Source organism: Klebsiella sp. K5-204 (assembly GCF_030128585.1).
GTDB lineage: Bacteria > Pseudomonadota > Gammaproteobacteria > Enterobacterales > Enterobacteriaceae > Klebsiella > Klebsiella quasipneumoniae.
The window spans coordinates 172677-230347 of record NZ_JAKUZS010000008.1 but is presented as its reverse complement, the minus strand read 5'-3'; the positions used below and the strand labels follow the sequence as shown (position 1 = coordinate 230347).

The 57671-nt window shown below is 58.5% G+C and carries 51 protein-coding genes, 3 tRNA genes and 1 pseudogene (2 of these 55 cut by a window edge); 22 read left to right on the top strand and 33 right to left on the bottom strand.

All coding sequences use genetic code 11. The annotated features are described in order from the left end of the window. Nucleotides 1-3729: the 5' portion of an autotransporter assembly complex protein TamB gene (gene tamB / locus MKR05_RS21375; RefSeq protein WP_238874947.1), read on the bottom strand. Its footprint begins 48 nt before the window's first position; only the first 3729 of its 3777 coding nucleotides appear in the window; the start codon lies at nucleotides 3727-3729; the stop codon falls past the left edge of the window. Continuing rightward, complete coding sequence (tamA, locus tag MKR05_RS21370) at nucleotides 3726-5459, bottom strand: autotransporter assembly complex protein TamA (protein ID WP_023291743.1); 1734 nt, start codon at nucleotides 5457-5459, stop codon at nucleotides 3726-3728. Before tamA ends, tamB begins: the two co-directional genes overlap by 4 nt. Nucleotides 5460-5668: 209 nt before the next feature. On the opposite strand from tamA, the gene msrA reads away from it, so the two are divergent. From msrA to araC, 5 genes are all read left to right on the top strand, one after another. Next, nucleotides 5669-6307 carry a peptide-methionine (S)-S-oxide reductase MsrA gene (msrA, locus tag MKR05_RS21365; RefSeq protein WP_002886721.1) on the top strand — a complete coding sequence of 213 codons (639 nt, stop codon included), beginning with the start codon at nucleotides 5669-5671 and terminating at the stop codon, nucleotides 6305-6307. A 180-nt stretch (nucleotides 6308-6487) separates the two neighbouring features. Continuing rightward, complete coding sequence (locus tag MKR05_RS21360; protein ID WP_023291742.1) at nucleotides 6488-7825, top strand: hemolysin family protein; 1338 nt, start codon at nucleotides 6488-6490, stop codon at nucleotides 7823-7825. 200 nt (nucleotides 7826-8025) lie between these two features. Beyond that, nucleotides 8026-9258 (top strand): oligosaccharide MFS transporter, encoded by a 1233-nt coding sequence (locus MKR05_RS21355; protein WP_238874945.1) that lies wholly within the window; start codon nucleotides 8026-8028, stop codon nucleotides 9256-9258. A gap of 18 nt (nucleotides 9259-9276) precedes the next feature. Beyond that, nucleotides 9277-11286 carry a beta-galactosidase gene (locus MKR05_RS21350; protein WP_110211754.1) on the top strand — a complete coding sequence of 670 codons (2010 nt, stop codon included), beginning with the start codon at nucleotides 9277-9279 and terminating at the stop codon, nucleotides 11284-11286. A gap of 30 nt (nucleotides 11287-11316) precedes the next feature. Next, a complete protein-coding gene (araC, locus tag MKR05_RS21345) occupies nucleotides 11317-12189 on the top strand; it encodes an arabinose operon transcriptional regulator AraC (RefSeq protein WP_044525192.1) in 873 nt (290 codons plus the stop codon). Between the two features lie 61 nt (nucleotides 12190-12250). Here the strand turns inward: araC and MKR05_RS21340 are convergent, their stop codons facing one another. Continuing rightward, nucleotides 12251-12457: a DUF1107 domain-containing protein gene (locus tag MKR05_RS21340; RefSeq protein ID WP_002886707.1), complete on the bottom strand. Its 207-nt coding sequence runs from the start codon at nucleotides 12455-12457 to the stop codon at nucleotides 12251-12253. 323 nt (nucleotides 12458-12780) lie between these two features. Between MKR05_RS21340 and MKR05_RS21335 the strand changes: the two genes are divergently transcribed. Then, nucleotides 12781-13338 carry a YtfJ family protein gene (locus MKR05_RS21335; protein ID WP_023291738.1) on the top strand — a complete coding sequence of 186 codons (558 nt, stop codon included), beginning with the start codon at nucleotides 12781-12783 and terminating at the stop codon, nucleotides 13336-13338. Here MKR05_RS21335 and cysQ read toward each other — a convergent pair. Then, a complete protein-coding gene (gene cysQ / locus MKR05_RS21330; RefSeq protein WP_023291737.1) occupies nucleotides 13328-14071 on the bottom strand; it encodes a 3'(2'),5'-bisphosphate nucleotidase CysQ in 744 nt (247 codons plus the stop codon). The two genes, MKR05_RS21335 and cysQ, sit on opposite strands and share 11 nt — an antisense overlap. A 192-nt stretch (nucleotides 14072-14263) precedes the next feature. On the opposite strand from cysQ, the gene cpdB reads away from it, so the two are divergent. Further along, nucleotides 14264-16207 (top strand): 2',3'-cyclic-nucleotide 2'-phosphodiesterase, encoded by a 1944-nt coding sequence (gene cpdB / locus MKR05_RS21325; RefSeq protein WP_238874943.1) that lies wholly within the window; start codon nucleotides 14264-14266, stop codon nucleotides 16205-16207. Nucleotides 16208-16335: 128 nt separating this feature from the next. Here cpdB and MKR05_RS21320 read toward each other — a convergent pair whose 3' ends face one another. Further along, nucleotides 16336-16707, bottom strand: coding sequence for a helix-turn-helix domain-containing protein (locus MKR05_RS21320; protein ID WP_032429258.1), 372 nt, complete (start codon nucleotides 16705-16707; stop codon nucleotides 16336-16338). Between the two features lie 90 nt (nucleotides 16708-16797). On the opposite strand from MKR05_RS21320, the gene MKR05_RS21315 reads away from it, so the two are divergent. The 4 genes from MKR05_RS21315 to ytfE all read left to right on the top strand — a co-directional run bounded on the left by MKR05_RS21315 (nucleotide 16798) and on the right by ytfE (nucleotide 20341). Further along, complete coding sequence (locus tag MKR05_RS21315; RefSeq protein ID WP_023291734.1) at nucleotides 16798-17646, top strand: SDR family oxidoreductase; 849 nt, start codon at nucleotides 16798-16800, stop codon at nucleotides 17644-17646. Nucleotides 17647-17724: 78 nt separating this feature from the next. Further along, nucleotides 17725-18549: an AraC family transcriptional regulator gene (locus MKR05_RS21310; RefSeq protein WP_023291733.1), complete on the top strand. Its 825-nt coding sequence runs from the start codon at nucleotides 17725-17727 to the stop codon at nucleotides 18547-18549. A 75-nt stretch (nucleotides 18550-18624) separates the two neighbouring features. Further along, a complete protein-coding gene (locus tag MKR05_RS21305) occupies nucleotides 18625-19596 on the top strand; it encodes a DMT family transporter (RefSeq protein WP_044525189.1) in 972 nt (323 codons plus the stop codon). A gap of 82 nt (nucleotides 19597-19678) precedes the next feature. Then, nucleotides 19679-20341 carry an iron-sulfur cluster repair protein YtfE gene (ytfE, locus tag MKR05_RS21300; RefSeq protein WP_032454637.1) on the top strand — a complete coding sequence of 221 codons (663 nt, stop codon included), beginning with the start codon at nucleotides 19679-19681 and terminating at the stop codon, nucleotides 20339-20341. 103 nt (nucleotides 20342-20444) lie between these two features. On the opposite strand, the gene cycA is transcribed toward ytfE, so the two are convergent. Beyond that, nucleotides 20445-21848, bottom strand: a complete 1404-nt coding sequence (gene cycA / locus MKR05_RS21295) for a D-serine/D-alanine/glycine transporter (RefSeq protein WP_023291730.1) — start codon at nucleotides 21846-21848, stop codon at nucleotides 20445-20447. Nucleotides 21849-22153: 305 nt separating this feature from the next. Then, on the bottom strand, nucleotides 22154-22774 hold the full coding sequence (fklB, locus tag MKR05_RS21290; protein WP_002886687.1) for an FKBP-type peptidyl-prolyl cis-trans isomerase: 621 nt from the start codon (nucleotides 22772-22774) through the stop codon (nucleotides 22154-22156). Between the two features lie 219 nt (nucleotides 22775-22993). On the opposite strand from fklB, the gene MKR05_RS21285 reads away from it, so the two are divergent. Further along, nucleotides 22994-23668: a LysM-like peptidoglycan-binding domain-containing protein gene (locus MKR05_RS21285; protein WP_023291729.1), complete on the top strand. Its 675-nt coding sequence runs from the start codon at nucleotides 22994-22996 to the stop codon at nucleotides 23666-23668. Nucleotides 23669-23776: 108 nt separating this feature from the next. On the opposite strand, the gene rplI is transcribed toward MKR05_RS21285, so the two are convergent. From rplI to rpsF, 4 genes are read right to left on the bottom strand one after another with little or no spacing between them, the layout of a single operon-like run. Next, a complete protein-coding gene (gene rplI / locus MKR05_RS21280) occupies nucleotides 23777-24226 on the bottom strand; it encodes a 50S ribosomal protein L9 (protein WP_004206464.1) in 450 nt (149 codons plus the stop codon). A 41-nt stretch (nucleotides 24227-24267) separates the two neighbouring features. Beyond that, nucleotides 24268-24495 carry a 30S ribosomal protein S18 gene (gene rpsR / locus MKR05_RS21275; protein WP_000135199.1) on the bottom strand — a complete coding sequence of 76 codons (228 nt, stop codon included), beginning with the start codon at nucleotides 24493-24495 and terminating at the stop codon, nucleotides 24268-24270. Between the two features lie 4 nt (nucleotides 24496-24499). After that, on the bottom strand, nucleotides 24500-24814 hold the full coding sequence (gene priB / locus MKR05_RS21270) for a primosomal replication protein N (RefSeq protein ID WP_002885722.1): 315 nt from the start codon (nucleotides 24812-24814) through the stop codon (nucleotides 24500-24502). Between the two features lie 5 nt (nucleotides 24815-24819). After that, nucleotides 24820-25215: a 30S ribosomal protein S6 gene (rpsF, locus tag MKR05_RS21265; protein WP_008807174.1), complete on the bottom strand. Its 396-nt coding sequence runs from the start codon at nucleotides 25213-25215 to the stop codon at nucleotides 24820-24822. 341 nt (nucleotides 25216-25556) lie between these two features. Here rpsF and MKR05_RS21260 point away from each other — a divergent pair, with 341 nt between their 5' ends. Together MKR05_RS21260 and MKR05_RS21255 are read left to right on the top strand one after the other, a co-directional pair. Continuing rightward, a complete protein-coding gene (locus tag MKR05_RS21260; protein WP_004206463.1) occupies nucleotides 25557-25832 on the top strand; it encodes a DUF1471 domain-containing protein in 276 nt (91 codons plus the stop codon). Between the two features lie 149 nt (nucleotides 25833-25981). Continuing rightward, on the top strand, nucleotides 25982-27175 hold the full coding sequence (locus MKR05_RS21255) for an MFS transporter (RefSeq protein WP_023291728.1): 1194 nt from the start codon (nucleotides 25982-25984) through the stop codon (nucleotides 27173-27175). Nucleotides 27176-27237: 62 nt separating this feature from the next. Here MKR05_RS21255 and MKR05_RS21250 read toward each other — a convergent pair. Both MKR05_RS21250 and yjfP read right to left on the bottom strand, forming a co-directional pair. Beyond that, nucleotides 27238-27717 (bottom strand): annotated as a pseudogene (locus MKR05_RS21250) (class II aldolase/adducin family protein); the annotation flags it as partial. A 16-nt stretch (nucleotides 27718-27733) separates the two neighbouring features. After that, nucleotides 27734-28450: an esterase gene (yjfP, locus tag MKR05_RS21245; protein ID WP_023291719.1), complete on the bottom strand. Its 717-nt coding sequence runs from the start codon at nucleotides 28448-28450 to the stop codon at nucleotides 27734-27736. Between the two features lie 209 nt (nucleotides 28451-28659). Here yjfP and bsmA point away from each other — a divergent pair, with 209 nt between their 5' ends. Continuing rightward, entirely contained in the window at nucleotides 28660-28968 is a 309-nt protein-coding gene (gene bsmA, locus MKR05_RS21240; protein WP_023291718.1) for a biofilm peroxide resistance protein BsmA, read from the top strand. A 137-nt stretch (nucleotides 28969-29105) separates the two neighbouring features. Continuing rightward, on the top strand, nucleotides 29106-29381 hold the full coding sequence (yjfN, locus tag MKR05_RS21235) for a DUF1471 family protease activator YjfN (protein ID WP_004206450.1): 276 nt from the start codon (nucleotides 29106-29108) through the stop codon (nucleotides 29379-29381). Here yjfN and MKR05_RS21230 read toward each other — a convergent pair. The 6 genes from MKR05_RS21230 to MKR05_RS21205 form a co-directional block, all read right to left on the bottom strand. Further along, a complete protein-coding gene (locus MKR05_RS21230; RefSeq protein WP_238874939.1) occupies nucleotides 29372-31009 on the bottom strand; it encodes an isovaleryl-CoA dehydrogenase in 1638 nt (545 codons plus the stop codon). The two genes, yjfN and MKR05_RS21230, sit on opposite strands and share 10 nt — an antisense overlap. Before the next feature lie 124 nt (nucleotides 31010-31133). Continuing rightward, on the bottom strand, nucleotides 31134-31865 hold the full coding sequence (gene rlmB, locus MKR05_RS21225; RefSeq protein ID WP_002885669.1) for a 23S rRNA (guanosine(2251)-2'-O)-methyltransferase RlmB: 732 nt from the start codon (nucleotides 31863-31865) through the stop codon (nucleotides 31134-31136). Nucleotides 31866-31944: 79 nt separating this feature from the next. After that, nucleotides 31945-34383 (bottom strand): ribonuclease R, encoded by a 2439-nt coding sequence (rnr, locus tag MKR05_RS21220; protein WP_023291716.1) that lies wholly within the window; start codon nucleotides 34381-34383, stop codon nucleotides 31945-31947. Between the two features lie 36 nt (nucleotides 34384-34419). Beyond that, nucleotides 34420-34845, bottom strand: coding sequence for a nitric oxide-sensing transcriptional repressor NsrR (gene nsrR, locus MKR05_RS21215; protein ID WP_002885667.1), 426 nt, complete (start codon nucleotides 34843-34845; stop codon nucleotides 34420-34422). 150 nt (nucleotides 34846-34995) lie between these two features. Then, complete coding sequence (locus tag MKR05_RS21210; RefSeq protein ID WP_012543110.1) at nucleotides 34996-36294, bottom strand: adenylosuccinate synthase; 1299 nt, start codon at nucleotides 36292-36294, stop codon at nucleotides 34996-34998. Nucleotides 36295-36396: 102 nt separating this feature from the next. After that, entirely contained in the window at nucleotides 36397-36594 is a 198-nt protein-coding gene (locus MKR05_RS21205) for a DUF2065 domain-containing protein (protein ID WP_002885664.1), read from the bottom strand. A gap of 223 nt (nucleotides 36595-36817) precedes the next feature. On the opposite strand from MKR05_RS21205, the gene MKR05_RS21200 reads away from it, so the two are divergent. Next, nucleotides 36818-37108, top strand: coding sequence for a hypothetical protein (locus MKR05_RS21200; protein WP_023291715.1), 291 nt, complete (start codon nucleotides 36818-36820; stop codon nucleotides 37106-37108). Between the two features lie 83 nt (nucleotides 37109-37191). Here the strand turns inward: MKR05_RS21200 and hflC are convergent, their stop codons facing one another. The 9 genes from hflC to nnr form a co-directional block, all read right to left on the bottom strand. Further along, entirely contained in the window at nucleotides 37192-38196 is a 1005-nt protein-coding gene (hflC, locus tag MKR05_RS21195) for a protease modulator HflC (protein ID WP_004192484.1), read from the bottom strand. A 2-nt stretch (nucleotides 38197-38198) separates the two neighbouring features. Further along, nucleotides 38199-39461, bottom strand: a complete 1263-nt coding sequence (gene hflK / locus MKR05_RS21190) for an FtsH protease activity modulator HflK (protein WP_004206443.1) — start codon at nucleotides 39459-39461, stop codon at nucleotides 38199-38201. A 65-nt stretch (nucleotides 39462-39526) separates the two neighbouring features. Continuing rightward, nucleotides 39527-40807 (bottom strand): ribosome rescue GTPase HflX, encoded by a 1281-nt coding sequence (gene hflX / locus MKR05_RS21185; RefSeq protein ID WP_004146725.1) that lies wholly within the window; start codon nucleotides 40805-40807, stop codon nucleotides 39527-39529. A 75-nt stretch (nucleotides 40808-40882) separates the two neighbouring features. After that, nucleotides 40883-41191, bottom strand: coding sequence for an RNA chaperone Hfq (hfq, locus tag MKR05_RS21180; protein ID WP_002885659.1), 309 nt, complete (start codon nucleotides 41189-41191; stop codon nucleotides 40883-40885). Nucleotides 41192-41283: 92 nt separating this feature from the next. Beyond that, complete coding sequence (gene miaA, locus MKR05_RS21175) at nucleotides 41284-42234, bottom strand: tRNA (adenosine(37)-N6)-dimethylallyltransferase MiaA (RefSeq protein ID WP_004206442.1); 951 nt, start codon at nucleotides 42232-42234, stop codon at nucleotides 41284-41286. Further along, nucleotides 42227-44086, bottom strand: coding sequence for a DNA mismatch repair endonuclease MutL (mutL, locus tag MKR05_RS21170; RefSeq protein WP_064157734.1), 1860 nt, complete (start codon nucleotides 44084-44086; stop codon nucleotides 42227-42229). Before mutL ends, miaA begins: the two co-directional genes overlap by 8 nt. 10 nt (nucleotides 44087-44096) lie before the next feature. Next, nucleotides 44097-45455 carry an N-acetylmuramoyl-L-alanine amidase AmiB gene (amiB, locus tag MKR05_RS21165; RefSeq protein ID WP_044525185.1) on the bottom strand — a complete coding sequence of 453 codons (1359 nt, stop codon included), beginning with the start codon at nucleotides 45453-45455 and terminating at the stop codon, nucleotides 44097-44099. Between the two features lie 16 nt (nucleotides 45456-45471). Next, on the bottom strand, nucleotides 45472-45933 hold the full coding sequence (gene tsaE / locus MKR05_RS21160) for a tRNA (adenosine(37)-N6)-threonylcarbamoyltransferase complex ATPase subunit type 1 TsaE (RefSeq protein ID WP_032454629.1): 462 nt from the start codon (nucleotides 45931-45933) through the stop codon (nucleotides 45472-45474). After that, the gene (gene nnr, locus MKR05_RS21155) at nucleotides 45926-47437 is read right to left on the bottom strand and encodes a bifunctional ADP-dependent NAD(P)H-hydrate dehydratase/NAD(P)H-hydrate epimerase (protein WP_162823534.1); all 1512 of its coding nucleotides are present in this window, start codon (nucleotides 47435-47437) and stop codon (nucleotides 45926-45928) included. Before nnr ends, tsaE begins: the two co-directional genes overlap by 8 nt. 13 nt (nucleotides 47438-47450) lie before the next feature. Here nnr and queG point away from each other — a divergent pair, with 13 nt between their 5' ends. Continuing rightward, nucleotides 47451-48590: a tRNA epoxyqueuosine(34) reductase QueG gene (queG, locus tag MKR05_RS21150; protein WP_032454627.1), complete on the top strand. Its 1140-nt coding sequence runs from the start codon at nucleotides 47451-47453 to the stop codon at nucleotides 48588-48590. 270 nt (nucleotides 48591-48860) lie between these two features. On the opposite strand, the gene MKR05_RS21145 is transcribed toward queG, so the two are convergent. The 3 genes from MKR05_RS21145 to MKR05_RS21135 all read right to left on the bottom strand — a co-directional run bounded on the left by MKR05_RS21145 (nucleotide 48861) and on the right by MKR05_RS21135 (nucleotide 49228). Further along, nucleotides 48861-48936, bottom strand: a tRNA-Gly gene (locus tag MKR05_RS21145). Nucleotides 48937-49008: 72 nt separating this feature from the next. Then, nucleotides 49009-49084 (bottom strand) — tRNA-Gly (locus MKR05_RS21140). 68 nt (nucleotides 49085-49152) lie between these two features. Then, a tRNA-Gly gene (locus MKR05_RS21135) sits at nucleotides 49153-49228 on the bottom strand. 294 nt (nucleotides 49229-49522) lie between these two features. Between MKR05_RS21135 and MKR05_RS21130 the strand changes: the two genes are divergently transcribed. Then, entirely contained in the window at nucleotides 49523-50254 is a 732-nt protein-coding gene (locus MKR05_RS21130) for a transporter substrate-binding domain-containing protein (RefSeq protein ID WP_049013721.1), read from the top strand. A 43-nt stretch (nucleotides 50255-50297) separates the two neighbouring features. On the opposite strand, the gene orn is transcribed toward MKR05_RS21130, so the two are convergent. Then, a complete protein-coding gene (gene orn / locus MKR05_RS21125) occupies nucleotides 50298-50843 on the bottom strand; it encodes an oligoribonuclease (RefSeq protein ID WP_004206435.1) in 546 nt (181 codons plus the stop codon). A gap of 94 nt (nucleotides 50844-50937) precedes the next feature. Between orn and rsgA the strand changes: the two genes are divergently transcribed. From rsgA to mscM, 3 genes are all read left to right on the top strand, one after another. Continuing rightward, nucleotides 50938-51999, top strand: coding sequence for a small ribosomal subunit biogenesis GTPase RsgA (rsgA, locus tag MKR05_RS21120; protein ID WP_023291707.1), 1062 nt, complete (start codon nucleotides 50938-50940; stop codon nucleotides 51997-51999). Between the two features lie 160 nt (nucleotides 52000-52159). Beyond that, nucleotides 52160-53122, top strand: coding sequence for an archaetidylserine decarboxylase (gene asd / locus MKR05_RS21115; protein ID WP_004206431.1), 963 nt, complete (start codon nucleotides 52160-52162; stop codon nucleotides 53120-53122). 23 nt (nucleotides 53123-53145) lie between these two features. Next, nucleotides 53146-56475, top strand: a complete 3330-nt coding sequence (gene mscM, locus MKR05_RS21110; protein ID WP_017900929.1) for a miniconductance mechanosensitive channel MscM — start codon at nucleotides 53146-53148, stop codon at nucleotides 56473-56475. A 37-nt stretch (nucleotides 56476-56512) separates the two neighbouring features. On the opposite strand, the gene yjeM is transcribed toward mscM, so the two are convergent. Continuing rightward, nucleotides 56513-57671: the 3' portion of a glutamate/gamma-aminobutyrate family transporter YjeM gene (yjeM, locus tag MKR05_RS21105; RefSeq protein ID WP_044525182.1), read on the bottom strand. Its footprint extends 344 nt past the window's final position; 1159 of the gene's 1503 nt are visible here — the last part of the coding sequence; the start codon falls outside the window, past its right edge; it ends in the stop codon at nucleotides 56513-56515.

Here is a 57671-nt window from a genome sequence, read left to right as displayed (position 1 = left end):
CACCGCTTCCACATATAGCTTAGGCATCAGGCGATAACGTAAAGTCAGCGTCGCCAGGGAATCGAAGATACCGACCCCGTATTTTACCTGCAGACCCGGCAGTACATAGCCGCTGACCACCACCTGGGAAGAGTCGCCTACCCCTTCGGTGTCCAACGCCAAATTGCTTACGCCAAACGTCTCGCCGATTTTACCCACAACCTGACCACTTTGTGCAACCCCCATACCAATAAGCATTGAGGTCATCGCGGCGCTATCGCTCTGTCCGCTGCTCAAACCCTGGCCGCGCAGCAGATAAGACAGCGCTTCCTGCTGGGACATAACCGGGTCGGAGAAGATCTCCGCTTTCGGCTGATCGGCGGAGCCGGTGACGCGAACGCCGGCGATCACGTCGTCTTCGGTGGCATCCGGGTTACGAATCGCTTCGATATTCAGCAACGGCTGATCCGGCGGACCGGAGAACAGCAGCTCCCCTTTGCGCACAATCAAATCCTGGCCATAGGCGTGGAAGCGGCCGTCCGGAATATTGATCTGCCCGTTGAGTCCCAGCCCCTGCTTGTCCTGCGCCACTTTCAGATCGCCGGTCAGACGCGCTTTCAGACCGAAGGCTTCCAGACGAACGTTGTTGCCGACGTGGATCGTCAGGTTGCTGTTGATCGGGATCCCGGCGCTCTGCTGCTTAATCGGCTTGAGGTTTTTGTCGAGCATCACTTCGTCCGACGACACGCCGACCGCGCTCTCCGGCACCTCGTTGACCACGATCCGCGCCCAGGGCACATCCACCTTGCCATCGAGGTTGAACAGGCTTGGCGTGGCGGTAAACACCACGTCCGGCGATACATCGAGACGGACCATCGGCGGCACGGTGATCCGCACCCGGCTGCCCTTCGCCGCAATCTGCGCCCGCCAGTTATCGATCTGCGTCCAGTCGGCGTTCCCGCTAAGGGCGATTTGCCCCTGACGGGTGTTCACCGTCCCCTGCAGGGTCGAGCGCGTACCGTTGAAGTTCATCGCCAGCTGGCTCGGCTGCATATCAAACGGCATAAAGTTGCCGTCGATATCCACCCCGCTTAGCTGCATCTGGCCGAACAGCTGTGGACTTTTCACGTTGCCGCCCAGGCGCAGACGGGCGTTGAGCCGTCCCTCCGCCTTTTCACCGCGGGCGAAAATCGGGTTGATCATCGCCAGCGAGAAGTTGCTGATATTGACGTTGCCGCCGAGGTTACGCCGCCCCTGCGGGTCGGTGACCTGCACCTGCCCATCCAGCTGGCCATTGTTGGTCAGGCGGATAAGCCAGCCCAGCTCCGCGCGATTGTTGTGCAGATCGGCGCTGAGGTTCAGCGTATCGAACGCCACCGGCAACGGGGCGTCATTGACCACCTGGGTCACTTTGACGTTGCGCCCGCTGAGGGTCACTTTGCCCTGCGGCAGCCCCTCTTTGGTGGTGTCCCAGCTGACATCGGCATTACCGGTAAACACGCCGCTGGCCTGGGTCGCCTCCGGCATAAACGGCTTAAGCATCGCCAGGTCGAAGCGGTTGAGATTCACCCGCGCCCGCCCGCTGGCGCCCGCGTCAATGGTCTCAGGCACGCAGAGTTCGGCGTTCGGGTTGGTCCAGCAGTGTGGCCCGATGCTGATTTTCTGCTCCTGGTTACGGTAGTCCAGCGCAATACTGCGCGTCAGCGCTACCGGCCCTACCGGCGTCTGGAAGCGGGTATCGCTTAGCGCGCCTCTCCAGCGCTCGGCCTGACGATCGAAGCTGCCCGCCAGCGCCAGCTGGCCGGAAACCGGATCGCCCTGCACCCGCAGCCGCAGCTCATGCTGCTTCTCAGTGCCTTTGGCATTGAGCTGCACCAGGCTGATATTCACCCCCGGCTGGCTGATGCGATCCACCCGCACGTCCAGGTTGCCGCCAATCTGATCGGTGGATTTCACATCCCCTTTGACGTTGACCTGGGCGATGCTCAGCTCCTGCCAGCGCAGCGCCCGGGCGGTGATGTCCGCCAGCAGCTGCGGCGCATCGACAGTGCCGCGCACTTTCACCAGCCCCTTCGCCGTCCCGCCGAGCCCCGGCAGCGCATTATCCAGGTGCGGCGCATCGATGGTGGCGTCGAGATTCAGATCCTTCACCCCCAGCTCGCCTTTGATATCGGCGCTGTTCGGGCCTAACGCCAGATGCAGCCCCGGGATCTTCCACTGCAGATAGCTGTTACCCTGCAGCGAGCCGGAGACATCCACCTTGTTCTGTTTCACGTTGCCGGTAATTTTCAGCTCCGGCACCGACATCTGCCAGCTGCCGCCGTACAGGCTGCCCTGGGTCTTGATCCTGCCGTTGAGCTTCGACGGCCAGTCCGGCACCTCTTTGGCGGTGTTGATGCCGTCGAGGGTCAGCTCGCCGCGCCAGCTGATCGCCTGCTGCCAGTCGAGGAGCGCCTTCAGCTCGGTTTTCCCTTCGAGGGCATTGACCGTCAGCTTGTCGAGATTGATCTGCCGCTCATTGCCTTTGGCGTTGAGGGCGATTTTCGCCGGCGGCAGCGACTGGCCTTTCACCGCGGTGGAGAAGGCCAGCGCGTAGTCGGTCATTTTGCCGCTGAACTTCAGCTGGACGTCGTCGGCCTGGAACTGCTTCTCGCCGCTGAACGGCCAGGCGAGCTGCTTGCTCTTCAGCTCCATATTGAGCGGCAGCCCGGCCTCCGCCAGCTGCGCGTCCGCCCGCAGCGTGGCCGCTACCGGCCCGCTTAAGTCCACCCCGACCTTAAGCGTTTTACGTATCTCGCCGCCCACCTTCAGCTGCACTTTCTCCCCTTTCATCGGGTCGACGTTCAGCGTTCCGGCGAGGGTGATGTCTACCGGCCAGTTATCCTGCAGCTGGGCGCTGCCCGAGGCGGTGACTTTGCCCTGATCGGAGTCGATATCGAGGGCGTCGAGCTTCATCTGCCCGTCGATACTGCTGACTTTCAGCAGCAGGTTATACACGGTGATATCGGTATCGCCGGTGAGGCGCAGCTGTTCGCCGCGGAACGCCTCAATATTGAGGTTCAGCGGCAGATGGACGTCGGTCATCGCCGGCAGCACCGGCTGCGAGAAGAGGTCGGTCATCGTCTCGCCGAGCGGTTTTTCCTGCGGCTGCGGGTTGTCGATTTTCGGTTCAACCACCTGCTCCTGCGCCACTTTCGCCACCTTCGGCAGGGCGATCAGCAGCCCCTGCAGCGAGGTCGGCGTCAGGGTCAGGTTTTTCTCCTGCCAGTTCAGGCCGGTGGAAAAATCGCGCACAGAGACCGCGGTATCGTCGATTTTGACGTTGACGTTATGCAGCGCGACGCGGCTGAGGGCGATCGGATAAGGGGTGGAGAGATTCAGCGGCCCGCTGTCCTCTTCCTCGACCGGCGCAGAGGGCGGCATCTTCTTCGTATCGACGGCGACGTAAACATCGCGCAGCGAGATGTCGTTTACGCACAGACTGCTGTCCCACAGGCAGCGCAACCTGACGCTAAGATGAAACTGGCCGGCGGTGACCGCCACGCCGGGCTGCTCATAGCGGACATTATCGAGGGTTAAATCACGCCAGCCGCCGGTCACTTTGCCGATTTCCAGCCCCGGTACCCAGCGATCCGCCGCTTTGAACACCAGATGCAAGCCGGTGGTGGTGCCCACCAGGAACCCGACGGTGCCCAGCAGGAGGACCAACACGATTAAGACGCCGAGGCTTATCTTCTTCCATAAACTCATAATTCAGGCCCCAGACCGATGTAAAACTGTAAACCATGCTCTTCTTTGTCGCCGATTGGCCGGGCGATATCCAGCTTGATCGGCCCCACCGGCGACTGCCAGCGCACGCCCACCCCGGCGCCGGTTTTGAAATCACTTTCGCGAATATCGCTGACCGCTTCGCCGCTATCGACAAACACGGCGCCCCACCATTTGCCGCTGACGTTGTACTGATATTCCAGCGAGCCGGTGGCCAGCTTCGAGGCCCCGATCAGCTTGCCGTCATCGTCCTTCGGCGAGATGGATTTGTATTTATAGCCGCGAATACTGCGATCGCCCCCGGCGAAAAAGCGCAGGTCCGGCGGCACCTTGTCAAAGTTGTCCGCTTCGATCCAGCCCAGGTTGCCGCGCACCACAAAGCGGTGGCGGTCATAGAGGGTACGGATCCAGACGTCCTGGGCCTGCATCACGATGAAGTTGATGTCCGAGCCCCACATGGTGTTGGAGTAGTCCACCGAGTAGCGCTGGGAATCGCCCCAGGTGGGCATCAGGCCGCCGCGGGAGCGAGTGCGGTTCACCGAGACCCCGGGGTAAATCAGCATGGTGGTGTTGGTGACGTTCGCCTGGGTAAAGTGGTCCAGGCTCCAGCGCAGGTTGATCGCCCGCTGCCAGCCGCTCGACATCTCCCAGAAACGCGACAACCCAAGGGTGGTGGAGTCAGCCTGGGTGTCATTGAGATCGGTACGCTTAAAGCCGCCCTGCATCAGATAGTACTGCTCGAGCGGGCTCTTGAGCAGCGGGACTTTATAGGTGAAGTCGAACTGCTGCTCCGGGGCGGAGAGGCTGACGCTGGAGGTCAGGCTGTGGCCATAGGAGTTCATCCACGGTTTTTTCCACGTGGCTTTTACCCGCGGACCGACGTCTGTGGAGTACCCTACCCCGGTTTCCACGGTGTTCTCTTTGCGTGGCGAGACAACGCCCTGCAGAGGCAGCACCTTGGTTTTCCGTGACTTAGCAAAATCAGGCGCCACCACCACCGAACTGAACCACCCGGTCGCCGCCAGGCGGCGGTTTAGCTCGGCCAGGTCCTGAGAGGTGTAGTAGTCGCCCTCTTTAAACGGCACGAGGTTTTGCAGGTATTCATCACGGATTTGCGATCCGGAGAAGGTGACGTGGCCAAAGCGATAGCGTTCGCCGCTGTCGTAATCGATATCCCAGAACGCCTGATGGCGGTCGAGGGAGACCCCCAGCTGGCTTTTATTGAACTCGCTGTCAAAGTAGCCTTTGCGCAGGGCGACGCGGGTCAGGGAGCTCTTGAAACCGTCGTAATCGCCGTGGTTGAGCACCGTCCCGATGGCCGGGCGGGTTTTCAACAGCGCCAGATAGTCGCTGTCGGTGCGGGCGCCGCCGCGCAGAATCACCTCGGTGCCGCCAATGCGTACCGGCTCACCCGGGGTCACTTTGGCGATCAGCACCTGACGGCCCCTTTTCGGCGGCGGACGAAGATCAAATTCAATCGTCGGCTCGTAATACCCCAGCGCTTTCAGACCTTCGCGAATGGCGTCATCGACGCGCGCGCGAAAGCGACGATCCGGCGTGACCTCATCACTCTGGATGGTGGAAAGCTGGGCGCGAACGTTTTTCTCCAGCTCCCCGGATAATCCTTCAACCTGCAAACGCACATTCGCTGCGCTGGCGATCCCGCTGACCAGCAAAAGGCTGGTGACACATAACTGGCGGATTTTTAGCACATTTTCTCCTGAATATCCCTGTTTCCCCCTACAGGAAACACTGGCGCCGCTCCACGGCTTAACAAAACCCTAACAACGTAGGGTTGAAAAAGTGGCAATAACCCAAATAATTCTTATGTATTAATCTAGACGTATTACGCGTATTTATTGTGTTAAAAGACACGCTTCGTTACAACCTTAACGACGATTTCTGTATTGAGAGGCCCACCGTGAGTCTATTTGATAAAACGCATCTTGTCGCCCAGGCGGATGCGCTGCCTGGACGCAATACCCCGATGCCAGTGGCGACGCTCCACGCAGTTAACGGCCACTCGATGACCAACGTCCCGGCGGGGATGGAAGTCGCGCTGTTCGCCATGGGCTGCTTCTGGGGAGTTGAACGTCTGTTCTGGCAATTGCCGGGGGTTTACAGCACCGCCGCCGGCTACACTGGCGGCTATACGCCCAATCCGACCTATCGCGAAGTGTGCAGCGGCCAGACCGGTCACGCGGAAGCGGTTCGCGTGGTCTACGATCCGCAGGTCATCAGCTATGAGCAGTTATTGCAGGTGTTCTGGGAAAATCACGACCCGGCGCAGGGAATGAGACAGGGTAACGACCACGGCACCCAGTACCGTTCGGCGATTTACCCGTTGACGCCGGAACAGACGGAAGCGGCAAAGGCCAGCCTCGCGCGCTTCCAGGCGGCGATGAACGACGCGCACGATACCCGGCACATCACCACCGAGATCGCCACCGCCAAACCGTTCTACTATGCCGAGGACGATCACCAGCAGTATCTGTATAAGAACCCGCACGGCTATTGCGGCATCGGCGGCATTGGCGTCTGCCTGCCGCCTCAGGCGTAATTCTGATTTCCGCCTCAACAGCGAGGCGGTTAATGAACGCTCTGGCGGCTTTACATTCCCTTACGCTATACTACCCAGTGTGACAGCCGGTCCAGCGCCTTCGGACCGGTTTTTTATGTATTCCACATTTGAGTTATCAACTTCCCTTCCGAGGATCTGACCTCAACGGTCAGAAAAGATATGTTAAACAGTATTTTAGTAATACTCTGTCTGATAGCCGTCAGTGCCTTTTTTTCGATATCGGAAATCTCACTGGCCGCCTCACGTAAAATCAAACTGAAACTGCTGGCCGATGAAGGCAACGTCAACGCACAGCGGGTGCTGAAGATGCAGGAGAACCCGGGCACCTTCTTTACCGTTGTGCAGATTGGCCTTAACGCCGTCGCCATTCTGGGCGGTATCGTGGGCGACGCGGCCTTCTCCCCGGCGTTTTATAGCCTGCTCAGCGGGTATATGTCACCGGAGCTCTCCGAGCAGCTGAGCTTCATCATCTCTTTTACCCTGGTCACCAGCTTGTTCATCCTGTTTGCTGACCTGACTCCGAAACGCATCGGTATGATTGCGCCCGAAACCGTGGCCCTGCGCATCATCAACCCGATGCGCTTCTGCCTGTTAGTCTTCCGCCCGCTGGTGTGGTTGTTTAACGGCATGGCTAATATGATCTTCCGCATCTTCAAACTGCCGATGGTGCGGAAAGACGATATCACCTCCGACGATATCTATGCCGTGGTTGAGGCCGGCGCGCTGGCCGGGGTGCTGCGCAAGCAGGAGCATGAGCTGATTGAGAACGTGTTCGAGCTGGAGTCCCGCACCGTTCCTTCCTCCATGACCCCGCGTGAAAGCGTCATTTGGTTTGATTTGCATGAAGACGAGCAGAGCCTGAAGAATAAAGTGGCCGAGCATCCGCACTCGAAGTTCCTCGTCTGTAATGAAGATATCGACCATATTATCGGCTACGTCGATTCCAAAGATCTGCTGAACCGCGTGCTGGCGAACCAGAGCCTGGTGCTGACCGGCGGCGTGCAGATCCGCAACACGCTGATCGTCCCGGATACCCTGACCCTCTCCGAAGCGCTGGAAAGTTTCAAAACCGCCGGGGAAGACTTCGCGGTGATCATGAATGAATATGCGCTGGTGGTCGGGATCATCACCCTTAACGACGTGATGACGACTTTGATGGGCGATCTCGTCGGCCAGGGGCTGGAAGAGCAGATCGTCGCTCGCGATGAAAACTCGTGGCTGATCGATGGCGGTACGCCGATTGATGACGTGATGCGCGTGCTGGATATCGACGAGTTTCCGCAGTCCGGGAACTACGAGACCATCGGCGGCTTTATGATGTTTATGCTGCGTAAAATCCCCAAGCGCACCGACGCGGTGAAGTTCTCCGGCTATAAGTTCGAGGTCGTGGATATCGACAACTACCGTATCGACCAGCTGCTGGTGACCCGCATCGATAACAAGCCAACGGTGCTGGTGCCCAAGCAGTCGGAAGCGGCGGAAAGCCAGAACGCCTGAGCGTCATCTTTTCTCTCTCTTAAGGGCGGATGATCATCCGCCCTTTTTATTGCCCGAATGTGAAGCGGCTCACGCCCCTCTGCCGATAGCAGATTATTACTGCTCCATAGCGAAACGTTCATGACTCCCCCATGCGCAAAAAGGTAACGTTGCTCGCGTCTACACGATCATATTCCTGAATAAAGGAAGCGAGGGTTACCATGATAACGTCGAATAAAAATTACTTTATCAGCTGTCTGTTTTTCCTGTTTTTCTTTATAGGCTGGGGATGCTGCTACCCCTATTTATCACTGTGGTTAACGGAAACCATCGGTATTAACTACACGGACGTCGGTCTGGTTTATTCTTTCACCGCCATTGTGGCCGTCTGCGTTCAGCCATTATTCGGTTTTATATCGGATAAGCTGGTGTATCGTAAGAATTTGATGTGGATGCTGGCGATCATTATCACCTTATTCGCCCCATACTGGATCTATGTCTTCGCGCCTCTGTTAAAAATAAATGTGTTCCTCGGCGCACTGGCTGGCGGCCTCTATATTGGCATGGCCTACGGCGCAGGCTGCGGGATTTGCGAAGCCTACATCGATAAGGTCAGCCGCGCCTCCGGCTTCGAATTTGGTCGGGCGAGGATGTTCGGCGGCATCGGCGCCGCGATCGGCACCTTTGCGGCAGGAAAGCTCTACGGCATCGATCAGAACATGATTTTCTGGCTGGCCAGCGCGGCAGGTGTCTGCCTGCTGGTGATTGTCTGGAAAATGCAGATCAGCACCCATCAGCAGCAGGGGCTACTGTCTGGCAAAACGTCTCCGGTCACCCTCCGCGATGCCGCCTCGCTGCTGAAAATTAAAAAATTCTGGTTCTTCGCGCTCTATGTGATTGGTGTGGGCGCGGTCTATGAAACCTATGACCAGCAGTTCGCTATCTACTACAGCCACTTTTTTGAGAGTAAAGCCCGGGGCGCAGAAGTCTTCGGTTATTTAACGACAGGACAGATTTTCGTTGATGCCGTCGTCATGTTCTTTGCGCCGTGGTTTGTGAATAAAATCGGCCCCAAAAATGCGCTGTTATACTGCGGGCTGATTATGAGCTTGCGCATTATCGGTTCCGCGTGGGCTATTGGCCCGATATCCATCAGCCTGATTAAACTTCTCCATGGATTTGAAAGCTCGGTGTTACTCGTCGCGGCGCTTAAATATATTACCGCTAACTTTAACCCCCTGCTTTCAGCGACGGTTTACTTAATTGGTTTTCAGTTTTCAAAAAGCTTTAGCTCTATTTTCCTCTCCACCGGCATCGGCCATATGTACCAGAGAATGGGCTTTACCAGCAGCTATATCGTGCTGGGAAGTATCGCCCTGTGCTTCACGCTCATTTCGTTTATCACGCTGGATAAAGCGCGCGTGTTCTCTTCACAACCTGTGCCCGCGAATTAATGTCAGGAGGTAGTCTGCATGTCTCAGTTATTTTATGGCGTGGCGTATTACGATGAATATATGCCGGAAGATCGGCTGGCCAAGGATATTGCCTTAATGCGCGAAACCGGCATTAACGTGGTGCGTATCGCCGAGTCCACATGGAGTACGCTGGAGCCCGAAGAGGGCCAGTACAATTTCTACCATATCGACCGGGTGCTGGCGGCGATGCATGAGGCCGGCATCGCGGTCATCGTCGGGACGCCGACCTACGCGGTCCCGGCCTGGCTGGCGGCGAAACATCCCGATATTCTGGTCACCACCGTCACAGGGCAGCAAAAGTATGGCCCACGGCAGATCATGGATATCGTCAACCCGACCTTTCGCCGCTATGCCGAAAAAATTATCCGCACGCTGATGGCGCATGTGCAGCACCATCCGGCAATTATCGGCTGGCAACTGGATAACGAAACCAAGCATTACGACAATATCGGCCGCTATATGCAGGAGGGCTTTGTGCGCAGCCTGCAGGAGAAATATCCTGACCTCCGGCAGCTGAATCACGATTTCGGTCTGGATTACTGGAGCAACCGCATTGACCGCTGGCAGGATTTTCCGCCGGTGGAAAATACCATCAACGCCAGCCTCGCCTGCGCCTTTTTCCGTTATCAGCGCCAGCAGGTCACCGAGTATCTGGCCTGGCAGGCGGAGATCGTGCGCGAGTACGCCCAGCCGCACCAGTTCGTCACCCACAACTTCGATTTTGAATGGCGCGGTTACTCTTACGGCGTGCAGCCGCGGGTCGACCATTTTGCGGCAGCGCAGGCACTGGATATCGCCGGTGTTGATATCTATCACCCGAGCCAGGCGCACCTGACCGGGCGGGAAATCGCCTTCGGCGGCGCCATCACCCGCTCGCTTAAGCCGGGCCAGAACTACTTCGTGCTGGAAACGCAGGCGCAGGGTTTCGCCCAGTGGACTCCCTTCCCGGGCCAGCTGCGCCTGCAGGCGTTCAGCCATATCGCCTCCGGCGCCGCCATGGTCTCCTACTGGCATTGGCATTCAATTCATAACGCCTTCGAAACCTACTGGAAGGGGCTGCTCAGCCACGACTTCTCGCGTAATCCGACCTGGCAGGAGGCCACCACTATCGGGGCTGACTTTGCCCGCCTGTCGCCGCAGCTGGCGGAGCTGAAGGCCGAAAACGACGTTGCGCTGCTGATAAGCAATGAGGCAATGGACGCCCTTAACCAGTTCCGCCCCGGCGACGCCGAGGGCAATATTTATAACGATATTTTCCGCCGCTTCCACGATGCGCTGTATGACCACAATATCAGCCTCGATATCATCCACGACGTCAACGAGGAGACTTCTCGCTACCGGGTGCTGATCGTTCCCGGCCTGTACGCTGCCGATGATGGCCTGCTGGCGCGTATCAACCACTATATCGCCGAGGGCGGCAGAGCGCTTATCGGCTTTAAATCGGGCTTTAGCGATGAAAACGTCAAAGTGCGCCGCAGCGCGCAGCCTGGGATCCTGCGGCAGAGCTGCGGCGTCAGCTACAGCCAGTTCACCCTGCCGGAAGGGACAACGGTAAGCTCATGCTGCGCGGATATTGATTGCCGCAACGACAATCAGGCGGAGCTGTGGATGGAGCTGCTGACGCCCGATGCCGGGACCCGCACTCTGCTGCGCTATCAGCATCCGGCATGGGGCGAGTACGCGGCCGCCACCGAAGCGGATTATGGCCGGGGACGATCGATGTACGTTGGCTTCCTGCCGCAGAAGCGATTGATTAGCCAGCTGTTTGATGTACTCACTGCCGATCTCGCATTGCGCTCGCGCACTTCCGCCTATCGCTACCCATTAGTGGTCAAAAAGATGCGTAATCGCGCCGGGAAAACCATCCACTTCCTGTTCAATTACTCTGGCGAGACGCTCGATTTCGGTAGCGAAACGGCGGGGAACGACCTGCTGAGCGGGGAAACAGTGCGCTGCGGCCAGCCGTTGCGCCTCAGGGCATGGGAATTTACTATCATCGAAAGGTAATGACGCTGCGACGCTCAGGTGGGAGAGAGAATGGAACTTGATATCAATGAGCTACTCAATTTCTCGCCATTGATGAAAACCTTTACCTTCAATGCCTGGGTTGTCGCGGGCTTCACGCCGATAACCCGCGGCTCCAAACTGGACTACTACATTAATCGTCCGCAGGGGATGAAAGGTTACATCATCAATCTGACCCTGCGTGGCCAGGCGCGGGCGAAAGCGGGCGATGGCTTTCTTCTGTGTCGGGAAAACGATCTGCTGCTGTTTCCCCCCGGCGTGCCTCATCATTACGGCAGAGACGAACACAGCGAGTATTGGGACCATCTCTGGATCTACTTTATTCCCCGCCCCTACTGGATAGACTGGCTAAAATGGGACCAAACCACGCACGGCATCGGCAAAACGACCGTTGCTGGCCCCGACCAGCTCCAGCACCTGCGCGATCTGTTCCATGAAGTGATACGCCACCACTCGGCCTCCGCGCCGCTGTCGGAAGCGCTGGCGATGAACGCCCTGGAAAGGTTGATCCTCCGCTGTTTTCAGCAACAGCCCATCAGCAACCGCCACGCCCACGATCCGCGAATTAACGCCGTCTGCGACTACCTTAACGCCCATATCGCGCAAGAGGTAAAAATCGAGACCCTGGCGGCGATGGTATTTATCTCTCCTTCACGTCTGGCGCACCTTTTCAAAAATGAGCTGGGGCAGACGGTTTACGCCTGGCGGGAAGCTCAGCGCATCAACCGCGCCAGGTGGCTCATTCAGAGCACCACACTCCCGCTTAACAAGATTGCCTTATCGGTGGGTTACAGCGATCCGGTCTATTTCACCCGCTTGTTTCGTAAACATAACGGCATTCCACCGGGAGAGTATCGCAAACGCTATGCGGAGATGAAGGGCTGAAAACATCAACGGCCCCCATCGGGAGCCGTCTTTTACCTACTACGTACTGCTACGTGTCAGGTTATGCCATCTCAGTTTGCAGACGCAACACCTGACGATTGACTTCAGACATCACTGACAGATGCAGCTTGTCCTTGACCTTCGGGATAAGGATTTTGCCCTTATCAAATTCAAATGCGCCAACGTCCTTGATGTACAACCGTCCACGAAACAGGATCTTCACGTACTTCGCCACTTGCAGCGGATTGTAGCGTTGGAAAATTTTCATTCTTCTCTCCTGCCAGGGTTACGCTCCTGTGGTGCCACAGTTAGCCCACGTATCGGGAGCGCAAATTTTAATGCCCTAAAACTATAGTCCAGAATCTCAGAGGGACCCAGTGTGTATAAGTTTATTTACCGTTTGATGACAATAATTCAGAATTTTCGTTTCGGACATACGATGAAGTAAGTATAAGTCGCCGTTTTTCGACTAATTTGTGCGTCAACACGCAAACTGGCATCCTCATTGCGGGTAATCGTCGCCAATCGCACTTATCATTAAACGAGACCAAGTGGTCGGATCACCTGCACAAAAATGATTAAGGATTCCGCATGACCCTACGTAGCATACTGGCCGCCTCGTTACTCCTCTTCCCGCTGCTGGCCTCAGCGCATAACTTTGTCGACGGCCAGCGCGTGGCGCCGGTCGGCGTCGCGGATCGGGGCGAACTTATTCTGGATAATGATAAGTTTAGCTATAAAAACTGGAATAGCTCGCAGCTGGTGGGAAAAGTGCGAGTCATCCAGCACATCGCTGGTCGCTCGTCAGCAAAAGAGAAAAATGCCAACCTGATCGAGGCGATTAAAGCGGCGAGCTTCCCACACGATCGCTATCAGACCACCACCATTGTCAATACCGACGATGCCATCCCGGGCACCGGCATGTTCGTACGCAACAGTATCGAGAGTAATAAACAGCTCTTCCCGTGGTCGCAATTTATCGTCGACAGCAACGGGCTGGTGCGGAAAGCCTGGCAACTGGACGAGAAGAGCTCCGCGATTGTGGTGCTGGATAAGAGCGGGCGCGTACAGTGGGCGAAAGACGGCGCGCTCACCCAGCAGGAGGTGCAGCAGGTGATCGACCTGCTGCGTAAGCTGCTTAATAAATAGAGACCCGGAAGCCGGGGTTGAGGAAGGATTCACGCGGCGTGTAGTCGAGGGTTTTCCCCTGCCAGTCGTGAACATGCGCCCCGGCGGCGACCGCGACCGCATGGCCGGCGGCGGTGTCCCAGGTGCTGGTCGGCCCGAAGCGCGGATAGAGCTGGGCCTGACCTTCCGCCACCAGGCAGAACTTCAGCGAGGAGCCGATAGAGGTGGTCTGGTGCTCGCCCAGCTGCTCAAGGTACTCCTGCAGCTCCGGATCGTTGCCATGGGAGCGGCTGATCACCACCAGCGGCGGACGGGCATCGCGGACCTGGATCTGCTTGCGCACGCCGCACTCTTCTTTCCAGGCTTTGCCTTTTTCCGCGCTGTACATCACCTTCATCACCGGCGCGTAGACCACGCCCAGCGTCGGCTTGCCGTTTTCAATCAGCGCGATATTGACGGTGAACTCGCCGTTACGCTTAATAAATTCTTTGGTGCCGTCCAGCGGGTCGACCAGCCAGTAGCGCTGCCAGTGCTGACGCACTTCCCAGGCCGGCGGGTCCTCTTCCGACAAAACAGGAATGGTGGCATCCAGCGCCTGCAGGCCGCTGACAATGACTTTATGCGCCGCGATATCCGCCGCCGTGACCGGAGAATCATCTTTCTTGCTGGCGACGTTGATCGGTTGGTTTCCATCGTAAACTTCCATGATGGCATCGCCCGCGTTCCGTGCAAGCTGACATACTTGTTCTAACATTCTCCACCTCGTCTGGTTACAGTGGCGTTAACTCGTTGTTTTATTTATATCGCATCACCGCAAGTTCCGCTATCTGTGATAACGATGGCGGTTTCGCTGCCCACTTTTCTGGCAAGATTCACATTTCTGTAAGCAACAGAATATAAATACATTTTCTTCTGTGCTATCGCTCATAAAAAAAGGACGCCTCTGATGATTAAGTTTAGCGCAACGCTCCTGGCCACGCTGATCGCCGCCAGCGTCAGCGCCGCAACGGTCGACCTGCGGATCATGGAAACCACCGATCTGCACAGCAATATGATGGACTTTGACTATTACAAAGATGCCGCCACGGAGAAATTCGGCCTGGTGCGTACCGCCACCCTGATCGAACAGGCGCGGGCAGAAGCGAAAAACAGCGTACTGGTAGATAACGGGGATGTGATCCAGGGGAGCCCGCTGGGCGACTACATGGCCGCCAGGGGGCTGAAAGAGGGCGATGTTCATCCAGTGTATAAGGCGATGAACACCCTGAATTATGCCGTCGGCAACCTGGGCAACCATGAATTCAACTACGGCCTCGACTTCCTGCACAAAGCGCTGGCGGGGGCGAAATTCCCCTACGTGAACGCCAATATCATCGATGCCAAAACCGGCAAACCGCTGTTCACCCCCTACCTGATTCAGGATACCCCGGTTCAGGACAGCGACGGTCAATCCCATACCCTGCGCATCGGCTATATCGGCTTTGTGCCGCCGCAGATCATGACCTGGGATAAAGCCAATCTTAGCAGCAAAGTGACGGTCAACGACATTACCGAAACCGCGCGCAAATATATCCCGGAGATGCGGGCGAAAGGCGCTGACGTGGTCGTGGTGGTCGCGCACTCCGGCCTCTCCGCCGACCCGTATCAGGCGATGGCCGAGAACTCGGTCTACTACTTAAGCCAGGTGCCCGGCGTTGACGCCATCATGTTCGGCCACGCCCACGCGGTGTTCCCCGGCAAAGACTTCGCCAACATTAAAGGCGCGGATATCGCCAGAGGGACGCTGAACGGCGTGCCGGCGGTAATGCCGGGAATGTGGGGCGATCACCTCGGGGTGGTCGATCTGGTGCTGAACAACGACAGCGGAAAATGGCAGGTGACTCAGAGTAAAGCGGAAGCGCGGCCAATCTACGACGCGGTGGCGAAGAAATCGCTGGCGGCGGAAGACGGCAAGCTGGTGGCGGTGCTGAAAGCCGATCACGACGCCACTCGCGAGTTCGTCAGTCAGCCGATCGGCAAGTCCGCCGACAACATGTACAGCTATCTGGCGCTGGTGCAGGACGACCCGACGGTGCAGGTGGTCAACATGGCGCAAAAAGCCTACGTCGAACACTACATTCAGGGCGACCCGGATCTGGCGAAACTGCCGGTGCTCTCCGCCGCCGCGCCGTTTAAAGTCGGCGGGCGTAAAAACGATCCGGCGAGCTTCGTGGAAGTGGAAAAAGGCCAGCTCACCTTCCGCAACGCCGCCGACCTCTATCTCTACCCGAACACCCTGGTGGTGATGAAGGTCAGCGGGAAGGAGGTCAAGGAGTGGCTGGAGTGCTCGGCCGGGCAGTTTAACCAGATAGACCCGGCCAGCAGCAAGCCGCAGTCGCTGATCAACTGGGACGGCTTCCGCACCTATAACTTCGACGTGATTGACGGGGTGAACTACCAGATCGACGTCAGCCAGCCGGCCCGCTACGACGGCGAGTGCCAGATGATCCATCCGCAGGCAGAGCGCATCAAGGGCCTGACCTTCAATGGCAAACCGGTCGATCCGCAGGCCACTTTCCTGGTCGCCACCAATAACTATCGCGCTTACGGCGGTAAATTCGCCGGCACCGGCGAAAGCCATATCGCCTTTGCCTCACCGGATGAAAACCGTTCGGTGCTGGCGGCGTGGATTGGGGCGCAATCGAAGAAGGATGGCGCGATCCATCCGGCGGCGGATAACAACTGGCGCCTGGCGCCGATCCACAGTAAGACACCGCTGGATATTCGTTTTGAGACCTCGCCTGGCGACAAAGCCGCGGCGTTTATCAAAGAGAAAGCCCAGTATCCGATGCGCCAGGTGGCCGCCGATGATATCGGCTTCGCCATTTATCAGCTGGATTTGAGTCAGTAATGCCTGTTCCCCGGTGGCGCTGCGCTTACCGGGGCTACAAACCGGAGCTGACGGGTAGCCCGGATAAGGCGCCAGCCGCTATCCGGGTACATCTCCCCGGTGGCGGGGCTACAGGGAGTGATACATTTTCACTCCCCGTGGCTCGCCAGCACCGCGGGCAAATTAACCTCGATCCAGTCCGCCAGGGCGGCCACTTTATCGCTCACCTGCAGACCGAGCGGCGTCAGGCTATATTCAACGTGCGGCGGCACCACCGGATAAGAGACGCGGTCGATAAAACCATCCTGCTCCAGGGCCTGCAGCGACTGCGCCAGCATCTTTTCGCTGACCCCGCCCATTTTGCGCCGCAGATCGCTGAAGCGATGGGTCCCCTCGCGCAGCGCCACCAGAATCAACACGCCCCAGCGGCTGGTGACATGTTTAAGCACATCGCGCGACGGGCACTGTTCCGCAAACAGATTGCCGTTGCGCAGTTTATCGCTCAGCGTCGGTTCGGCCATTTTCATACTTACCTTTTTGTACGTACTTACTAAAAGTTAGTTAAGGTGTTAGCTTACCACAACTGCCAATAAACACGAAGGAGAAGCCTCATGATCGCCCTTACCGGTGCCACCGGCCAGCTTGGCCACTACGTTCTGCAAGACCTGCTTAAAACCGTTCCTGCCAGCCAGATTGTGGCGATTGTCCGCAACCCGGCCAAAGCCCAGGCGCTCAGCCAGCAGGGCGTCGTCGTCCGCCAGGCCGACTATAGCGACGAAGCGGCATTGACCGCCGCGCTGCAGGGTGTGAATAAACTGCTGTTAATCTCCTCCAGCGAAGTCGGCCAGCGTGCCGTACAGCACCGTAACGTCATCAACGCCGCCAAAGCCGCTGGGGTGACATTCATCGCCTATACCAGCCTGCTGCACGCCGACACTTCGCCGCTGGGCCTGGCCGCAGAGCATATTGAAACCGAGCAGATGCTGGCCGACTCTGGCATCGCTTACGCCCTGCTGCGCAATGGCTGGTATACCGAAAACTATCTGGCCAGCGCGCCGCCGGCGCTGGAACACGGCGTGTTTATCGGCGCCGCCGGCGAAGGTAAAATTGCCTCCGCTACCCGCGCGGATTATGCCGCCGCGGCCGCCCGCGTTATCGCCGGTGAAGGCCATGCAGGGAAAGTTTACGAACTGGCGGGCGATAACGCCTGGACGCTGAGCGACCTGGCTGCCGAGCTGAGCACGCACAGCGGGAAAAACGTGGTCTATCAGAACCTCAGCGAAGCCGACTTCGCCGCCGCGCTGAAAAGCGTCGGCCTGCCGGCGGGTCTGGCGGATATGCTGGCGGACTCCGACGTCGGCGCCTCGAAAGGCGGGCTGTTTGACGACAGCCACACCCTGAGTACATTGATCGGCCGTCCGACCACTTCCCTTGCCGAAAGCGTGAAAGGCATGCTGTAACCGCCCCTCTCAGCTTTTGCGGTTGCGTCCCGGCGGTTCCTCTCTCATATTGAAGAGATCAACCGTCGGGAGGCAGGCATGCAGGGCGTACCACCCCAATTTAGTGATGAAAAAGATCGTGCGCGCTTTCGCCATCTCGAACAGCTTCCCGGGGTGGAGCTTTACCACGCCCATATCTCCCGCTACGCCTTTGAACCCCATACTCACGAAGCCTTCGGCATCGGCGTGATTGAGCAAGGCGCCGAGCGCTTTCGCTACCGTGGCAGCCAGCATATCGCCGCCGCCAACGCTATTGTCACCATGAATCCCGACGAGCTGCACACCGGCGAAGCGGAAACCGCCGACGGCTGGCGCTACCGGATGATTTATCTGGAGCCGGACCGTCTGGAAGCCATCACCGGGGTGCGCGACTGGTGGTTCAGCGAGGTGGTCCGCGAGGATCCCCTGCGGTCCCGGCGGATTGGCCAGCTAATATATGGCCTGTGGCACAGCGACGATGCGCTGGCCCAGCAGGGAATGCTGCTCGACCTCATCGACACCTTCCGCCCTCTGGCCCACCATGCCTCGGCGCAGGGCGAGACAGGACATCGCTTCGACCGCGTGCGCGACTACCTGCACGATAACTATATGCGCCCCATCACCCTCGACGAGCTGGCTCAGGTGGCGGCGCTTAGCCCGTACCACTTTCAGCGCCAGTTTAAAGCCCACTATCATGTGACGCCCCATCAGATGTTGATGGCCATCCGCCTGTGGCGCGCCAAGGCGTTTCTCACCCACGGCATGCCCGCCGCCGAAGTGGCGATAGCCGTCGGCCTTACCGACCAGTCTCACCTGACCCGCGCCTTCACCCAGCGTTACGGCATTACGCCGGTACGCTATCAGAAGCAGGTCGCCAGGCGCTGATGCGCAATCTCATACAATATTCCCGCCCGCCCTCCTTCTACACTGCAGACAACCGTGATGACAATGGATGCAATGATGATTAGTGGTGTGTTGTACGCCCTGCTGGCGGGGCTGATGTGGGGATTAATCTTTGTCGGGCCTTTGCTGGTGCCCGAGTATCCGGCGATGCTCCAGTCGATGGGACGCTATCTGGCGCTGGGTCTGATCGCCCTGCCGCTGGCATGGCTCGGGCGCGCGCGTTTGCGCCAGCTGAGCCGGAACGACTGGTGGACCGCGCTGGGTCTGACGATGATGGGAAATCTTATCTATTACGTCTGTCTGGCCAGCGCCATTCAGCGCACCGGGGCGCCGGTCTCCACCATGATTATCGGCACGCTGCCGGTGGTATTGCCGGTCTTCGCCAATCTGCTCTACAGCCAGCGTGACGGAAAGCTGCCGTGGCGGCGCCTGTTTCCGGCGCTGGTCTGCATCGCCGTCGGCCTGATCTGCGTTAACGTCGCGGAACTGCGCCAGGGGTTGCCTGATTTTAGTCCGTGGCGCTACGGCTCCGGCATTGCGCTGGCGCTGGGGTCGGTGGTCTGCTGGGCCTGGTATGCGCTGCGCAACGCCCGCTGGCTGCGGGAGAATCCGCATCAACCGCCGATGATGTGGGCTACCGCTCAGGCGCTGGTGACGCTTCCGGTTTCGCTGGCCGGTTATCTCGCCGCCTGCGCCTGGCTGCACGGTCAGCAGGCCGGGTTCCCCCTGCCCTTCGGCCCACGCCCGGCGGTGTTCATTACGCTGATGCTGGCCATCGCGGTGCTCTGCTCATGGGTCGGCGCGCTGTGCTGGAATATTGCCAGTCAACGGTTGCCGACGGTGATCCTCGGGCCGCTTATCGTTTTCGAAACCCTGGCCGGGCTCCTGTATACCTTTCTGCTGCGACAAAGCTTACCGCCGCTGTTAACCCTGAGCGGGATCCTGCTGCTGGTGCTCGGCGTGGTCTCCGCCGTACGCGCCAGGCCGGACAAACCGACGTTGCAACCGCTGACGCACGAAAAAAAGTAGCTGGGCCCTCTTAAGGGGTATTCCCTCGCCATAAAGATGCATTTAAAATACATCTTATATTCCTGATGACGAGGTAACTGCTATGGCTTTCCGTGACCAACCTTTAGGCGAGCTGGCGCTGACCATCCCCCGCGCCTCCGCCCTGTTCCGTCAATACGATATGGACTACTGCTGCGGCGGCAAACAGACGCTGGCGCGCGCCGCATCGCGTAAAGCGCTGGATGTCGCGGTGATCGAAGCCGAGCTGGCGAAACTGGCCGAGCAGCCCGTCACCCACGACTGGCGCGCGGCGCCTCTCGCGGAGATTATCGACCATATCATCGTTCGCTATCATGATCGGCACCGCGAACAGCTGCCGGAGCTGATCCTGCAGGCCACCAAGGTGGAACGGGTGCATGCCGATAAACCGAACGTGCCGAAAGGGCTGACGAAGTACCTGACCATGCTGCAGCAGGAGCTCTCCAGCCACATGATGAAAGAGGAGCAGATCCTGTTCCCGATGATCAAACAGGGGATGGGCGCCCAGGCCGGGGGCCCCATCAGCGTGATGGAAAGCGAGCATGACGAAGCGGGTGAACTGCTGGAGGTGATCAAACATATCACCCATAACGTGACGCCGCCGCCGGAAGCGTGCACCACCTGGAAAGCGATGTATAACGGTATCAACGAGATGATTGACGATCTGATGGAGCACATCAGCCTGGAAAATAACGTGCTGTTCCCGCGAGCCCTCGCAGGAGAATAACGAAAAAGGCGCCCGCAGGCGCCCTCGACATTGCCGTCTTATTTGGCCACTCCGGGTGGCCTTTTTTATGACGGTCCGTTGCAAGCAACGTTAAAATGCTCTTTTATTTCGCCAGACGTTTTTTGCCGGCAAACAGCCAGCCCGCACCCAGCAGAACGAACCACAGCGGGGTGACCATCAGCGCTTCACGGGTGTCATCTTCGAGGGTCAACAGCACCAGTACGAAGACGAAGAAGGCCATGCACACCCAGCACATTAATTTGCCCAGCGGCATCTTATATTTGGACTTCTCGTGCAGCTGCGGACGCTTTTTACGGTAGACCAGATAAGAGCAAAGGATGATGGTCCAGACGAACATGAACAGGATCGCCGACACCGTGGTGATCATGGTGAACGCGGCGATCACGCTCGGGTTGACCATCAGCATCACCACACCGCCCAGCAGGCACATGCAGGAGAAGGTTAAGCCCTTCGCCGGCACCGCACGCTTCGACAGCTTGGCGAACATCTTCGGCGCCTGACCATCCTGCGCCAGACCGAACAGCATACGGCTGGTGGAGAAGACGCCGCTGTTGGCCGATGAGGCTGCGGAAGTCAGCACCACGAAGTTAATCAGGCTCGCCGCCGCCGGCAGACCAACCAGCACGAACAGCTCAACGAACGGGCTCTTGCTTGGCACCACGGAGCTCCACGGCGTCACCGACATAATCACAATCAGCGCGAAGACGTAGAACATAATGATACGCAGCGGGATGGAGTTAATCGCCCGCGGCAGGGATTTTTCCGGGTCTTTGGTTTCGGCCGCGGTGGTACCGACCAGCTCAATCCCCACGAAGGCGAATACCGCAATCTGGAAGCCGGCGAAGAAGCCGCTCAGCCCTTTCGGGAACCAGCCGCCGTCATTCCACAGATGCGCGAAAGAGGCTTCGACGCCGGTCGGCGATTTGAAATGCATCATGACCATCACCAGGCCGACCACGATCAGCGCCACGATGGCGACGATTTTGATCATCGCGAACCAGAACTCCATTTCGCCAAACATTTTGACGGTGGCAAGGTTCAGGCCCAGCAGCAGCAGGATCACCGCCAGCGACGCGACCCAGTCGGAGAGTCCGGGAAACCAGAACTGCGCGTAGGCGGTGATCGCCACCACGTCCGCCATCCCCGTCACCACCCAGCAGAACCAATAGGTCCAGCCGGTAAAGTAGCCCGCCCAGGGGCCCAGCAGATCGGCCGCAAAGTCGCTGAAGGATTTATATTCGAGGTTCGACAGCAGTAATTCGCCCATGGCTCGCATAACGAAAAACAGCATAAAACCGATAATCATATAAACAAAAATAATGGATGGCCCGGCAAGGCTGATGGTTTTGCCAGAACCCATAAATAATCCAGTGCCGATCGCCCCGCCAATTGCAATCAGCTGAATATGTCGGTTTGTGAGATTTCGCCGTAGCGATTGTTCAGTCGGCTCCTGCTCGACAGCAGCGACTTTAACCTGATCTACCATGTGATTTCTTCCTGTTGTACCTGTCTGTGTTGTTCAGGCTCTGATGGCCTGTCGTCTGTCATTAACCCCAGCAAGGGCTAGTCGATATTAGGTAAGAATCGGAGGGATGAATACTATGATTTAGATATAATGTTAATTTTATGTTTAAAGTGAGTGTTATATCACTCATCTAACGCGAAATAGCTCACAAAAATACACCCATACGCGATGAATGCAAAACATAATTCCAATTAATTTTTAACTTAAGGATTTTACGCTATTTTTGTGGCTTCCCCCGCCGCCGGGGAAGAGGAAGCCTCTGCTGTTTAGATAATATCCAGCAGTTCAACTTCGAAGATCAGAGTGCTGAACGGAGGAATCGACGCGCCAGCGCCGCGCTCGCCGTAGGCCAGGTTGTGCGGGATGGTCAGTTCCCATTTGGAACCTACCGGCATCAGGGTCAGCGCTTCAATCCAGCCGCCGATTACGCCGGTCACCGGGAACTCTGCCGGTTCGCCGCGGGCGACGGAGCTGTCGAAGACGGTGCCGTCGATCAGTTTACCGGTGTAGTGCACGCGTACGCGGTCGGTACGGGCCGGGATCGGACCTTCGCCCTGGGTCAGCACGCGGAACTGCAGACCGGACTCGGTGCTGTTCACACCCTCTTTCTCGCGGTTTTCATCAAGGTATTTCTGGCCGTCAGCGGCCATCGCCTGGAAACGCTCGCGACGCACGGCGTCGGCGCGCTCGTGGATTTCACGCAGCGCACGGTGGACGGCTTCTACCGGCACCTGCGGCTGGTTACCTTCCAGCGCATCGGCGATACCCGCCACCAACGCTTCCGGCAGCAGCCCCTGCAGGCCGGATTCGCTCAGCTGTTGTCCAACCTGCAAGCCGATACCGTAACTTGCCTGCGCTTCGATAGTGTCAAAAGTTGGGGTTGCCATCTTTGTTCCTTTTTTGGGTGATAAACATCAAGAGAAAAGCGTCCGGAAGCATAACAGCCATAGCGAAATGGGTAAAACTTTGTCGGCGGATGATGACAAATCTCAGCGAAAAAGAAACAATAGGCGGCATCAGGTTAACTTCACTTTGTTCCGGTCATCAGGACGTTAGCCATCTATACTCATAGGCAGGATAAAAATATGCGGAGCAGGAGGAAAGCCATGCCCGGGCGCTTTGAACTGACATCTACCCTGGCGAAAATCTGGCACGCCCCGGATCATTTTCGCCTCCTGGACCCACTGCCCCCGATGCACCGCCGGGGAATTATCGCTGGCTTCCTGTTGGTGATTATCGGCATTCTGCTTCCCTCAGACGATAGCCAAAACCCGGCGTCCACCAGCCGTGAAGCAAACCTGAATCTGCAGTCGCAGTCCCAGCCGCAAGCTGGCGGCAATCAGGCCGTTCCCCTGCCGCCGATCACCAATACGCCTACCGTGAGCGATGCCGACCAGATGGCGCCGGTCGCCCCGGAGCCGATTCAGGATGAGCAGCCGGATCAGGCGCAGACGCAGCAGCCCGCCGCCTCCCAGCCTTATCAATCCTCATCGCAGCAGTCCGCGCCGGGTATTGAGCAGCAATGGCGGACCTATCGCATCGAGTCAGGCAAAACCCTGGCCCAGCTGTTCCGCGATCATGGGCTGCCGGCCACCGACGTTTACGCCATGGCGCAGGTTGAAGGCGCAGGTAAACCATTAAGCACGTTGCAGAGCGGACAGACGGTGCAGATTCGGCAGAACGCCAACGGCGTGGTCACCGGGCTCACTATTGATACCGGCAACGGCCAGCAGGTGCTGTTTACCCGCCAGTCGAACGGCAGCTTTGTGCGTGCGCGCTAGCAGCGAAGACGACAGCGAGCGTTACGCCGCCGCAAAATGAAAGGCGCTAAAAAGCAAAACGCCGGCACAAGGCCGGCGATTTGTTGTTACCAGAACGTCAGAGGCCGATTACTCAGCAACCACGTTGATGATAACTTTAGCGAATACTTCGCTGTGAACCTGGAAGTCCACTTCGTGCTCGCCAACGTTACGCAGAACGCCGTTCGGCAGGCGAACTTCGCTCTTAGCAACTTTAACGCCTGCTGCAGTGACAGCGTCAGCGATGTCGCGAGTACCGATGGAACCGAACAGTTTACCTTCGTCGCCAGCTTTAGACGCGATGGTTACGGATTCCAGGGCGTTGATCTGCGCAGCACGAGCTTCAGCAGCTGCCAGAACGTCAGCCAGTTTGGCTTCCAGTTCAGCGCGACGTGCTTCGAAGAATTCAACGTTTTTCTTGGTAGCAGGAACAGCTTTACCCTGCGGGACCAGGAAGTTACGAGCATAGCCCGCTTTAACGTTAACCTGATCACCCAGGCTACCCAGGTTTGCTACTTTATCAAGCAGAATAACTTGCATTACCTTATCCTCTCAAAGTCGTATTAATGGACCGTGACCGATTACTGATGACGATCAGTGTACGGCAGCAGGGACAGGTAGCGAGCGCGTTTGATAGCGCGAGCCAGCTGACGCTGGTATTTTGCACGGGTACCGGTGATACGGCTCGGGACAATCTTACCGCTTTCGGTGATGTAGTTTTTCAGCGTAGCGATATCTTTATAGTCGATCTCTTGAACGCCTTCCGCGGTGAAACGGCAGAACTTGCGACGACGGAAATAACGTGCCATATGGCTAGTCTCCAGAATCTATCAATTCAATCTGCTCGGCATGCAGAACCATTTTGCTCAAGCCGTTCTTTGCCTTATGGCAAGAGATGAACCCTCGAACGGTTACTGCGCTACCGACCGTTATACTGTGAGTAATGGCCTGGTTCTCGTGACCGCTAATAATAACGGGCATTTGACACCATGCCTGCCGGTGAAAACCGGCTTCCTCCTGCACTGAACGATGCTCAAGCACGAACTGGCAGTGAGGAATTCCTGACGGGCTGACCTTACGAAGTGGAGTCCTGCAAATAATGCCGGACAGCTCCAGACGGTTGGTCATCAGGATTACTCTTCAGAATCCCCAGCTTCAGAATCATCTGCGGTTTCGTTGGCGAAATCTTCGCGACGCTCACGGCGCTCGTCTTTCGCTTTAACCATCGGAGATGCTTCGGTAACAGCGTGCTTAGTACGCATTACCATGCTGCGGATAACGGCGTCGTTGAAGCGGAAGTTAGTTTCCAGCTCATCGATCGCTTCCTGCGGCGCTTCAACGTTCAGCAGAACGTAGTGAGCTTTGTGCAGTTTGTTGATCGGATAAGCCAGCTGACGGCGGCCCCAGTCTTCCAGACGGTGGATCGTACCTGCTGCTGCAGTGATTGCACCAGTGTAACGTTCGATCATGCCCGGAACCTGTTCGCTCTGGTCAGGATGGACCATAAAAACGATTTCGTAATGACGCATCGAATTGCTCCTTACGGATTATTCAGCCTCCTGTCTGGGTCAGCCGCGGCCCATGGAGGCAAGGAACGTGTTAAAGGGCGGCTGAAAAATTGACGCGTCATTCTAATAGCGGCCCCCCAGGAACACAAGCGCATTTGCACAAATAATTCGCACTAAGCGCCAAGTGGCGCTAAGTGGGTGATTTAAAATTAACCAGCAAAGGAAGCGGCATTTTTTTGAACAACTGCATCAGAAAAGGTCGCGATACGCCGTTCAATCAGCGATTACACTTAAATCAGAAACCCAATGACCACAGGAGAGCCCCGAGTCAGCGTCAGGACTGTCAGTCAGGAGCGTAGTATATGAAACTGAAAATCATCGCCATGATGGCTGCGCTTTTCTTCAGCGCCAACGCGTTGGCAGCTATCCAAATCACCGAACGACAGGCCCGCAACATGGACGATGTGCAGAGCCTCGGCGTTATCTATATCAATCACAATATGGCCACTGAGCACGAGGCCGAACAGGCCCTTAGCCAGCTGAGCGATGCGCAGGGGGCGAAATATTTTCAGCCCATCCTGATGCACGAACCAGAAACCAACGGCCCGCTTCGCGCCAGCGCGGTGATTTACCGCTAATGTCGGGTCCATTCTTCGCCTCTCCTCGCGAGGGGCGAAGCAAGGCCAGCGGCTAAACGCAATTGAGAATAATTTTATAAATCAACTTATCAGCGTCATCGCAACCTGATTTAATCAGCCACTCGCCATTTGATATTCAGGAGTGATTGATGGTTCCGCGTTTCGCCACCTTAGGCCGCATCCCCAAAGGCGTTTGGGTACTCGGCGGCGTCAGCCTGCTGATGGATGTGTCGTCCGAGATGATCCACAGTCTCTTACCGCTGTTTATGGCCACCACCCTCGGCGCCAGCGTGATTATCATCGGTCTTATCGAGGGGCTGGCGGAAGCCACCGCCCTGATCCTGAAAATCTTCTCCGGCGCGATCAGCGACTACGTCGGTAAGCGCAAAGGGCTGGCGCTGCTGGGCTACGGCCTGGGCGCGCTCAGCAAGCCGCTGTTTGCCATCGCCCCGACCGCCGGCGTGGTGTTTAGCGCCCGCATGATCGACCGCGTAGGCAAAGGCATTCGCGGCGCGCCGCGCGACGCGCTGGTCGCCGACGTCACCCCACCGGAGATCCGCGGCGCCGCCTACGGGCTACGTCAGGCGCTGGATACCGTTGGCGCCTTTCTCGGCCCGCTGCTGGCGGTGCTGCTGATGTTTATCTGGGCCAACGATTTTCACGCTATATTCTGGGTGGCGGTTATTCCCGCCGTGCTCTCTATTCTCCTGCTGGGTTTTGGCCTGCAGGAGCCAAAATCCGCCATCGACCATCAACGCAGTAATCCGCTGAAGCGCGAAAATCTGCAAAAGCTCTCCGCCGCCTACTGGTGGGTGGTCGCCATCGGCAGCATCTTCACCCTCGCCCGCTTCAGCGAAGCCTTTCTGGTGCTGCGCGCCCAGCAGATGGAGATCCCGCTGTTTACCATTCCGCTGGTAATGGTGGCGATGAACCTGGTCTACAGCGTTACGGCCTACCCGTTCGGCAAGCTCTCTGACAGCATGAGCCACAGCAAACTGCTGCAGTGGGGACTGCTGGTGCTGATCCTCGCCGATATCGTGCTGGCCCTCAGCGCCCACTGGAGCACGCTGCTGGTCGGGGTCGCGCTGTGGGGAATTCATATGGGGATGACCCAGGGGCTGCTGGCGGCGATGGTCGCCCATACGGCGCCGCCGGCGCTACGCGGCACGGCGTTCGGTATGTTCAACCTGATGAGCGGCCTGGCGCTGTTGCTGGCCAGTACCGGCGCAGGCGTGCTGTGGGAAACCTTCGGCGCCGCTTCGACGTTTTACGCTGGCGCGATAATTTGCGTGGTCACGCTCATCGGCATGCGCGCTATGCCGTCAGCTTATCGTCAGGGCTAAAAACGGCTCCGGGGCCAGACCAGTTGCTTTACCGTGACGGTGAAAGCCCCGGAGCGCGTCGTTTACTTCTGCCCGTAGTAGGCGTTCGGCCCGTGTTTACGCAGAAAATGTTTTTCCATCAGCCAGCTGTCAATCGGCTGCAGCCGCGGATTAATGCCGCGGGCAATCCACGCCATGCGCGCCGCCTCTTCCATCACCACCGCATTGTGCACCGCCTCGTGGGCGTCTTTCCCCCAGGAGAACGGCCCGTGCTGATAGACGACGATCCCCGGCGTATGCAACGGGTTTGCCTCGCCCAGCGTTTCGATAATCACCTTCCCGGTGTTCAGCTCGTAGCCCTCATCCACCTCCTGCGCGCTAAGCGCCCGGGTGCAAGGGATATCGCCGAAAAAGTAGTCCGCATGGGTGGTGCCGAGCGCCGGGATCGCCAGCCCCGCCTGCGCCCAGGCGGTAGCGTGCGTCGAATGGGTATGCACCACCCCGCCAAGGCCGGGATAACGGCGATAGAGCGCCAGATGGGTAGCGGTATCAGAGGAGGGACGTCAGCGTGATCCGCGTTTAAAGATGCTGCTGGAAAAAGGCGACCGTCGTGGCCAGCGCCTCCGGGGTGATGCGATGGCGGACGCCTTTCTGCCAGACGCAGGTCAGCCTGGCGGCAAGATCGCTCTGCCTGAGCGCCTGCTCAAGCCGGAAGGTCTCTGCCGGCGGCACCACGTCGTCGGCATCACCATGCCAGAGCAGCAGCGGCCGCCGGGCGAGCGACGCCAGCTGATGACTGACATCCCACTCGCTGAGGCTGTCGCCATCAAAGCCAGGCGAGGGAAACAGGGTTTGCGACAGCGAACGAAAATAACCCGACCCCATCAGGCAGGCGACGCTGTTCAGCTCGGGATGATGCGTCATGATACCCAGGGCCGTCATTCCCCCCATCGACGCCCCCGCCACCGCCAGTCGCTCTCCTTCCAGCCAGCCTTCGGCGATAATCGCCTCGCGCAGCGCGGGAAACTCTCTGAAATTCTGCTGCAGGATCGGCCAGAAGCGCTGCATCCGCCCGGTCTCATCACCGTGATAGCGCGCGCCATGCTCCGGCGCGTCCGGCATAATCACCCGGAAACCCGCCTGGGCCAGCGCCACTGCAAAGTAGCTGTAAACCAGTTTTGACGAGGTAAAGCCATGATAAAAGACGATACAGGGCAGTGGCTTATCCAGACTCTCCTGCGGGCAGGCATGCAAAATTTCGCCACCGCCGAGGTTGCGCATTTCGAGTGCAATCATTTATCGTCTCCCTTCTCTATTGTGGTTAGGCGGCATGGGAAAATGCATTCACCAGGCAACCCCGTTTGCTACGATTCATAATGTTGAGAACCCGGTTACGCTTTCACAACATTTTCATTCGAAAATCGCGTCAGAGATAACAGTTCGGGAACATTCCCCGGAAATCCTGTTAAGGCTACCACTACACTATCACTATCAGGAAACGAGATATGGTTATGCGCAGGTTTTGTCCGTGGTTACTGGCTATCGTCCTCAGCGGGTGTAGCGCTCTGCAGGGAACGCCGGAAGCCCCGCCGCCCGCCACCGACCATCCGCAGGAGATCCAGCGCAACCAGACGGCTGGCCTGCAGAAAATGGCCACGGTGAGCGTACTGATGTACGGTTCGCCGATGGATGTCGAAGCGGCGCTGAAGGCCAAAGCAGAAGCGGCCAAAGCCGATTACTACGTCATCATCATGATCGATGACACCATGGTACCCGGCCAGTGGTATTCGCAGGCGATCCTCTATCGTCGATGACGAGACGGCGTCTTTAAATCTGCTTTACACAGCTTTGCGTCCATTCACGTTCTCCTGTGCATAATAACGTTCGGCCAGCCACCTGGCAGGACGTTAGCAACGGACTGCCCTTGGGACTACGTGAAATGGAGCTGACGATGAAACGATCTTTTACCCTATCCAGCCTGCTGTTAACCACTGCGACGGCCAACACCTCCGCGCAGTCAGCCGAATTCGCCAGCGCGGATTGCGTCACCGGCCTGAATGAAATCGGTCTGATCTCCGTCGCTAATCTTTCCGGCAGCCAACAGGATGTGGAGCACGCCATTGCCCGCAAAGCGGACGAGCAAGGCGCCTCCTGGTATCGCATTATTCAGATGTACGAGGAACAACAGCCGGATAGCTGGCGCGTGCAGGCCATTCTCTACGCCTGAGGCGCCTGGCGCCCCCGCCCCATGGCCCGCAGCAGCAGGTCGTCAAGGGTCGGCGCGTCAAGACGTATGCCGCCGCGCGTGTCGAGCATCATCCGGCACCAGGCTTCGGCCAGCGGCGGCGAAGCGAAACGCAGCATCTGCGCCCCCGCCCCCAGACGATAGACCAGCCGGGCAATCTCTCTGCCCTGCTCTTCGGCGGGTCGTTTCAGCAATTGCTGCAGCTGACGCCATGCGCGGTCGAGATGGCGGTTCTGTCCTTTCACCTCCGCACACTCCGCGGCCAGCAGCTCCATCGCCGCCGGCTGCTTGCTCAGCACCCGCATCACATCGAGGCACATAATATTGCCGGAGCCTTCCCAGATGCTGTTGACCGGCATCTCGCGATACAACCGCGGTAGCTCACTCTCCTCGCAATAGCCGATCCCTCCCAGGACTTCCATCGCCTCAGCGACGAACGGGATGCCGGCCTTGCAGATGGCAAACTTGGCCGCAGGCGTAAACAGACGCGCCCAGGCGCTTTCCCGGGCATCATCCCGACGGTCCCAGGCCCGCGCCAGACGAAACAGGAACGCGATTTGTCCTTCAAGACGGAGCGCCATTTGCCCCAGCAGCTGGCGCATCATCGGTTGATCGACCAGATTTTTACCGAACGCCTGGCGCTGTAACGCATGATACAGCGCCACCGAGAAGGCCCGGCGCATCAGGGCATGGCTACCCAGCGCGCAGTCAAAGCGGGTCAGGCCGCCCATCCTGAGGATCTGCCGCACGCCGTCGCCCTCTTCGCCCACCAGCCAGCCGCAGGCGTCATAAAACTCCACTTCGCTACTGGCATTGGAGCGGTTGCCGAGCTTCTCTTTTAAGCGCTCCAGCCGCACGCCGTTGCGCTGTCCGTCGGGCAGCAGGCGCGGCACAAAGAAGCACGACAGGCCCGCAGGCGCCTGGGCCAGCACCAGGTGGGCATCGCTCTGCGGCACCGAGAAGAACCATTTGTGTCCCACCAGCCGGTAAAACCCTTCCGCCGTTTTCTCCGCGCGGGTGGTATTGCTCAGCACATCGGAGCCCCCTTGCTTCTCGGTCATCCCCATGCCAATCAGCAGGCCGCGCTTCTGGCCGCCCGGCGCGAGGTGGGGATCGTAACGGTCGCTCAGCAGCGGCGACAGCCAGTCGCCAAAAGGCGCAGGCAGGGCGTGCTGCAGCAGAGGCGTCGCGGCGAAGGTCATGGTAATCGGGCACAGCGTTCCGGCCTCTACCTGGGCGTGGAGCAGAAAGCGAGCGGCGCGCGCGACAAACGCGCCTTCACGGGCCTCCTCCTGCCAGGCGAGATTATGCACCCGGTTCGCACACAGCCCCTGCATCAGCAGGTGCCAGGCGGGGTGGAAGCGAACGTCGTCCAGTCGGGCGCCGGTGGCGTCATAGCGTAGCAGCTCCGGCGGGTTGCTGTTGGCCAGGCGTCCCAGCTCCAGCGATTCTGCGGTCCCCAGCTGCTGGCCAATGCTGGCGAGCAGATCGCCATCCCAGCCGGCGCCTTCACGGACCACCGCTTCACGCAGGGCGGTATCAGACAGGAACAGATTGCTGTTATTCAGCGGGGTCGGTTGATTAAAAACGGTGTGCGTTTGCCAGTGCATCGTGTCTCCCTCCATCAATGGCGATAACCATAAGTATGGTTATCCGGGGAGATACTCGCCCGCGAGAGCGGTCACAAAAAAGCCATCCCGGAGGATGGCTTTTCAGTTCGGTCAGCGGAGCAGCTTAGCTGCGCTGGCGTACCGCCTCAAACAGGCAGATGCCAGTGGCCACCGAGACGTTCAGCGAGGAGACGCTGCCCGCCATCGGGATGCTGATCAGCTCATCACAGTGCTCGCGGGTCAGGCGGCGCATACCTTCGCCTTCCGCGCCCATCACCAGCGCCATCGGCCCGGTCATTTTGCTCTGGAACAGCGTATGGTCGGCTTCACCTGCGGTTCCGACGATCCAGACGTTCTCCTCCTGCAGCAAGCGCATGGTGCGCGCCAGGTTGGTGACGCGGATCAGCGGGACGTTCTCCGCCGCGCCGCAGGCCACTTTCTTCGCCGTCGCATTCAGCTGCGCGGAACGATCTTTCGGCACAATCACCGCGTGCACGCCGGCAGCATCGGCGCTGCGCAGGCAGGCGCCGAGGTTATGCGGATCGGTCACGCCGTCAAGGATCAACAGGAACGGCTGATCGAGCTGCGCCAGCAGATCCGGCAGATCGTTCTCCTGATACTGACGCCCCGGCTTCACACGGGCAATGATCCCCTGGTGTACCGCGCCTTCGCTCTTCTCATCGAGGAACTGGCGGTTGGCCAGCTGAATCACCACGCCCTGCGCTTCCAGCGCGTGGATCAGCGGCAGCAGGCGCTTATCCTCACGGCCTTTCAGAATATAAACTTCCTGAAAACGCTCAGGTGCGCGCTCCAGCAGTGCCTGCACCGCATGGATGCCGTAAATCATTTCACTCATTGATGTACTCGTTTTAGGTTCTGTTATCCGCCCTTCACCCCGTCCTGCGTCAGCAGACTTCAGAGTGAAGGGTGGTCAATCACTCGGCGCTCTTCTTCTTTGCCGCGCGCTTGGCTTTGGTCGCGGCGGCGATTTTCTGCGTTTTCGCCGACGGTTTTTTCGCTTTCTTCTCGCCTTTCGGCTTCGCTTTCGCCTGGTCTTTTTCTTTGCGGAACGCGCTGTCCGGCTCGAAGTTCACCTGCTTACCAACCTGACGACGACGGCCGCCCGGTTTGCCGGAGGTGCTCTTTTTCGCTTTCTCACGGGCGGTTTTGCCGACATTACGCGGCGCGCGCTCGCTGGAGATCAGGGTAAAGTCGATTTTACGCTCGTCCATGTTGACCGCTTCCACACGGACTTCCACGCGGTCGCCCAGGCGATAGGTCTGCCCGCCGGACTCGCCGATCAGACGCTGCCCCACCTGGTCGAAACGATAGTAGTCGTTATCCAGGGAGGAAACATGCACCAGGCCGTCGATAAACAGATCGTTGAGACGAACGAAGAAGCCAAAGCCGGTTACGCTGGCGATAACCCCGGAGAAGATATTGCCTACCTGATCCTGCATGAAGTCACACTTCAGCCAGTCGGAGACTTCGCGCGTCGCTTCATCGGCGCGACGTTCGGTCATCGAGCAGTGCTCGCCCAGCTGCAGCATCTCTTCCATGCTGTAGTGCCAGCCGCCGGTCTCCGTGCTATTGCCTTTATGCCCCTGCTCTTTGGCCAGCAGATATTTGATGGCGCGGTGCAGCGACAGATCCGGGTAACGACGGATCGGCGAGGTGAAGTGGGCATAGGACTGCAGCGCGAGGCCAAAGTGGCCGCGGTTTTCCGGATCGTAGACCGCCTGCTTCATCGACCGCAGGAGCATCGTCTGCAGCATTTCCGCATCCGGGCGATCGGCGATGGAGGTCAGCAGTTCGGCGTAATCGCGCGGCTCCGGCTTGTTGCCGCCCGGCAGTTCCAGACCCAGCTCCGCCAGCACGCTGCGGAACGCGGTAATCGCCTCGGTGCTCGGCTTATCGTGAATACGGAACAGCGCCGGCTCCTGCGCCTTCTCAACGAAGCGCGCAGCGGAGATGTTCGCCAGGATCATGCACTCTTCAATCAGCTTGTGCGCATCGTTACGCTGGGTCTGTTCGATACGCTCGATACGGCGCTCGGCGTTGAAGATGAATTTAGCTTCTTCACTTTCAAATGAGATACCGCCGCGCTCTTCGCGGGCGCCATCCAGCACCTTGTAGAGGTTATGCAGTTCTTCAATATGCTTCACCAGCGGCGCGTAGTGCTCACGCAGCTCCTGGTCGCCCTGCAGCATATGCCACACCTTGGTATAGGTCAGGCGAGCATGTGAACTCATCACCGCTTCATAGAATTTATAACCGGTCAGACGGCCTTTTGACGAAATCGTCATCTCGCACACCATGCACAGGCGATCGACCTGCGGGTTCAGCGAGCACAGACCGTTAGACAGCACTTCCGGCAGCATCGGCACCACCTGCGACGGGAAGTAGACCGAGGTTCCGCGGCTGCGCGCTTCAGCGTCCAGCGGCGTCCCCGGACGCACGTAGTAGCTGACGTCGGCAATGGCTACCCACAGGCGCCAGCCGCCGCCGCGTTTCTTCTCGCAGTACACCGCGTCATCGAAGTCGCGGGCATCTTCGCCGTCAATGGTGACCAGCGGCAGGGAGCGCAGATCGACGCGCCCGGCTTTCGCCTCTTCCGGCACCTGCTCTTTCAGGCCGGAAACCTGGTTTTCTACCGCCGGCGGCCAGACGTATGGAATTTCATGGGTGCGCAGCGCCATATCGACGGCCATGCCGGTACCCATGTTGTCGCCCAGCACTTCGACGATTTTCCCCACGGCTTTGGTGCGGCGGGTCGGGCGCTGGGTCAGCTCGACCACCACCACGTAGCCCATCCGCGCGCCCATAATCTCTTCCGGCGGGATCAGGATATCGAAGCTCAGGCGACTGTCGTCCGGGACGACGAAACCGACGCCAGCGTCGGTAAAGTAGCGGCCAACAATCTGGCTGGTTTTCGGCACCAGGACGCGGACAATGCGCGCTTCGCGGCGGCCCTTGCGGTCCGCGCCCAGCGGTTGGGCCAGCACCTGGTCGCCATGAATACAGGTTTTCATCTGCTCTGACGACAGGTAGAGATCGTCTTTGCGCCCTTCAACGCGCAGGAAACCATAGCCATCACGGTGGCCGATAACGGTTCCTTTGAGGAGATCAAGGCGCTCCGGCAGCGCATAGCACTGACGGCGGGTGAAGACCAGCTGACCGTCGCGCTCCATCGCGCGCAGGCGGCGGCGCAGCGCTTCGGTTTGCTCTTCGCCCTCGATATTTAACTCGATGGCCAGCTCATCGCGGCTGGCAGGCTTTTCCCGTTTGGTTAAATGTTCGAGGATAAATTCCCGGCTCGGGATTGGGTTCGCGTACTTCTCAGCTTCGCGTTCCTGGAATGGATCTTGTGACATATCGGTTCCTCCGTTGTCATCTCCGGCAGAGTGGCGTCACTCCACCAGCAATAATTTATAAAGCGGTTGATTCTTCTCAACCAAATCAGCCAGCGTATAGTTATCCAGTTCCTTGAGAAAACTCTGCGCGGCTTCAGCTAGCGCCTGTTTCAAACGACAGGCTGGTGTAATGTGGCAAAACTCGCTGCTGCAGTTGACCAGCGATAAGGGTTCAAGGTCGCGCACCACGTCACCGACGCGGATCTGTCCTGCTGGTTTGCCGAGGCGAATGCCCCCGTTTTTCCCCCGCACGGCAGTTACGTAGCCCATGCGACTTAACTGATTGATTATTTTAACCATATGATTACGGGAGACGCCATAGACCTCGGTCACTTCCGAGATACTGGTCATCCGTCCTTCCGGCAGCGACGCCATATAAATCAGCGCCCGTAGTCCGTAATCGGTGAAACTCGTTAACTGCACATAAACCTCAGGGAAAAGAAAACAGGGTATGTCGAGCGACATCATTATTATTGATGATAAACCAGCCAGCGCTCAGGCCGCTAATTTATTTAAAATGGGGCGGGCGAACAGCAAAAACAAGGGCGCCCGAACGGCGCCCCTTGCGAGTGATTATGCGTCGAACGGGTCGCGCAGAATCATGGTCTCGGTACGGTCTGGACCGGTAGAGATGATATCAACCGGAACGCCGGTCAGCTCTTCAATACGCTGGATGTAGTTCAGCGCTGCCTGCGGCAGGCCGCTGCGCTCTTTCACGCCGAAGGTGGTTTCAGACCAGCCCGGCATGGTTTCGTAGATAGGCTCGATACCTTCCCAGTTGTCGGCTGCCAGCGGAGTGGTGGTCACTTCGCGGCCATCCGGCATACGGTAGCCAACGCAGATTTTCACTTCTTTCAGGCCGTCGAGGACGTCCAGTTTAGTCAGGCAGAAGCCGGACAGGGAGTTAATCTGCACCGCGCGACGAACCGCGACGGCGTCCAGCCAGCCGGTACGACGACGACGACCGGTGGTGGCGCCGAATTCGTTACCCTGCTTGCAGAGGAACTCGCCGGTTTCATCAAACAGCTCGGTCGGGAACGGACCCGCGCCTACGCGAGTCGAGTAAGCTTTGATGATACCCAGAACGTAATCCACATAACGCGGGCCCAGGCCGGAGCCGGTCGCCACGCCACCGGCGGTGGTGTTGGAAGAGGTTACGTACGGATAAGTACCATGGTCGATATCCAGCAGCGTGCCCTGCGCGCCTTCGAACATCACGAAGTCGCCACGTTTACGCGCCTGATCCAGCAGGTCGGAAACGTCCACCACCATGCCGGTCAGGATGTCGGCAATCGCCATCACATCGTCCAGCACTTTCTGGTAGTCAACGGCTTCTGCTTTGTAGAAGTTCACCAGCTGGAAGTTGTGATATTCCATCACTTCTTTCAGTTTATCGGCGAAGGTTGCTTTATCGAACAGATCGCCAACGCGCAGACCGCGACGAGCGACTTTATCTTCGTAAGCCGGGCCGATGCCGCGACCGGTGGTGCCGATCGCCTTCGCGCCGCGCGCTTTTTCACGCGCCACGTCCAGCGCCACGTGATAGTCAAGGATAAGCGGGCAGGCTTCAGAGAGCAGCAGACGCTCGCGAACCGGGATACCACGGTCTTCCAGGCCCTTCATCTCTTTCATCAGCGCAGCCGGAGACAGCACGACGCCGTTACCGATGATGCTGGTGACGTTTTCACGCAGAATGCCTGATGGAATAAGATGGAGAACGGTTTTTTCACCGTTGATTACGAGAGTATGGCCGGCGTTGTGACCACCCTGGTAGCGCACAACATATTTAGCCCGTTCTGTCAGGAGATCGACGATCTTCCCTTTACCTTCGTCACCCCATTGGGTGCCCAGTACGACGACGTTGTTACCCATTTTTCAAAATCACCGTTTGCTTAAAAATGGATTCTACCATCGCTTTTTCAGAGTTACAGCACTTTTTGCATCCAAAATAAGGCAAATCCGACCACTTTTTGATCAGCCAATCGATTTCCTCAACATGTAGTAGATCACAATCCCGGCAACCACAAGTCCGCCGCCAAAGCGCCGCAATAAATTATCCGGGAGCTGGCTCAGGCTGGCGACCATCTTGCGCCAGGCGCGCGGATAAAGTAGCGGGCCAAGCCCTTCGAGTACTAAAACCAGCGCCAGCGCCAGCCAAATGGTGGAGTTCATCGTCAACCCTAATTGAAAAGTATCATCGCCGCCTTCGCAGGCGTCATCGGCCAGCACAGTGAATTCATTCACTCATTTCACATTGTCCCGTATTTCAGCTTCATTATGAACCAGCAAAGTGAAACATAATTCACAACTAATTGTATTGATGGATATTTTTTAAACTGTAACTATGCCGTCGCGTACTACAACCCGGTACGTCTACATAATCAGGAAGATTATCATGAGAGAATTAACCGCATTTGAAATCGAAAATGTGAGCGGCGCAGGTTGGTTACAGGATGGCCTGGCCTCCTTAGGTAGTAAGGTCGGCGCCGCCGTATGGACGATGGGCACCGATGCCCTGAGCATCAACCTGCCGCTGCTTGGCACCATTAATCTGGCCGATCTGGCGCCGGATCTGGGCAAAACCCTGGGCGAAAGCGTTGGCTCATCTATCGGCGGCACCATCGAGAGTACGCTGGCGAGCCTGCCGGTGATCGGCGGCCTGCTGAACAAGCTGCTCGGCAACTAATTCACGCCGTCGTAGCATAAAAAAAGGCGCCTGTCTCAGGCGCCTTTTTGCATTAACCACTGTAGGTTACTGTCATCTTCGACTTATTTACGCACCGAATCCGGTGAACGCATATAGCGGAAGAAATCGCTATCCGGGCTCAGGACCATGACATCCTGATTGCTCTGGAAGCTCTTCTCATAGGCGCGCAGGCTACGAATAAAGGAATAGAAGCCCGGATCCTGGCTGAACGCGTCGGCAAACAGTTTTGCCGATTCCGCATCGCCTTCACCACGCAGGATACGGCCTTGGCGCTCGGCTTCCGCCAGCGTCTTGGTGACTTCATAGTCCGCGGTCGCGCGCAGTTTTTCCGCCTCTTCCTGACCCTGTGAACGGTGGCGACGAGCAACCGCTTCACGCTCCGCGCGCATACGGTTGTAGATCGCTTCCGACACTTCCGCCGGCAGGTTGATCTGCTTGATACGCACGTCGACGACTTCAATACCCAGCGCCGCCATACTGTTCGGGTTGATCACCTGCACTTTGCCGTTGGTTTCAGCTTCCACGCGCTCTGCCGCTTTGGCAATCGCGTCGTCAGCTGCCGGCGTGCTAACCTCGTCTTCCGTACCGGCCGACCCTGAGTTCAGCGCATCACGCACTTCCAGCGTCAGGCGGCCACGGGAGTCGGTGACGATGTCTTTCACATCCAGACGGCCGATTTCAGAACGCAGACGGTCCGAGAATTTACGCTTCAGCAGCACCTCTGCCTGGGAGACGTCGCCGCCGCCGGTGGCCAGGTAGTAACGGCTGAAGTCGCTGATGCGCCATTTAATATAGGAGTCGACGATCAGGTCTTTCTTCTCTTTGGTGACAAAACGGTCAGCCTGGTTATCCATGGTCTGAATACGCGCATCCAGCATTTTCACCGATTCGATAAACGGGATCTTGAAGTGCAGGCCTGGCGCGTATACCAGAGGCTTGTTTTCGTCGTCGCGCAGAACTTTACCGAAACGCAGCGTGATACCGCGCTCGCCCTCCTTCACGACAAAGACTGACATGTAGAGCACTACCAGCACGATGACAATGATCGCGATAACAGATTTACGCATCGTTATTCCCCCTGACGCTGGTAGTCGTTACGCTGCGCGTTAGCGCGGCGTTGGTCCATAATGCTACCCCCGGTTGAGCTCGAGGTTGATGAGGTGCTGGCGCTGCCAGTGCTGGATGCAGGCGGCAGACGCAGCAGATCGCTGGCGTCACTGCTATCGCTCTTTGCTGCCGGCGCAGCGGCGCCTTTCAGCATCTGGTCCAGCGGCAGAACCATCAGATTGCCGTTTTTGCTGTCATTAACCAGCACTTTACGGGTGTGGCTCAGCACTTTTTCCATCGTTTCGATGTACAGACGCTCGCGGGTAATCTCCGGCGCGGCTTTGTATTCCGGCAGGATCTTAGCAAAGCGAGCCACTTCACCCTGGGCTTCCAGGACGGTCTGGGTCTTATAGGCGCGTGCCTCTTCGAGGATACGCTGCGCCTGACCATTCGCGCGCGGCTGGACTTCGTTGGTGTAAGCCTCCGCTTCACGAATGTACTGCTGTTCGTTCTCACGCGCGGCAATGGCATCGTCAAACGCGGCTTTCACCTCTTCCGGCGGACGTGCCGTCTGGAAGTTGACGTCCAGCAGAGTGATGCCCATGTTGTACGGGCGAATCGTCTCTTCCAGCTCACGCTGAGTATCGCTACGGATCACGGTACGACCTTCGGTCAGAATGCGATCCATGGTGTATTTACCGATCACCCCGCGCAGCGCGCTGTCGGTGGCCTGACGCAGGCTGTCGTCCGCGCTGGTGACGCTAAACAGATAGCGCTCCGGATCGGTGACGCGGTACTGCACGTTCATCTCAACGCGCACCACGTTTTCGTCAGAGGTCAACATGACGCCGGACGCCGCCAGTTCACGTACCGACTCCACGTTTACTGCCTGCACGTTATCGATAAAGGTCGGCTTCCAGTTCAGGCCCGGCTCAACCAGATGGCTGAACTTACCAAAACGGGTGACCACGCCGCGTTCGGCTTCTTTAATAGTATAGAAACCGCTGGCCGCCCAGATAATCACTGCCGCCGCGGCAACGATGCCGACAATACGCCCGCCCATCGGTCCGCGAGGTCCCTGCGCGCTATTGCCGCCGCCCAGTCCGCCCTTGCCGCCGCCGAGCCCGCCAAGTTTTTTACTTAACTTGCGGAAGATATCATCCAGATCCGGCGGCCCCTGCTCGCGACCGCCTTTGTTGCCATTTCCCTCAGAGTTGCCGCCAGGTTTGCTGCTCCCCCACGGGTCGCGGTCCTGTCCGTTATTACCGGGCTGATTCCACGCCATGTATATGCTCCATATTTGTTTTTGATATCCCCACAGGGGTCAATATCTTCAGGCAAGCTGCAAGGTCAAACCACATAGTCAACAAGCGTTGGCTCTTGCTTACAGAGGCGCCGCCAGTCAACGATCGGCATGCGCACCTGCAGACTCACGCTGCCGTCATCCTCCATCCACTCTTTTTCTATCGCCTGAAGCTGATAGAAACGGCTTCTCAGTCGCCCTTCTTTCGGCGGTAAGCGCAGCGTATGCTGGGCCACTTCACCGGAAAGGCGCTCCGTTAACGCCTGAAAAAGCAGTGGTACGCCAACCCCGGTCTGAGCGGAAAGCCAGACCCGAATCGGTTTATTTTCATCGTCGCGATCGATGCGCGGTTCAAAATCGTCCAGCATGTCGATTTTGTTCATCACCAGCAGCGCCGGGATCTCATCGGCCTCAATTTCAGCGAGAACCGTATTTACCGCATCAATGTTTTCCTGCACGCGGACATCCGCCGCGTCAATCACATGCAGCAGCAGCGTCGCCTGACGCGTCTCCTGCAACGTCGCTTTAAACGCGGCCACCAGATCGTGCGGCAGGTGGCGAATAAAGCCGACGGTATCGGCCAGCACCGTTTCGCCGACGTCAGGGACGTCAATGCGGCGCAGCGTCGGGTCCAGGGTCGCGAACAGCTGGTTCGCGGCATAGACCTCGGCGGCGGTGATCTGGTTAAAGAGCGTTGATTTTCCGGCGTTGGTGTAGCCCACCAGCGACACGGTTGGAATATCGGCTTTCGCGCGCGACCGCCGCCCCTGCTCACGCTGTTTTTCGACTTTTTCCAGCCGCGACAGGATCTGCATGATGCGGTTACGCAATAAACGACGGTCAGTTTCGAGCTGGGTTTCACCCGGGCCACGCAAACCGATCCCGCCCTTTTGTCTTTCAAGGTGGGTCCAGCCGCGGACAAGGCGGGTCGCCATATGGCGCAGCTGCGCCAGCTCGACCTGCAGTTTCCCTTCATGGGTGCGCGCGCGCTGAGCGAAAATATCTAAAATAAGACCGGTACGATCGATAACCCGGCATTCGCACAGGCGTTCCAGGTTGCGTTCTTGCGCCGGACTCAGGGCATGATCGAAGAGCACGACCGAAGCGCCGGTCGCTTTAACGGCTTCCGCAATTTCGACTGCCTTACCTTCACCAACAAAATACTTCGGGTGCGGTGCTTTACGGCTACCGGTAATCACCTGCATTGCTTCGACACCGGCGGAAGAGGCCAGAGTTTCAAACTCCTGGAGGTCTTCCATATCTTTGTCTTGCGAAAAATAGATGTGTACCAGTACCGCCTGCTCACCGGCGTCATAACGGTCAAACAAGCGTAAACCCCTTATAAAATACCAGCGGGGAACGCAGAAAACCTGGCTCCCCGGCGTGGAAAAACAGCACTAGCCTTATTCGGCGTCGTCGCTGTCTTGTTGTGGCGCAGAAGAGCCCTGCGCGCTACCACCGTGGTGATAGTTACTGGAACCGCCGCCAGCATTGTTGCTGTGGTGAGACACCGGGCGAGACGGGACAACAGTAGAAATTGCGTGCTTATAGACCATCTGGCTGACCGTGTTCTTCAACAGGATCACGAACTGATCGAAAGACTCAATTTGCCCTTGCAGCTTGATACCATTCACCAAATAAATAGAAACCGGAACGCGTTCCCGACGCAAAGCGTTCAGGAACGGATCTTGTAAAGATTGCCCCTTAGCCATTCTCTCTTTTCCTTATATGTATGCTTGTTTTGTACTCAGAACCTTACGATTCTCAAAAAAAATTACGCACGATACCGTTTAATTGTACACGTTCAGTTCTGGCTCGCACCAACAACCTGTAATACTTTGTTGAGCGCTTGTTCAGGTTGTTCACTGTCTAACCAGTGCACACCTTCCCAACCGCGCAGCCAGGTGACCTGACGTTTGGCTAACTGTCTCGTGGCGCAAACACCTCGATAAACCATCTCATCATATGGGATCTCGCCATTGAGATATGACCACATCTGGCGGTATCCGACACAACGGATGGAAGGCATATCCGTATGCAAATCTCCGCGGGCAAAAAGCGCCCGTACTTCTGCTTCAAAACCTGAAGCTAACATCTGATGAAAACGCTGTTCTATGCGTTGATGGAGCAGTTCACGGCTCGCCGGGGCGATGGCGAACTGATGCACCTGATATGGCAGAGCGTCTCCTGACGTTTGCGTCAGTTCCGTTAAAGTTTTACCCGAAATGAAAAAAACTTCCAGTGCCCGGGAAAGCCTTTGCGGATCATTTGGATGAATACGCGCAGCCGCTACGGGATCGATCTCCTGTAACTGCTGATGTAACGCGTTCCACCCCTGCTCTGCGGCCTGTTGCTCAATCCGCGCTCTGACCTCTGGGTCAGCGGACGGTAAGGGCGACAATCCTTCCAGCAACGCTTTGAAATACAACATCGTCCCGCCGACTAACAGCGGAATTCGCCCGGCGGCGACAATTTCCGCCATCGCCGCCAGCGCATCGCGGCGAAAATCCGCCGCGGAATAGGCCTCTGCAGGATCCAAAATATCCAGCAGCCGGTGCGGCGCGGCGCTCAGCTCTGCGGCATCCGGTTTGGCGGTGCCAATATCCATTCCCCGATAAATGAGGGCGGAATCAACACTAATCAACTCTACTGGCAAAACTTTACGTAAGGCTATCGCCAGCGCGGTTTTGCCGGAGGCCGTCGGGCCCATTAAAAAAATTGCCTTGGGCAGGCTCGCCTCGGTTACATCATTCATCTTTCAGGGCATTCATCGCCGAATGGAGATCTACAGGTTGTAACAGGCCACCCGGCGGCGTTCTCACCAGCTGCGGGCAAAGACGCTCAACGTCCGCCAGCAGCGCAATCGCCTGCGCCATATTCCATGACGTCTGTTCGCTCGTCAGATTACGCGCCATCCATTGGGCGATATTGCCGACGTCGAATGCGTTTTGCTGCGCCAGGTAGCCTATCAGTTCAGGAATCAAGATTTGTAAATTTTGTTGTCTTAAGGGTAAAGGGACCGCGCGCACCGTCACGTGCAGGGCATCGGTATGCATATCGATACCCAGCTGCGTCAGCGCCGACTGCGCGGCGGCCAGCGCCTGTTTTTCCCCTTCCGTCACTTTTAACCGCAGGGGGATCAGCAGCGGCTGGGCACAGACGGCCTCTGCTCCCGGGGTTAACTGCGCCTGGCGCAGCCAGCGCTCGGCAACGGTCAACGACAGCAGCGCCAGGCCGCCCTCGCGCTCCAGCAGCGCGCAGTCGCGGCTCACAATCGTCAGCACTCTGCCAAAGCTCTGGCTGTGACCGGCCAGTTCCGCCGCGCCCGGAGTCTGTAATGCGGGCTTTGGCGCCGTCGGCGTGTCGAGCAACTGACGATAAAGCGCCCCTTGCTGCTTCTGGTAACCCGGCTGCGCGTGCGGCCAGCTCGCGCCGCCCGGCCTGCCGCTGGAGGCCGCAGACTCACGCGATGGCGTGATGCTGAAACGGGTTGCCGGTTCACGCGCTTCCGACGGCCGCGCAAACTGGTTGCCGCCCGCCGCGATCCGGTTCTCCGGCATCGCACGGGGCGCCGGCGGGTCGTCTTTTTCCGCCAGCGGCGCGTCAAGTTGCTGCTGCAGCACGCTCAGTACGCCCTGGTAGATAAAGTCATGCACCAGGCGCGACTGATGGAAACGCACCTCATGCTTGGCCGGGTGGACGTTCACATCCACCTGATGGGGATCGATCTCCAGATACAGCACAAACGCCGGCTGCTGATCGGCCCCCAGCTTGTCTTCACAGGCCTGGCGGATAGCGTGGTTGATCAGCCGATCGCGCATCATCCGCCCGTTAACATAGCAATACTGAATTTCCGCCAGCGCAGGGGTGGTATGCAGCGGATCGGCGACCCAGCCGCGCAGGGTCAGATCGCCATGCTGCCACTCAATCGCCAGGGCATGTTCAAGAAAGGCGGCGCCACAGATGGTTCCCAGCCGCCGCTCCCGCTGGCCATCCTGAGCGACTGCCCGGTACTGGCGCATCACCTTGCCGTTATGGCTGAGGTTGATGGTGACGTCGAAGCGCGCCAGCGCAATGCGGCGGACCACCTCGTCAATATGGCCGAACTCGGTCTTTTCGGTGCGCATAAATTTGCGCCGCGCCGGGGTGTTGTAGAACAGATCGAGGACTTCCAGGGTGGTGCCGACCGGATGCGCCGCCGGCTTCACCGTCACCGCCTGATCGCGGCCTTCGGCATACGCCTGCCAGGCTTCCTGCTGTTCCGCCGTGCGCGAGGTGAGCGTCAGGCGCGCCACCGAGCTGATACTGGCCAGCGCTTCGCCGCGAAAACCGAGGCTGATAATGGCTTCGAGATCGTCGAGCGAGGCGATTTTGCTGGTCGCGTGGCGAGCCAGGGCCAGCGCCAGCTCGTCTTTTTTGATGCCGCAGCCGTTATCGCGAATGCGAATGAGCTTCGCGCCGCCGCGTTCGATATCAATATCAATTCGCGTGGCGCCCGCATCAAGGCTGTTTTCAACCAGCTCTTTCACCACCGACGCGGGCCGTTCCACCACTTCGCCGGCGGCAATCTGGTTGGCGAGCTGCGGCGGCAGAACCTGAATCGGCATCCCCTGCTCCTTAGTTAATCAACATCCCGCCTGGCGCTGCGGCGCTGGCGGTCTGCGCCGCCTCGCCGCGAGGCGCCGACTGCAGCGGATGCTGCATAAAGTAGTTGCGCAGACCGTTGTAAATCGCCTCCGCAATCTGCTCCTGGTAATCATCGCTCCCCAGCAGCCGTTCTTCCCCGTTGTTACTGATAAAGCCTGTTTCCACGAGGATCGACGGAATGTCCGGCGAGCGCAGTACGCCGAGGCTGGCATGCTCAGGACGGCGCTTATGCAGATTGCCAATCCGCTGCAGCTGGCTGAGCACGTTGGTCGCCACATCGTAGCCGACGCGCTGGGAGTGACCGAACTGCAGATCCAGCACCGCCTGGCTCAGGTAGGGATCGGCCTGGCTGTTCGCCAGCACATCGCCCGCGCCGCCGAGCAGTTCAGACTGCTTCTCATGCTGCTCCAGCCAGCCGGCCATTTCACTGTTGGCGCGACGGTTCGAGAGCACCCATACCGAGGCGCCGGTGGCATCGCGGTTTGGCGCGGCGTCGGCATGGATTGAGACGAGGAAGTTGGCGTTTTGCTTACGCGCCACATCCGAGCGCCCCATTACCGAAATAAAGTAATCCCCGTCACGGGTCAGCACCGGTTTAAACTGCGGATCGGCGTTCAGCAGCGCCCGCAGCTTGCGCGCGATAGCGATAGTCACGTTCTTCTCTTTGGTGCCATTCGGACCAATCGCGCCAGGATCCTGACCGCCGTGCCCGGCGTCGATGGCGATAATCACCTTATCCTGCGCCGACACCGTGCGGGCCGCCGGACGGGTCACGGTCTGATTGTTGGTCATCGCCGGCTGAGAGGGGGTCATCACCGTCTGCCGATCGTGGCCCGACGAGCTAAACGGATTGCGTCCCGCCGTCGCCGTCCGGGAAGGCATTACCGGCGGCGGGTCGGCCCGTTTCACCACCACAGGAGGCGGCGGCGGTGGCGGTGGCGGCGCGTCGGCGTTGATGGTAAAGACCACCGTGTAATTCGCCCCGTTCTGCTGCTTCACCGCCCGGGTTTTGCCATCTTCCGTCAGATCCACCAGCAGACGCAGCGTCTGCGTATCCTGCGGCGTACCGGCGCGAATACTCTTCACCAGGTTGCTGCCGCTAAATTTCAGCGGCAGTCCCTGCAATACGCCGGTCTGCTTGATATCCAGCGCCACCAGTCGTTTGCCCTGCGGGGTAAAGGAATACTCCGGTTCACCGACAAAGCTAAGAGTAATACGGGCCTGCTGGTCTCCATTGGAGACCTGGATATCGGATAAACTCGCCGCAGTGGCGTGAAGACTCGACAGCATCAGCGCAGCGGCAAGCCAGGTGGTTATGCGATACTTCATCCCGTCATCCTTCAGGCTAAATGGCTAAACGCGCCAGTAAAGATTCACCCCGTGAGGAGATCGCGGTCATGCGCGCCTCACGCCCTTGTGCCTGGTAATCAAGGTGAATTTCAACGTCCGGGTCAGGCAGGACACCTGCGCCTTGCTGCGGCCATTCCACCAGGCAGATGGCATCGTCGGCAAAATAATCGCGGATCCCCATAAATTCCAGCTCCTCAGGATCCGCCAGGCGGTAGAGATCGAAGTGATACACCATCAGTTTGTCGAGGGTGTACGGCTCCACCAGGGTATAGGTTGGGCTTTTGACATTGCCGCGGTGACCGAGCGCCTGTAAAAAGCCGCGGCTAAAGGTGGTTTTCCCCGCGCCTAAGTCACCATACAGGTAAATCACGGTGGCGCCGGTACAGGCCTGCGCAATACGGTCGCCCAGGGCCAGCGTGGCCTGCTCATCGGGTAAAGGAATCACTCGGTTAATCATGGTCTACGTCAATCACATCCGGGTTAACAACACGCCTGAGCGTGGAAAAGAGATCGGTCGCCAGCATGCCGCGGGTGCCCTCGCGGGCGGCCAGTCGGTCGGCGGCATCGCCATGCGCGACGCACCCGGCACAGGCAGCATCATACGGCGTCAGGTGCTGTCCTAACAATGCGGCGATAATGCCAGTGAGCACATCGCCCATTCCGCCGCTGGCCATCCCGGCATTGCCGGCGTCGATAATACCCATCGCCCCGCTTTCACTGGCCACCACCGTGCCCGCGCCTTTCAGCACGACCACGCCGCCATACCGTTTTACCAGACGCTGCGCAGAAAGTAAGCGATCGCTTTCAATTTCTGCCACGCTGACGTTCAGCAGACGGGCCGCTTCGCCGGGGTGCGGCGTCAGCACGCGATTGTGACGTTTATCGGGATTGAATGCCAGCAGGTTCAGCGCGTCTGCGTCCCAGACCATCGGTTTGTTAACACTTTCCACCATGCGCAGGGCGCTGCGTCCCCACTCGTTCTGCCCCAGGCCCGGGCCAATCGCCACCACATCCGCCCATTCCAGCGCGGCTTTCAGGGTCTGCGGCGTCAGTTCATCCACCATTAATTCCGGCCGGGCGGTGACAATGGGCGCTACGTTCTCAGGGTGAGTGAGTACTCGCACCAGCCCTGCGCCGGCGCGTAAAGCCGCTTCACCGCACATGCGAATCGCGCCTGCCGTGCCGCGCTCGCCGCCGACGATCGCCAGCTTGCCGTGATCGCCCTTATGGGAGGTAGCCCGGCGCGGCGGCAGCCAGTCGGCAAGGTGGGCGGCGCAAAATCGCGTCAGGGGAGTACTTTGTCCGGCGAGCCAGCGCTCAAGCCCCAGCGCATGATGGTGGAGCTGCCCGACGACATCCCGCGCCTTGCCGGTCAGCAGCCCCGGCTTGAGCGCAATAAACGTCAGCGTATGGTCGGCCTGAATGACCGCCCCCGGCGTCGCGCCGGTCTGCGCATTCAGGCCGGAAGGGATATCCAGAGCCACCACAGGCGCAGGATGGTGGTTCGCCTGGTGGATGAGCGCCGCGATGGATTCGCGCGGCGCACTGCGCAACCCGGTGCCAAGCAGGCCGTCAATAATCAGTGAGATATCGTCTGGCCAGGGGACAGTGTCCGCATGGATCACGCCGCCGGCGTTAAGCCATGCCTCCCGCGCCGCCTGCGCCTCTTCCGGCAGCGGGTTGTCACTCTCCACCGCCAGCAGCGTCACCCGCCGCCCGGCGGCCTGGGCCAGACGCGCGACGACATATCCGTCGCCGCCGTTGTTGCCATGCCCGCAGAGGATCAGCCAGTGCGCGCTGTCAGGAAAAGCGCGGCTGGCCAGCTGGAACGCCGCCTCGCCCGCGCGCTGCATCAGTTCAAACAGCGTCAGTCCCAGGCTGTCCGCCGCCTCTCGTTCGGCCAGGCGCAGCGCCTCCGCAGGCCAAATGTTGTATGGTATACTGTCAGGGTTTTTCGTCATTGTATGGTCCATCATGTCACAGCCCCTCGATCTCGTTCAGTTAGCGCAACAAATCAAACAATGGGGCACAGAGCTCGGGTTCCAGCAGGTCGGTATCGCCGATACCGACCTTAGCGCCAGTGAACCCAAACTGCAGGCATGGCTGGATAAACAATACCACGGCGAAATGGAGTGGATGGCCCGTCACGGTATGATGCGCGCCCGCCCCCACGAACTGCTGCCCGGTACGTTACGCGTCATCAGCGTGCGGATGAACTATCTGCCCGCCAACGCCGCCTTTGCCCGCACCCTGAAAGATCCCGCGCTGGGTTACGTCAGCCGTTATGCCCTTGGGCGTGATTATCATAAGCTGCTACGTAATCGCCTGAAAAAACTGGGTGAGAAGATTCAGGAACAGTGTGCTTCGCTCAATTTTAGACCTTTTGTCGATTCCGCGCCTATCCTGGAGCGGCCCATCGCAGAAAAAGCGGGCCTTGGATGGACAGGTAAGCACTCACTTATCTTAAGCCGCGACGCCGGATCCTTCTTTTTCCTCGGCGAACTGCTGATTGACCTGCCCCTGCCGGTCGACAGCCCGGTCGCGGAGGAGTGTGGACGCTGCGTCGCCTGCATGACCATCTGCCCCACCGGGGCCATCGTCGAGCCCTATACCGTCGACGCCCGCCGCTGCATCTCCTATCTCACCATCGAACTGGAAGGCGCGATTCCGGAGGAATTCCGTCCGCTCATCGGCAACCGGATCTATGGCTGTGACGACTGCCAGCTCATCTGTCCGTGGAACCGTTTCTCACAGCTCACCGATGAAGAGGATTTCAGTCCGCGCCAGGCGCTGCATGCCCCGCCGCTGGTGGAGCTGTTCGCCTGGAGCGAAGCGTGGTTTCTGAAGGTGACCGAAGGGTCGGCGATTCGTCGCATTGGTCACCTGCGCTGGCTGCGTAATATCGCCGTCGCGCTGGGTAATGCGCCCTGGGATGAAGCCCATCTTCGCGCGTTGGAGAGTCGCCTGGGCGAGCACCCGCTTCTCGACGAACACATTGAGTGGGCGATGGCCCAGCAGCTGAAAAAACGGAGCGCCGACGCCGTTGAAGTACAGCTGCCGAAAAAATTACGTCTGGTCAGGGTGGTAGAGAAAGGGCTGCCGCGCGACGCCTGATTCATTCACAGGCTGTGAATAAAATCTAAAACACATTGCGTTTCAAGGCGCAGACCGAGGTCAAGTGATCGGATTAACATTTCGAAATGAAATTTAATTGTTAAATTTCAATTAGATATAAAGATATTATTTACAAAGCGAAGCATTTACGCCGTCAGAGACGAAACGACAACCTGTGGATAACTCTGTTCACAGTATTTCTGCAGACCAAACGAAAATCATCCCCGGCGCTGGATTGCACTGTGGATAAATAAGAGATGGAAGAAAATTTGGAGCGGGAAACGAGACTCGAACTCGCGACCCCGACCTTGGCAAGGTCGTGCTCTACCAACTGAGCTATTCCCGCTTAATCATCGTCATTCAAGCTACTGTGTAGCAACCTGAAAACTGCGACTGGTGTGGTGTGTCATTCAAATTTTGGAGCGGGAAACGAGACTCGAACTCGCGACCCCGACCTTGGCAAGGTCGTGCTCTACCAACTGAGCTATTCCCGCTTAATCTTTGGCTTTCGCCCCGCATCTGCGAGATGAAATCCTTTGATCAGGATGGTGCTTTCAAATTTTGGAGCGGGAAACGAGACTCGAACTCGCGACCCCGACCTTGGCAAGGTCGTGCTCTACCAACTGAGCTATTCCCGCGTTACTGCATTTTTTGCCATATTTCGATGGCGTCGTAATTTGCATTTCTGCGTCGTTACGGGAGGCGCATTATACGAGAATTCGATGCCCCTGCAACCCCCTGTTCATCACTTTTTTGCGTTTTTTGTTTAAATGGATATTTTCTCGCCACCTACGCCGCTGAATTGTATAAATAAGCGTCATTTCGGGCAAAATCGCTTTTTCCGGCCGCCTGAATGACGCAAAATCGCTCGCATCATACAGCGGTGGCGCGACGTAAAACGAGGCCACCACGCCGCCAAACAGGGAATTAGCATGAGAAAAGTCCTCACCGTCCTGCTGCTGAGCACGCTGGCCATCGGAACCGCGTCAGCCGAGACGCTCCATTTTGGCACCAGCACGGCCAATCCGCCGTTTGTCACCGCCAACGGCAAAAATCAGCCTGTCGGCTTCGATATCGATCTTGCCCAGGCCCTGTGCCAGCAGATGCAGGCGCAGTGCCAGTTCACGGCGCAGCGTTTTGATACGCTGATCCCGGCTTTACGCTTCAAGAAATTTGACGCGGTGATTGCCGGCATGGAAGTGATCCCGATGCGTGAGAAGCAGGTCGCCTTCAGCCGTCCCTATCGCCAGTCACTCTCCGGGGTGGTGATCGTCAACAAAGATGTCGCCCATACCTTTGCCGACCTGAAAGCCAAAAAAGTCGGCGTGGTGAAAGGCACACTGCATCAACACTATCTGCGTGATAAACAGAAAGCCGTACAGGCTGTTCCTTACGACGACGTCGCCAGCGCCCTGGCCGCGCTGAAGGCCGGGCAAATAACCGGCGTCATGGGCGACTTCGCCACCCTCGACGCCTGGCAGCAGGAGAACCCTGACTACGCCATCATGGATGAACGGGCCACCGACCCGGTTTATTACGGTAAGCAGTATGCAATTGCGGTGCGCAAAGACGATCCGGAGCTGCTGAATGCGATCAACGATGCCCTGACTGCGGTCATGGCGACGCCTGACTTCCAGCAGATGCAGCAGAAGTGGTTTAAATAACGCAGAAAGGTGTACCGGGCCGCGCACAGGGCCCGGTCGCGGTTTACAGCTTAATGAAATGCTCGCGGTAGTAAGCCAGCTCGGCGACTGACTCGCGGATATCGTCCATCGCCTGATGGGTACCCTGCTTTTTAAAGCCGTCGAGAATTTCCGGCTTCCAGCGGCGCGCCAGCTCTTTCAGCGTGCTAACGTCCAGATAGCGATAGTGGAAATAGGCTTCCAGTTGCGGCATGTACTTAAACAGGAAGCGACGATCCTGGCCGATGCTGTTGCCGCAGATCGGCGACTTGCCCGCCGGCACCCACTGCTTAAGAAACTCAATGGTCGCCAGTTCGGCGTCGTGCTCGCTGACGGCGCTGGCCTTCACGCGATCCACCAGCCCGCTGCCGGTATGCGTCCGCACATTCCACTCGTCCATCAGCGCCAGCTGGGCATCCGATTGATGCACCGCGATGGTCGGCCCCTCGGCCAGAATGTTCAGGTTGGCATCGGTCACCAGGGTGGCGATTTCAATAATGCGATCGCGCTCCGGATCCAGCCCTGTCATCTCAAGATCGATCCAAATGAGGTTGTTTTCATTTGCACTCATGCTATTTTCCACCCTTCTTGCGTGACTATATTCATCTAAAATAGCGTGTATCATAGAGGTTTTGCCCCATCAGGGCGACCAGGAGCCAGTTCGATTGAGTAAAAATAAACTCTCCAAAGGCCAGCAGCGCCGCGTCAAAGCCAACCACCAGCGCCGTCTGAAAACCACTGCGGAGAAGGCCGACTACGATGACAACCTGTTTGGCGACACGTCGGAAGGCATTGTCATCAGTCGCTTTGGCATGCATGCCGACGTCGAATCCGCTGACGGCAGCGTGCATCGCTGCAATATCCGCCGGACGATCCGTTCGCTGGTCACCGGCGACCGCGTGGTCTGGCGGCCGGGTAAAGACGCCGCCGACGGCGTAAGCGTCAAAGGGATCGTCGAAGCGGTTCACGATCGCGCCTCCGTCCTGACGCGCCCGGATTTTTACGACGGCGTGAAGCCTATCGCCGCCAATATCGACCAGATCGTGGTGGTTTCCGCGATCCTGCCTGAGCTGTCGCTGAATATTATCGATCGCTATCTGGTGGCCTGCGAGGCGCAGGATATCGAGCCGTTAATCGTCCTGAACAAAATCGATCTGCTGGATGACGATGGCCTGCGCTTCGTCAATGAGCAAATGGACATCTACCGCAACATCGGTTACCGCGTACTGCTGGTCTCCAGCCGTACTCAGGACGGCCTCAAGCCGCTGGAAGCGGCCCTGACCGACCGCATCAGCATCTTCGCCGGGCAGTCCGGGGTGGGTAAATCAAGCCTGCTGAACGCCCTGCTGGGGCTGAATGAGGATCAGATCCTCACCAATGATGTCTCGGACGTTTCCGGCTTAGGCCAGCACACCACCACCGCGGCGCGCCTCTACCACTTCCCGCACGGTGGCGATGTGATTGATTCACCGGGGGTACGTGAGTTCGGCCTGTGGCATCTGGAAGCGGAACAAATCACCAACGGCTTTGTCGAATTCCATGATTATTTAGGCCGTTGCAAATATCGCGACTGTAAACACGATACCGATCCTGGCTGTGCGCTTCGCGAAGCGGTAGAGAGCGGCAAGATCGCCGAAAGCCGTTTCGAGAACTACCACCGCATCCTGGAAAGCATGGCGCAGGTACAGGTAAAAACGCGTAAAAACTTTTCCTCGACCGATGACTGACCATTAAGCTGAGCGTCACGTCAGGCGCTGCCGGGCTGCGGTGATGACGCGGCTTTCGCGGATGCCATTTGGCGAGTTTTACGTATAGAATCGTCCCCTTTTTTCAGGTCCCCGCCCGCAGGCGGGGTCAGGAACGACATATCATAGCCTGGAGGCTACTTTGTTAAACGATCTTAAACTTTCACTGCAATACATTCTGCCTAAACTGTGGCTCACCCGCCTCGCAGGCTGGGGTGCGAGCAAACGCGCAGGTTGGCTGACGAAGCTGGTCATCGATCTGTTCGTGAAATACTACAAGGTCGATATGAAAGAGGCGCAGAAGCCGGATACCGCGGCCTATCGCACCTTCAACGATTTCTTTGTGCGCCCGCTGCGCGACGACGTTCGCCCGCTGAATACCGATCCTAACGTACTGGTGATGCCGGCCGACGGCGTGATCAGCCAGCTTGGTGCCATTGAGAACGATAAAATTCTGCAGGCCAAGGGCCACGACTACAGCCTGGAAGCCTTACTGGCCGGCAACTACCAGATGGCCGACCTGTTCCGTAACGGCAGCTTCGCCACCACCTATCTGTCGCCGCGCGACTATCACCGCGTGCACATGCCGTGCAACGGTATCCTGCGCGAAATGATCTACGTTCCTGGCGACCTGTTCTCCGTTAACCATCTGACGGCGCAGAACGTGCCGAACCTGTTCGCCCGTAACGAGCGCGTCATCTGCCTGTTCGATACTGAGTTTGGCCCGATGGCGCAAATTCTGGTGGGCGCGACTATCGTCGGCAGCATCGAGACCGTGTGGTCCGGCACCGTAACCCCGCCGCGCGAAGGCATTATTAAACGCTGGACCTGGCCCGCTGGCGACAGCGAAGGCTCCGTCGCCCTGCTGAAAGGCCAGGAGATGGGCCGCTTCAAACTGGGCTCCACCGTGATCAACCTGTTTGCCCCGGGCCAGGTGAAGCTGGTCGACACGCTGCAAAGCCTGTCCGTGACTAAAATCGGCCAACCGCTGGCGACAACGGTGGAAGCAACCACCGCCGCTGAACCGGCGCCGTTACCGGAAGAAGAGATCCGCGCCGAACATCGCGCCAGCCCGCTGGTTGACGATAAACAAGACCAAGGTTAATTCTTCAGCAAAAGGGTTATGCCGTGCGCCTGATATACACTTTCCTGTTGGCCTTGAGCCTCAGTTTCGGGGCGTACGCTGCGACAGCCCCGGATGCTAAACAGATAACCCAGGAACTGGAACAGGCGAAGGCGGCAAAGCCCGCCCAGCCTGAAACCGTTGAAGTTCTGCAGTCCGCCCTGAACGCGCTTGAGGAGCGAAAATCGTCTCTCGAGCGCGCCCGTCAGTATCAGGACGTTATCGACAATTTCCCCAAACTGTTTCAAAGCCTGCGTGCCCAGCTCAACAATCTGAGCGAAGAGCCGCGCCAGGTGCCAGTCGGCCTGACCGCCGATGCGCTGAACCAGGAGATCCTCCAGGTCAGCAGCCAGCTGCTGGAGTCAAGCCGTCAGGCGCAGCAGGAGCAGGATCGCGCGCGTGAAATCGCCGACTCCCTGAACCAGCTGCCGCAGCAGCAAACCGACGCCCGGCGTCAGCTCAATGAGGTTGAGCGCCGCATCGGCACGCAAACCGGCAACAATGCTCTCGCCCAGGCGCAAAATCTTGCCCTGCAGGCGGAATCGGCGCGCCTGAAGGCGCTGGTGGATGAGCTCGATCTCGCCCAGCTTTCCGCCAATAACCGCCAGGAGCTGTCGCGCGCCCGTTCTGAACTGGCGCAAAAGCAGAGCGAGCAGCTGGATGCCTATCTGCAGGCGCTGCGTAATCTGCAGAACAGCCAGCGCCAGCGGGAGGCGGAAAAAGCGCTGGAGAGTACCGAACTGCTGGCGGAGAACAGTGAAAACCTGCCGCCGGACATCACCGCCCAGTTTAAAGTCAACCGCGAACTCTCCCAGGCGCTGAACCAGCAGGCGCAGCGTATGGATCTGGTGGCGTCCCAGCAGCGGCAGGCGACGAATCAAACGCTGCAGGTGCGCCAGGCGTTAAACACCCTGCGCGAGCAGTCGCAGTGGCTGGGCTCCTCCAATCTGCTGGGCGAAGCCCTGCGCGCCCAGGTGGCGCGGCTGCCGGAGCGCCCTCGCCCGCAGCAGCTGGATACGGAGATGGCGCAGCTGCGCGTGCAGCGTCTGCGCTTTGAGGATTTACTCAGTAAGCAGCCGCAGCTGCGGCAGATCCGTCAGGCCGACGGCGAACCGCTGACCAGCGAGCAGAACAAGATCCTGCAGGCGCAGCTACGCACACAGAACGAGCTGCTGAACTCGCTGCTGCGCGGCGGCGATACCCTGATGCTGGAGCTCACCAAGCTGAAGGTCGCCAACGGCCAGCTGGAAGACGCGCTGAAGGAGATCAACGAAGCCACCCACCGCTATCTGTTCTGGACTTCGGACGTCAGCCCCATCGGCTTCTCTTGGCCGCTGGAGATCGTCCAGGATCTGCGGCGCCTGATCTCCCTGGATACCATCAGCGAGCTGGGTAAAGCCAGCGCGATGATGCTCACCAGCAAAGAGACCCTGCTACCGCTGTTTGCCGCCCTGCTGCTGGTTGGCTTCAGCATCAGCTCCCGGCGCCATTTCACCCGCTTCCTTGAGCGCTCCAGCGCTCGGGTGGGGAAAGTCACCCAGGATCACTTCTGGCTGACGCTGCGCACGGTCTTCTGGTCGATACTGGTAGCTTCGCCGCTGCCGGTGCTGTGGATGACGCTCGGCTATGGTCTGCAGTCCGCCTGGCCCTTCCCGCTGGCGGTGGCGATTGGCGATGGGGTCACCGCGACGGTGCCTCTGCTGTGGGTGGTGATGATCTGCGCCACCTTCGCCCGGCCAAACGGGCTGTTTATCGCCCACTTCGGCTGGCCGCGTAACCGCGTGGCGAAAGCGATGCGCTACTACCTGATGAGCATCGGACTGATTGTGCCGCTGATAATGGCGCTGATCATGTTCGATAATCTTAACGACCGCGAGTTCTCCGCCTCGCTGGGCCGCCTGTGCTTCCTGCTGATCTGCGGCGCGCTGGCGGTGGTCACCCTCAGCCTTAAGCATGCCGGCATCCCGCTCTACCTGGATAAAGAGGGGAATGGCGACAATATGGTGAACCGCCTGCTGTGGAACCTGATGCTTGGCGCCCCGCTGGTGGCCATGCTGGCGGCCGCCGTCGGCTACCTCGCCACCGCTCAGGCGCTGCTGGCGCGTCTGGAAACCTCCGTCGCCATCTGGTTCCTGCTGCTGGTGGTCTATCACATTATCCGCCGCTGGATGCTGATCCAGCGGCGCCGACTGGCCTTCGACCGGGCCCGCCATCGTCGCGCGGAAATTCTCGCCCAGCGCGCCCGCGGCGAAGATGAGCCTGTTCACGTCAGCAGCCCGGAAGGGTCGGTGGAGACGGAGGTCAGCGAGGTCGATCTCGATGCCATCAGTACCCAGTCGCTGCGTCTCGTGCGCTCTCTGCTGATGCTGATCGCGCTGCTGTCAGTCATCGTGCTGTGGTCGGAAATTCACTCGGCGTTTGGCTTCCTTGAGAATATCTCGCTGTGGGACGTCACCTCGACGGTGCAGGGGGTGGAAAGCCTCGAGCCCATCACCCTTGGCGCGGTGCTGATTGCCATTCTGGTGCTGATCATCACCACTCAGCTGGTGCGCAACCTGCCGGCGCTGCTGGAGCTGGCGATCCTCCAGCACCTCGATTTAACGCCCGGCACCGGCTACGCCATCACCACCATCACCAAGTATTTGCTGATGCTGATCGGTGGGCTGGTGGGCTTCTCGATGATTGGCATTGAGTGGTCGAAGCTGCAGTGGCTGGTCGCCGCGCTGGGTGTGGGTCTCGGGTTTGGCCTGCAGGAGATCTTCGCTAACTTTATCTCCGGCCTGATTATCCTGTTTGAAAAGCCGATCCGCATCGGCGATACGGTCACCATCCGCGACCTGACGGGCAGCGTCACCCGCATCAATACCCGCGCCACCACCATCAGCGACTGGGACCGGAAAGAGATTATCGTGCCGAACAAGGCGTTCATCACCGAACAGTTTATCAACTGGTCGCTGTCGGACTCGGTCACCCGCGTGGTGTTGACGGTGCCGGCTCCGGTGGACGCCGATACCGAAGAGGTGACCAAGATCCTCATCGCCGCGGCGCATCGCTGTTCGCTGGTCATCGATACCCCGGCGCCGGAGGCGTTTCTCGTCGACCTGCAGCAGGGGATCCAGATTTTCGAGCTGCGTATTTTTGCCGCCGAGATGGGGCACCGCATGCCGCTACGCCATGAGATGCATCAGCTGATCCTGGCGGGCTTCCGCGAGCATGGCATTGATATGCCGTTCCCTCCGTTCCAGATGCGGCTGGAAAGTATCGACGGCAGGCAAAGCAGTAAAACCATGACCTCGGCCGGGAAAACCAGCCGACGTACGGCTGGCAGCCTGTAGGCCATACCCTGCCCGGCGCCGCCGCCGGGCAGGCTTTCTAGCTCTCCATTACCAGCACACCGGACGCCAGGCGCCGACGGTAGCTTTCGTAAATGGCCAACGCCAGCAGCGAGAAGAAGATCGGCCCGCCGACCATCCACAGCGTGCTGTTCCAGTCCCCGCTGTCGATGACCGGCTGAATAATGGTGAAGATATTGGCGAAAGTCACCACCAGTAGCACCACGCCGGTCGCCAGCAGCGTCGACTGGCGGTTTTTGAAAATCACGAACGGCCGATCGAGATGCGCTTTTGACTTGAAGAACGGGAAGGCGATGGTCAGGAACAGGTAAGGCAAAGTCATGGAGACATTGGCCATCAGCGTCAGCTTGTTATAAAACGCGGAAGCGCTGTCCCCACCGAACGACACCATGACAATAAACACCCCGACCAGCAAACACTGCAGCCACATCGCCGCGGCGGGCATACCATTAACGTTGAGACGGGTCATCACCGATGGCCAGAGCGCTTTTGGCGTGCCCTGGATAATCGCTTTCAGCGGCGAATAGCTGAGAGTGAAAAACGCGCCGGTATAGGCGAGAAACATCGACAGCCCGGTAATACGGGCGAACCAGATCCCGGTGAGGGCTGCCGCCTCTGGCGTCATGTGCAGAGCCTGGCCGAGCGTGTTCCCGAGGCTGGTCATCAGCACATAGGTGATGTTGCCGAGGTTGGTTGAACGCGCACCGAGCACCTGCTGCCAGTTAGCGCTCACGCCCCACAGCACAATCGCCAGCGAATAACCAACCGAGATTACGATCGCCGCGATAATAATCCCTTTGGCAAAGTTCTTTTCCGGTTTATCGGTTTTATCCACTAAGCCGCCGACTGCCTCAATTCCGCCATAGGCGAAGATGGCAAATACCACAAATGACAGCATTGCCATACACGACTGATAGCCCGGATTAGGCGAAAGGGCGAAGTTTAACGGTTGGGCGAAATGGCCGCCGTTGAGCAGCAGGATCGCCCCGCTCACCAGCAGCAGCACCAGATTAAGCCCCATCACCGCGATACCGCCGACGGCGGTGATCCTGGCGATTTTATTGATCCCTTTGACGGCAATAAAGGTCACGACGACCATCCAGCAGGCCGCCAGAATGCCCACCGTCTGCGTCGGGGTCAGGCTACCCAGCGCCCAGCTTTGGGTTTTGTCGGCGCCA

Bases quoted from the DNA above. Each gene is read 5' to 3' on its own strand.
- MKR05_RS21360 (WP_023291742.1), top strand. From the start codon at position 6,488: ATGTTAAACAGTATTTTAGTAATACTCTGTCTGATAGCCGTCAGTGCC.
- MKR05_RS21355 (WP_238874945.1), top strand. From the start codon at position 8,026: ATGATAACGTCGAATAAAAATTACTTTATCAGCTGTCTGTTTTTCCTG.
- MKR05_RS21350 (WP_110211754.1), top strand. From the start codon at position 9,277: ATGTCTCAGTTATTTTATGGCGTGGCGTATTACGATGAATATATGCCG.
- araC (WP_044525192.1), top strand. From the start codon at position 11,317: ATGGAACTTGATATCAATGAGCTACTCAATTTCTCGCCATTGATGAAA.
- MKR05_RS21340 (WP_002886707.1), bottom strand. From the start codon at position 12,457: ATGAAAATTTTCCAACGCTACAATCCGCTGCAAGTGGCGAAGTACGTG.
- MKR05_RS21335 (WP_023291738.1), top strand. From the start codon at position 12,781: ATGACCCTACGTAGCATACTGGCCGCCTCGTTACTCCTCTTCCCGCTG.
- cysQ (WP_023291737.1), bottom strand. From the start codon at position 14,071: ATGTTAGAACAAGTATGTCAGCTTGCACGGAACGCGGGCGATGCCATC.
- cpdB (WP_238874943.1), top strand. From the start codon at position 14,264: ATGATTAAGTTTAGCGCAACGCTCCTGGCCACGCTGATCGCCGCCAGC.
- MKR05_RS21320 (WP_032429258.1), bottom strand. From the start codon at position 16,707: ATGGCCGAACCGACGCTGAGCGATAAACTGCGCAACGGCAATCTGTTT.
- MKR05_RS21315 (WP_023291734.1), top strand. From the start codon at position 16,798: ATGATCGCCCTTACCGGTGCCACCGGCCAGCTTGGCCACTACGTTCTG.
- MKR05_RS21310 (WP_023291733.1), top strand. From the start codon at position 17,725: ATGCAGGGCGTACCACCCCAATTTAGTGATGAAAAAGATCGTGCGCGC.
- MKR05_RS21305 (WP_044525189.1), top strand. From the start codon at position 18,625: ATGATTAGTGGTGTGTTGTACGCCCTGCTGGCGGGGCTGATGTGGGGA.
- ytfE (WP_032454637.1), top strand. From the start codon at position 19,679: ATGGCTTTCCGTGACCAACCTTTAGGCGAGCTGGCGCTGACCATCCCC.
- cycA (WP_023291730.1), bottom strand. From the start codon at position 21,848: ATGGTAGATCAGGTTAAAGTCGCTGCTGTCGAGCAGGAGCCGACTGAA.
- fklB (WP_002886687.1), bottom strand. From the start codon at position 22,774: ATGGCAACCCCAACTTTTGACACTATCGAAGCGCAGGCAAGTTACGGT.
- MKR05_RS21285 (WP_023291729.1), top strand. From the start codon at position 22,994: ATGCCCGGGCGCTTTGAACTGACATCTACCCTGGCGAAAATCTGGCAC.
- rplI (WP_004206464.1), bottom strand. From the start codon at position 24,226: ATGCAAGTTATTCTGCTTGATAAAGTAGCAAACCTGGGTAGCCTGGGT.
- rpsR (WP_000135199.1), bottom strand. From the start codon at position 24,495: ATGGCACGTTATTTCCGTCGTCGCAAGTTCTGCCGTTTCACCGCGGAA.
- priB (WP_002885722.1), bottom strand. From the start codon at position 24,814: ATGACCAACCGTCTGGAGCTGTCCGGCATTATTTGCAGGACTCCACTT.
- rpsF (WP_008807174.1), bottom strand. From the start codon at position 25,215: ATGCGTCATTACGAAATCGTTTTTATGGTCCATCCTGACCAGAGCGAA.
- MKR05_RS21260 (WP_004206463.1), top strand. From the start codon at position 25,557: ATGAAACTGAAAATCATCGCCATGATGGCTGCGCTTTTCTTCAGCGCC.
- MKR05_RS21255 (WP_023291728.1), top strand. From the start codon at position 25,982: ATGGTTCCGCGTTTCGCCACCTTAGGCCGCATCCCCAAAGGCGTTTGG.
- yjfP (WP_023291719.1), bottom strand. From the start codon at position 28,450: ATGATTGCACTCGAAATGCGCAACCTCGGCGGTGGCGAAATTTTGCAT.
- bsmA (WP_023291718.1), top strand. From the start codon at position 28,660: ATGGTTATGCGCAGGTTTTGTCCGTGGTTACTGGCTATCGTCCTCAGC.
- yjfN (WP_004206450.1), top strand. From the start codon at position 29,106: ATGAAACGATCTTTTACCCTATCCAGCCTGCTGTTAACCACTGCGACG.
- MKR05_RS21230 (WP_238874939.1), bottom strand. From the start codon at position 31,009: ATGCACTGGCAAACGCACACCGTTTTTAATCAACCGACCCCGCTGAAT.
- rlmB (WP_002885669.1), bottom strand. From the start codon at position 31,865: ATGAGTGAAATGATTTACGGCATCCATGCGGTGCAGGCACTGCTGGAG.
- rnr (WP_023291716.1), bottom strand. From the start codon at position 34,383: ATGTCACAAGATCCATTCCAGGAACGCGAAGCTGAGAAGTACGCGAAC.
- MKR05_RS21210 (WP_012543110.1), bottom strand. From the start codon at position 36,294: ATGGGTAACAACGTCGTCGTACTGGGCACCCAATGGGGTGACGAAGGT.
- MKR05_RS21205 (WP_002885664.1), bottom strand. From the start codon at position 36,594: ATGAACTCCACCATTTGGCTGGCGCTGGCGCTGGTTTTAGTACTCGAA.
- MKR05_RS21200 (WP_023291715.1), top strand. From the start codon at position 36,818: ATGAGAGAATTAACCGCATTTGAAATCGAAAATGTGAGCGGCGCAGGT.
- hflC (WP_004192484.1), bottom strand. From the start codon at position 38,196: ATGCGTAAATCTGTTATCGCGATCATTGTCATCGTGCTGGTAGTGCTC.
- hflK (WP_004206443.1), bottom strand. From the start codon at position 39,461: ATGGCGTGGAATCAGCCCGGTAATAACGGACAGGACCGCGACCCGTGG.
- hfq (WP_002885659.1), bottom strand. From the start codon at position 41,191: ATGGCTAAGGGGCAATCTTTACAAGATCCGTTCCTGAACGCTTTGCGT.
- miaA (WP_004206442.1), bottom strand. From the start codon at position 42,234: ATGAATGATGTAACCGAGGCGAGCCTGCCCAAGGCAATTTTTTTAATG.
- mutL (WP_064157734.1), bottom strand. From the start codon at position 44,086: ATGCCGATTCAGGTTCTGCCGCCGCAGCTCGCCAACCAGATTGCCGCC.
- amiB (WP_044525185.1), bottom strand. From the start codon at position 45,455: ATGAAGTATCGCATAACCACCTGGCTTGCCGCTGCGCTGATGCTGTCG.
- tsaE (WP_032454629.1), bottom strand. From the start codon at position 45,933: ATGATTAACCGAGTGATTCCTTTACCCGATGAGCAGGCCACGCTGGCC.
- nnr (WP_162823534.1), bottom strand. From the start codon at position 47,437: ATGACGAAAAACCCTGACAGTATACCATACAACATTTGGCCTGCGGAG.
- queG (WP_032454627.1), top strand. From the start codon at position 47,451: ATGTCACAGCCCCTCGATCTCGTTCAGTTAGCGCAACAAATCAAACAA.
- MKR05_RS21130 (WP_049013721.1), top strand. From the start codon at position 49,523: ATGAGAAAAGTCCTCACCGTCCTGCTGCTGAGCACGCTGGCCATCGGA.
- orn (WP_004206435.1), bottom strand. From the start codon at position 50,843: ATGAGTGCAAATGAAAACAACCTCATTTGGATCGATCTTGAGATGACA.